The following is a 56,257-nucleotide window of genomic DNA, read 5'->3' as shown; positions in this document are numbered from 1 at the left end:
GATTCTTATATCTCTGGATTTGAAGATCAAAAGTCGACACTGCAAAATCGCATTCAAGACCTTCAAACTCGTAAGATGGAGAAGATGGCACGCTACCGCGCGCAGTACGCATCCTTAGATGCCCTCTTGTATCGTTTGCAAGCCTTAAACAGCTCGCTTACGCCTACCTTTACAGCACTCAATAATCCTAAAAATTAATTATGCTAAATAACCGTGCCATGCAATCGTATCAATCGATTAATGCCCAAACATCCGTGGGTATTTCTGAGCCGGCAGATTTAATTTTGTTGGTATTTGAGAAGTTATTTGACCACTTAAATGCTGCTGAGAAAAAATTGATTGAGCAGGAAAATGCACAAATTCCGTTTGATAAAGCACTCGATATTTTTACCATTGGCTTGGTGCCTGCTTTAGACATTGAGCGTGGCGGTGAGATTGCATCTAATCTAGCGAGTCTTTACGACTGGTCTATTCGTCATCTGATGAAGGCAAAGATTCATAAAGATCCAGTCATGGTTCGTGAGGTACACGATGTACTTCTCCCGATTTATGAATCTTGGAGAGATGCAGTAGTACCTCTTGGCAAAGTGGCTTAGGAAATTTTTGCCCCCGACTTGGCATACCGCTAAGTCAGTTGGGCCTAGGAATCAAATATGGTCATTCCAATTAATCCTAGCTCAATCCCCGATAACACTGGGGTACCCTCCAATAAACTGCGTATTGATCAAGTGCAAAAGGTTGCACCAGTTGCATTAAACGATCAAGTTATTACAGACCCTAAAGCTTCAGTCAGCTTTGCCCTTGCAGCAAGTCAGGCTGAGGCTTCAGCAGCAGCTAAATACGCACTTGCAAATCCTGGCTTAATTGCACACACCGATGCTGAATTAGTAGCGCTACAGTCTCAGACTAATTTGGCACTAATAGCAAAGCAAGCAAATCAAAATCCACTGACTCCAGATCTTGCTAAGTTATTAAATTCAGTTGGCGATGCGAATGATCCAACTACTTTAGTAACGCAATGGCCAGATGATGTGACTGGCCAAACCCAGACTCAGACTTCTATTGATAATCCCTTGCGTCAAAATTTACAGACGATCTATCAAAACTTGAACCGTTCCCCGATGTTTGCGGCTCAGGCTTTAGCGACACTGCTTGGCCCTCGCTTAGGTCAGGGAAGCATTGATGATAAAAATAAAGAATTGATTGCTCAGGTGCGGGATTTGATGCAGTCGATTTCTAGCGATTCTCCTTATGCCAAAGAGGGTGCAAGACTATTGATGCACGGTATTCTCAATTGGCAAGGAGAGTTCTTGCCAGGATTAAAAGGATCGATTCGCAGAGAAGATATATGGGAGAAGGATCCTAAGCACGAAGGCCAAATGCTACGCGGTAGCAAGATCACCATGGAAATGAATCTTCCTCAATCTGGAACTTTTAAAGTCGTTGGCGTTCAGTTTCAGGACATAGTGAACCTCACGATTGATCCGCCAGAGCCATTCAAAGGTGCTTTCATGGCGCAGCGCAATGACTTAGAGTTGCGACTGAAAGAGCAAGTACCATTTGATGTTCATTATCAGATGGCTAAGGGTAGCTCCGCTCAGAAGAGGGATGGCGATGAGTGATAGCGCTAATCCTCGGCAACTCAAAGCGGTTGCGCTTGCTTATGAGAAGAGTGCGATTGCACCTCGTGTCGTTGGTCAGGGAGAAGGCTATCTTGCACAGGCAATTTTAGATAAGGCAAATGAACTTGGTATTCCGACTCGAGTGGAGCCAGATCTTGTTGAATTTCTAATGCAATTGCGTTTGAATGATTTAGTGCCACCCGAGCTTTATGCTGCGGTTGCTGAAGTGATTGCTTGGGCTCATCAAGTCGATGGCCAAATCGAACCTCGTACTACTGAAAATTAAACTTGTAGGTTGGTAACTTCTTTATAAGCATCGACTAAGCGATTGCGTACTGCCATCATTCCCTGGAAAGAAATATTGGCTTTTTGCAAAGAAACCATGACTTCTTCAAGACTCATAGAAGAGTCACCCGTAGAGAAAGCCTGAACCTTTGCTTGAGCATTGTTTTGGGCGCTGCTCACATCATTGATCGCGTTTTTGAGAATAGTCTTGAAATCAACGCCTTCGGGAGTTAATGATTCGCCAATGCTAGCGCCAGCCTGATTACCACTGGCTTTTTGCAGCGCTTGGATCTGCGCTAATGCTGCGTTCATCTTCTCAATGCTCATGACTTCATTCTAGGTTAATTTCAATCAAATTCATAGCCAGCTTCCTTATAGGCCTTGAGCTTATAACGAAGCGCTCTTTCAGATATTCCCAAAATCGAGATTGCTTCCTTACGGTTGCCCTTCACTTGGCTTAAAACCCGCAGGATATGCTCCCTTTCTAGGCTACTAATATCTGACTGCGCTCCATCTGCTGTTGGGCTAGATGCAGGGCTATCTGTTTGATTTAAAGCAATTCTTGTGCCAGATCGGGGTTCTATCTCTACATGATGGGGTTCAATGAGGTCATCATCACTTAAAAGCAGGGCTCTTTGGATGCCATTTTCGAGCTCCCGGATGTTCCCTGGCCAGTCGTGGTTTTGAAGTGCTGCCTGGGTTTGGGGACTCAATTTAGCATTTGGACGTCCCATAGTTGAGCCATAACGGCGTAAAAAGGCCTCTGCAAGGGGTAAAACGTCTTTTGGCCGCTCTTTCAGGCTCGGAATACGAATGGGGAAGACGGCAAGGCGGAAGTACAGGTCTTCACGGAACTTACCTTCAGCTACCCTGGCCTGCAGATCCTTATTGGTAGCAGCAATGATGCGGACATCACAGGAAATCGATTCATGGCTGCCTAGCCTTTCTACTACATGGTCTTGTAGGACTCGGAGGAGCTTGGCCTGGAGCTCTAGGGGCATCTCTCCGATCTCATCAAGGAAGAGGGTGCCCTCATGGGCTTGCTCAAACTTACCTGGCTGGGATTTGCTGGCCCCAGTAAAAGCGCCTTTTTCATGGCCAAAGAGGATCGATTCTAGAAGGCTGTCTGGAATGGCTGCGCAGTTAATCGCCACATAAGGCTTGCCAGCCCGTTTTGAGAGTTGATGGATTTGGCGGGCAAAAATATCTTTTCCAACCCCCGATTCTCCAGTCAAAAGAGCAGTGGTATCGGTCTTTCCTACCCGTTCGCAGCGCGCCATGACGGCAAGAGTTGCCGGATCCACGGCAATAATTTCCTGAGTGCCTGAAGATTTTTTGCCCTGGACGGGAGCACTTTCTCGTTGATAGCGACTAATGACCTCAACTAATTGTTCGGGCATAAATGGCTTGATCAGAAAATCACGGGCACCAGCACGAAGAGCCTCTACGGCTAACTTGGCATCTGCATAAGCAGTCATGACAACTACAGGCAAATCAGGTGAGCGCCGCCTTGCTTCTTCAAGCAGCTCAATACCATTCATGCCGGGCAGACGAAAGTCGGTAATCAGAATGTCTGGATAGTTTGGTGTGATTTGTGGAAGCGCCAGTTCAGCGCGATCATAAATCTTGCATTCAATTCCTTTGAGCGACAGCGTTACTTCAATTGCTTCTCGCAAATCATCGTCATCTTCAACAATCAATACTGGTGGATTAGTCATAGCCATATTCTAGAGCTCAGTGAGACAAGGCAGCAGAATCGTAAAGCGAGCGCCTCCACCTTCACGATTACTTACCAAGATTTCTCCACGGTGACTATCAATAGCACTGCGGGCAATGGATAGACCCAGTCCGGTACCCGTAATGCGACTCGTGGAGAAGGGCTCGAAAAGAGTTTCCATCATATCGGGGGCAATACCAGGACCTTGATCATCAATCGTGATTTCAAGACGACCACCTTTATGCGCTGAGTGAATCTCAATGCATTGCCCTGATTGGGTAACCTGCAGAGCGTTTTCAAGGATTGCTACTAAAGCTGCAACGATAGATTGTTTTTCTACGTTAACCACAACACCTTCGGTGTTAAAGCTCTGGATAAACTGGATATGCCGCTCATCGCACAAGACCTGCACTGTTTGACAGGCCTCATCTAATATTTGATTGACTGGAAGTGAGTTCGTTTTTTGTGGACGCTGCCGAATAAACATGAGCATATTTCCCGCTAGCTTCTCTAGGTTCATCAACTGCGTTTTCAGGCGCTGTGCAAAGAGCTGTTTTTGAGACTCTTCGAGCGAGGCATCGCTTAAGTGTGATGAATATAAGAGAGCGGTTGATAAAGGTGTGCGAAGCTGGTGGGCAATGCCCGCAGTCATTTTGCCCATTGCGGCAAGCCGGTCGCTGCGCTCCTTCTCAATTCTGGAGGTGATTGTCGAAGTGATGTCTTGTAACTGCAACACACTGCGCAGACCACTTTTTACTTCATGGGCCTGCAAAATGCGCTCCTCGCCGCCCATCATGACTAGGTATTCCCCTGAGCGGATGGAGTTCATGCTCTTCCAGCTTGGCGGAATAGTCCATTCCATATCCTTTTGGAGCTCGGGAATCATGCCTAAGGCTGCTGGGTTAAAGTCTATAACTATATGATTTTCAAAGAGAATTATCCCTGAGGGCAAAGAATTCAGAAGGCTAGATAGTCGACTATTGGCAACGATCAGCTCCTGACTAAGTCTATCAATTTGACCTTGAAGCACCGCCTGCTGTGCTTCTAGAGCCTTTGAGGCCTCTAAAAACAGCCCAAAAGCCTCCCCCAGTTCTTGGGAGGCGGCAGTATTTTGGCTATCAGTTTCTTTGGTCATCTCTGAATAATATTGGAAAAAACCCAAGTATTTTCAATAAGCTAACGCATTCATATATACTTTTTGAAAATTTTGATACTTTTTCGATAAAACAAATATTCTTACCAGGAAAAGGAAAGCTAATAAATTGGCTGAAAACGACCAACCAAAATCGATGAATCCAGATAGTGGCGCAGCATCAGTTAATCTGAGCTCGGCCAATTCTGGCAGCGTAGATGCCGGTCTATCTAATGAGCCACCCAAAAATGCTTGGGAATTGGCTAAAAGCCGTTTTGAAAAGCTTGAATTCAAACAAAAGATTGGTTTAGGTGCGGCTGGAGTATTTCTAGTAGCCATGCTGCTAGTGTTATCTGTCTCTGGTAGCAAGAATGATTACAAAGTTTTATTTTCAAATATTAACGAGGCAGATGGTTCGCAAATCATTGCATCGTTAACGCAGATGAATGTGCCATATCAATTCACGCCTGGTGGCGGTGCGATTTTGGTGCCAGAAAAATTAGTATACGAAACGCGTCTCAAGTTAGCGGGACAAGGCCTACCTAAATCGGGGTATGTTGGTTTTGAAGTTCTTGAAAATCAGAAACTCGGTACCAGTCAATTTGTTGAGCAAGTCAATTACCAGCGGGCCTTAGAGGGCGAGCTGGCAAGGAGTATTGGCTCGATAGCCCAAATCAAATCTGCCAGAGTGCATTTAGCAGTTCCAAAGCAAACCGCATTTGTTCGCGATCAAGAAAAGCCAACGGCATCGGTTGTGTTGCAGATGTATCCAGGCCGCTTCTTAGAGCCGCAGCAAGTGATTGCAATTCAGCATCTGGTTGGCTCTTCAATTCCAAAACTCTCTCCTTCGCAGGTGACTGTAGTTGATCAAGAAGGAATCTTGTTATCTCAAAGCAGTCAGAGAATGGAGAGCCTGGATTCATCACAATTGAAGTATGTTGCTGAGTTAGAAAATGCGTTGGCCAAACGCGTTTCCATCTTGATGGATCCAATCGCCGGCAAAGATAGTGTGCGCGCTCAAGTTACCGTTGACATGAACTTTGATGAGCGCACGCGCACTGAAGAAACCTTTGGTAAAAATTCTGCACCTAATGCGGCAAGCGTTCGCAGTCAGCAGAATATTGATTCTTCTGGTCAGCCAGGTGGTGCTAAAGGCGCTACCCCGGGCGCCCTGACAAATCAGCCCCCTCCACAGCCCACTGCGCCATTGACTGGCCCATTAGCTGCTGATAACGAGGCCCGTCAGCTCAATTCCCCAAGTGGTGCGGGCGGCGATACGTCTGAACGTAGAGAGAGCACGATTAACTATGAGGTAGATCGCGCCATTGAAGTGCTGAAGGCCAATAAAGGCCAGGTGAAGAGAATTTCTGCAGCCGTAGTTGTGAATTACAAGCCGGCCATTATGAGAGATGGCAAGGTTGAGACTCCTGCAGCGCCATATTCTCCTGAAGAGTTGCAGCAAATTACGAATATTGTTCGCGATGCTGTGGGCTACAACGAGAAGCGTGGCGATACCGTAAGTGTTGCCAATATTCCTTTTGCGGCCGATACAGTAGAGGCAGTTCCGTTCTATCGTCAACCAGAATTCTTTGAGCTGAGCAAAGAGTTCCTGAAGTACGGTTTGGTTTTGCTAGCAATCCTGTTGATGTATCGCGCACTCAAGAATTTATTTGCTCCCGAAGAGCCTGAGGTCATTGCTCCAATTATTGAAGAAGTCATTGAGCCCGAACCCGAACCCGAAGACCCAGCTGTGATTGCAGCAAGAGAGTTTGCAGAGATGGAGCGCCGAAAATTGGAACAAGAAAAAGAACGTCTTGCTAAGCTCGAAAAAGATTATGAAGAGCTATCCGCTTACACAATTGAGTATGTAAAAAATAACCCACAGGTTATTGGAACTCTTTTGAAAAATTGGCGCGTTCCAAAGAAGGATGGGGATGCAGCAGATTCAACTTTCCCGCCCAATGGCATCAAACCTGAAGGATTGGTATAGCCATGTCTATTGATAAATATAAGCTGCATCAACAAGTAGATCAGAGCACCATGCGCCTCAGCGAGGCAATGCAACTCGGGATTAAAGACCCAATTGAGAATCACGAAGAAATTGACAACGTATTTAAGGTCGCCTTAATTTTGTTGATGGTTGATCCGGACGTTTCAGCTGAAGTTCTGCGTCAATTAACTCCTGAAGATGTTCAAAGAATTTCTTCTCGCATGGCAACCATGCAGTTCTTGGAAAAAGAAACGGTTGTGATGGTGCTTGAGGAGTTCAAATACATTACAACTTCCCATGCTTCTATCGGCGGAAAGGATATTCTTGCTGAAACAATCAAGCTGCTTGGCGAAGGCGAGCCTCCCAGACTTCATGGTCTTGAGGCCTTCGCTTCATTTAGTAATGATGAGTTGTATTCCATTATTAAAAATGAGCATCCACAAATTGTTGCCAGCCTAGCAACCTTCTTAAAACCAGAACAAACTTCTGCTTTGATGGAGCTCTTCCCTGAAGAGAAAAGAAATGAACTGATGTTGCGAATTGCCTTGCTTGATAAGGTTGATCCTGATGCAATGCGAGTTCTTAATGACGCCATGCTACAAGTGGTAGGCAGAGTTGCAGAAAAAGGTGTCAGCGGTGTTGGCGGTATTAGTCCAGTGGCTGACATTCTGAATCTCATGGATATTCAGAAAAATGAAAGTGCGATTAATAGCATTCGTGAATACGATCCTGAATTGGCTGATTTGATTGTAGAGAAGATGTTTGTCTTTGAAGACTTTCTTACTGTGGAAGATAGTTCTTTGGAGACGCTCTTGCTTGAGGTTCCTCAGAACATTCTCATCTTGGCCCTCAAAGGCGCTAGCCCTAAATTGCGCGATAAGATTTTTGGTAATTTGACACGTCGCTCTGCTGAACGTATTCGTGATGAGCTAGATACATTACCTCCAGTACGCGTTTCCGAGGTTCAAGAGAATCAGCGAGAGATCATTCAGTTGGCACGCAGATTGGCTGGAGAAGGCAAGATCTACTTGCGATCTGCCCAAAAAGACGACTTAATTTAATTTAGGCAAATGATTATCAAATGGGTCCCCCCGTCATTTGACCCTCCAGCAGCAGAGGTTCTTCAGCCATCAGTTGAAATGATTGTTGTGGCGCCTGAAGTAGTGGAGGAGCCTCCAGCCATTCCTCAGATTACTGAAGCGGAAATTGCTCAGATTCGGCAAGAGGCATACGATGCCGGTTTTGCAGAAGGCTATAAGTCAGGTTACGCCAAAGGTGAGGATGAGGGTCTGGCAGCAGGCACTCATGCAGGAGCCCAGGCTGGATATCAGCAGGCCTATGATGACGCCAAAGAAAAAATCGATGCACTTCAAGCAGCATTGCAGGAGCTCTTGTCTGCTTTGCACGGTATGCCGGATGCCATCTCAGAATCTTTAAATGAATTTGCATATGAAGTAGCTTTGCGCATTAGTGGCGCTGATTCACTGGAGCGCGGACCATTTGTCGCTGCAATTCAGGAAGCGCTCATGCGCTTACCTTTGCCTGGTGAAAATGTATTCCTGCGTATTCGTAAAGAAGAGGTGGATACCTGGAACCGTTTTGTAGATGAATCTGGTTTGCCATTTACATGCACTCTCTTACTTGATTCTGATGTTCCGCCGGGTCATGCTTATGTTGAAATTTCTGGCGCGCGGATTGATGTAGGCTACGAAGCTCGTAAGGCTTTAGTGCGTTCTGCACTAGGCCTTTCTTCTCCTAACGATATTGCTTAAAGAGGGCCCAGACATGACGGTCCTGGGTCCGGAACAAGTTCTTGTCAAATTAAATCATGCCCGTGATTTTTTGGGTGAGGCGCCACGCTCCATTCGCGAAGGCCGCATTAAGAAAGTATCTGGCTTTGTTTTGGAGGTTGAAGGATTGCCTCTTGCTATTGGTGCGGGAGCCTGTATTTTTTCTGGAGCATCCAAAAGAGTCATTGATGCAGAATGTATCGGCTTTGATGGCGACATTACTTTTTTAATGGCAATTGATGCGATTGATGGCATTACTCCAGGCGCATTAGTCTATCCAGCCAATACTCCCTTTAGAACATCGCAAGGCTTTATGACGCGCTCTTCTGTAGAGCCATTGCCAATTGACCTCTCTTTGCTCGGCAGAGTGGTTGATGGTTTTGGCAGACCGCTTGATGGAAAGCCAGGCAGTGATGTCAAAATTGTGAAGAAGCAATCCAAAACGATCAATCCTTTATTAAGAAACCCAATTCAGGAGCCGCTCGATACTGGTATTCGTTCTGCAAATGGCATGCTTACTGTTGGTCGTGGGCAGCGTCTTGGTATTTTTGCTGGGTCAGGTGTTGGTAAGAGTGTGACTTTAGGTATGCTGGCACGTAACTGCAAAGCAGATGTGATTGTGATTGCTTTAGTAGGCGAGCGTGGTCGGGAGGTGCGAGAGTTTTGTGAGGATGTTTTGGGCGAAGAGGCGCTCAAGCGTGCAGTAGTCGTTGCTGCTCCAGCAGACTCATCTCCATTAGCAAGGGCCAAGGGCGCATGGTATGGGACTGAAATTGCGGCATGGTTTCGAGATCAGGGTAAGCATGTTGTATTGATTGTGGACTCCTTAACCCGCTTTGCAATGGCACAACGAGAGATTGGCTTAAGCTTGGGTGAGGCGCCTGTATCCCGGGGTTATACGCCTAGTGTTTTTGGCAAACTCCCTGAGTTGATTGAAAAAGCAGGTAACGGCACAAATCCAAATGGATCCTTAACCGCCTTCTATACGATTCTCTTGGATGGTGATGATATTAATGACCCTATATCTGATACTGCTAGAGGCGTATTAGACGGCCACTTATTTCTGTCTCGAGAACTAGCAGATGGCGGCCATTACCCTGCTATTGACATTGAGCGCTCTATTTCTCGGGTAATGCCAAGAGTGGTAACAGAGCAACACCTCTTGGCCGCAAGAAGGGTGAAGCAGTTATATAGCCGCTATATGCGTGGACGGGATCTTCTCAATATGGGGGCATATGCCCCAGGATCCGATCCCGATTTTGACCGGGCAATTCGGCTCTGGCCCCAAATTCAGAATTTTTTACAACAAGACGTTACTCAAGTCATTACTCTTGATGAGTCCCTCAAAGAATTATTAGCCATCGCTGAGGCCTCTCAATGAAAGAAGCCTTAAAGCTATTCCTCAAGATTTCTAAGATTCGGGAAGAAAGGGCTCAAGCCCAATTTAAGAAGCTTAATTTTGAGCTCAAGAAAAGCGAGCAATTTAGCCAGCAAGTCAGTGATTATGTAAGAGAATACGGCGAGCAGATGATTCAAACTGCTCAGCAGGGTGTCCAGGTGGCTTTTTTGCAGGATTCCAATGCTTTCCGTAATCGCCTAGAAAATGGTGTCAATGAGCAAAAACAGCAGATTGTTGGCATGAAACATGCTACGGAACAGTCTAAGGCCCATGCTTTAGCCAGTCAGCTCAAGGTGCAAGCAATTGAGAAGGTTCTCAAACGTAAAAATGCCGAATTTGCCCATAGCAAAGAGGTTAAAGAAAATAAAGTCCGAGAAGATAGCCTTGTTTCGCGAATAAAAAAGTAGATTGGCACGGAAAATGCTTCCTTATGTTTAACTAAAAGGGAAACATCAATGGCAAATATTGATCCGGTACGCCTCTTAAAGGCTAATCCTGCTGAAAATTTGAGCAATTTGAATACGGTTGATCAGGGAGAAATCCCTTCAGATCAATCACTTACGTCATTTCCAGAAGAATTGCAGGCTGCTAAGCAGAGTAACAAGGAAGAAGACCTTGCTTTCGATAAAAACAGCCAAAATTCACCAGATACCCAGTCTAATTTGCAAAATTTGCCTGTGAATGCCGCTATTGCCACTAAAGAGCCTGCAAATATTGCCGATAAGTCAAAAAATTCCAAGGAAGCCTCATTGGATGGATTGGCCCCAGGTGGTCCAACCCTCACTCAATTAGAGGTTGCCCAAGCGATTACGGTTGATGAAGGGGTGGTTTCTCAAGCTGCGGCATCAATTGCAGCAGCGGTCGACCAGGGCGCACAAATTCAACTGGATACCCAAAGCGATGCTGATCAGCAAACTATTGGCGCTTTAGCTGGCGTTGTAGATCCTGCAATAGCGGCATTAGCTGCTGCACAAGCACAGGTGGTTGCTGCTCCGCAAAATATCGTCACTCCGGTGTCGACTGAGAGCGCTACTCAGGGAGTTGATTCGATTGCATCAGCAAGTACTCAAGTTCCTGGCATTTCATATGCGGTATCAGACGCTACTTCTGCGAATGATGTCGCCCAAGCGCTTGCAGCCAATTCTGCAACTAGTGACTTGGCTCAAAATATTTCTCAAGATGGCGGCGCTATTGATGCCAAGCTTGATCAGGCTGCGTTAGTTGCTAATACAGCCCAGGCCAATGCAGATTCATTGGCAGATTCCGCCATTAATACAATCAATGCTGCGAGCGTAGCAAAGGGTCAGCAAGCTGTAGGTCCACAGCTTGCTGCTGACACAAATGTGTTACCGATGCAGCCAATAGATCAGGCCGAAACAGCCAATGTGGTTGCTGGCCCCATAGCCCTCAATGTGCAGAATGAAACTCCGCTTGTGAATGCCAATACGCTTCTTGCCACGAAACAGGACGCTGCGAGCGCTGCGAGCGCTAACCAGGCGAATCAAGTAGTCCAAGCGGCAGAGCTTACTGCTGCAAATGTTCAAGATCTTGATGCTCCGGCATCTGGAATTCAATCGGCAATTCCCTCCCAGGTGAGCAAAAACGCCCAGGATTCTAAGTCGAGCCTAACAACAGTTGATTTAGCTAAGGCGGATGCAGTCGACACAGTAGATCTTGCTAATTTGCCTCAGACTTCTGCTACCAATAGTTTGCGCGTGGATCCTCGTGGTGCATCCAGCAAAGATGCTGGTGAAGCAGTCCAAAGTCTTCGCGCTGATAATGCCAAGATTGCAAGTATCAATTTTGAGAAGTCGGCAGCTATCGATGGTTTGGCCATGAAAGATCAATCTCCGGTCGATCTTCAAGATCTGACGCAGACATCATCTAGCAATGTCACTAATGGCCTATCTGATTTCAATGCCCGTAACGCTATCTCACCATTTAATCAGGAATTGCGTTTGGCGCAATCCTCCCAAACATTAAAACTAGAACCACAACAGGCTTCCCTTGCAACTGGCCCGCTCCATGTAGAGGTGATGCGAGTCCTTAAGGAAGGTGGTGGCCGGGTAATTATGGAGGTCACTCCACCAGATCAAGGTGCAATCCAGCTAGATTTGCGTCTAGACGGTAATGGTAGAGCCTATTTGATTGTTGAGGGTGCTAGCGACTCTACTAAGGCGCGTTTAGAGCAGGGTGGAGCGCAACTCAAAGAACAACTTGCGCAAATGGGTTTATCGTTAAGCATGGATATGCGTGATCGCTCAGATCAGTCAGGTCACATTCCTTTTGCTTTGAGTAACAATTTCTCCAATGCAGCGAATGGAGAGGGTGCCCAGGTTGATGTTGCTTTGGGTGAGTTAATGTCTATCAGTCGTCCTGGCATTACGCCAGACGGTAGAGTGAGCATTTATGCCTAACCTATTTATTTATTATGTCTAGTCTAAATCAAGCCGCCGTCTTTACTAATCTCAATACGTTTGTGAATAACAGACGGATGCCTGCATTAGAGATCGTGCATGAAGCTTTTGCGCGTAATTTGCGCTCTGAATTAACCAATATGATTGGTACTTGTGTAGACGTCAAGAGTCTTACTACTAGTATTAAGAATTACGGTGATTTCCTCCAAGAAATGCCTGAGTACTCCAATGTTGAATTAGTTAATTTCACTCATGCACAGGGCTTGGGATGCTGGGCAATTGATCCTACTTTGCTGTTCATGATTACCGATAAGGTCTTTGGTGGCAATGGTGTATTTGGACAGCCCAAAACAAATTATCAGAAGCTATCCATTACCGAGCTACGGGTTAGCAGACGGATCTTGGAGTTAATTAAGCGCGAATATGAAGGTGCTTGGGCTCCGATGGCCAGTATTGAATTCGGCTTTGTTCGCAATGAGTCGCAAATGAATTTTGTACGCCTGGCTACAGACGAGGAGAGCGTGATGCATTGCCGCTTCCGAGTAGACATGCAGGGTACAGAAGGCTTCTTGGACTTCTGTGTTCCTTATTGGGTGATGGTTCCTTACCGAGAAAAGATTTTTGGTAATGACATCAAGATTAAGCGTGAAACCGATTTATATTGGGCTAATTCCTTGGAAACGCAACTACAAGACGCTTCTATTACTGCAGTCGCCGTATTAGCAAGCAGAAAAATGACCATTGGCGATGTTTTGGGCATGTCTGTTGGCGATATTGTGCCAATTGAGATTAATGATCCTGTGACGATGTTTGTTGATGGTTTGCCGATGATTCGTGGCAAATACGGTGTTCGTAATGGTCGTTATGCCCTCAAGATTGATTCGATTCAGCATCCTGCTGATTTCTTTAAAAGTCCGATGGATCGTGCGCGTATTGGGCCAACCATGATGCGTGGAGCTGAACGTGGCGATATGTATAGCCAATTTGATCAACGAGCTGCTGAATTAACCCAAATGGAGTCCGCTTTGTCGGTTCCGAAAAATAAAGATGAGGTAAATAACGATGGAAAATAACTTTTCTAAATCGACTGAGGGTGTGGATAACCCTTTTGCGTCCCAATCTGGTGCTGCAGTGCGCCGAGCCAGTTTTGAGGACCTGGATGGCGGTGGAAATTCCACTGTTTCCTATAACGATATCGATTTGGTGATGGATGTACCAGTTCAGGTTACAGTTGAGCTAGGAAGAGCTAAAATGCAAATACGCAATCTTTTAGCGCTAACCCAGGGCTCAGTAGTTGAATTGGACATTATTGCTGGTGAACCCCTTGAGGTAGTGGTTAACGGTTGCTTGGTTGCGCAAGGCGAGGTAGTGATCGTTAACGACCGTTATGGTATTCGTTTGACTGATATTGTTACTCCTGCTGAGCGCTTACGAAAAATTAATCGTTAAAGGCTTTAGATGGACCGACTTATCGGTAGAGCATTAAACAAACTTAGAATCACATTATCCATTCTATTATTTAGCCTCTCTTGCCATGCGCAGGAGGCGGCTAAAACTTCTGTCGTTGCTACGCAGACCTATCCTACTGCTGGCGGCGGCAGTTTCATTTGGTTAACACTGGTTACGCTGGTCTTGGCTGCTGCCTTAGTGGCCTTAGTTGCTTGGTATATCAAGCGCAGTCTCCAGATTGATTTGCCTAATTCTTCGATCAAAATTTTAGCCTCGCAAAGTTTGGGGCCGCGTGAGCGAATTGTGATCGTTGAAATCGCTGGTATGCCATACGCCATTGGACATACTCCAAGTCAAATTACGATGTTGCTAGAGATGGATCCAAGCGACGTGAAGAATCTTCCTCAGTATTCTCCTGTGGGAGCTGACTTTGCTAAAAAACTGACGAATATGGTGAAAAAAGGATTGAAAGCATGACCCGCCGCAAAGGGTTTTGGCTGCTAGGCCTTTCGTTATTGCTATTGGGTTCTGGTGCGGTGCTGGCTCAATCGTTGCCGCTAGTCACTTCTGCAGCTGGAAAAGGGGGTACTAACTACGCCATTCCTGTTCAGACGGTGATTGCATTAACTGCACTGAGCTTCTTGCCAGCTGCATTGATGTTGATGACAAGCTTTACCCGCATCTTGATTGTGTTTTCATTATTGCGCCAAGCGCTTGGTTTGCAAACCATGCCACCAAATATGGTCTTGATTGGACTTTCCTTTTTCTTGACCTTGTTCATCATGAATCCGGTTTTTGAAAAGATTTATGCTGAAGCATACGTGCCTTATACCCAACAAAAAATTACATTCCAAAAAGCGGTAGAAGTTGGGGCAAAGCCGATTAAATCTTTCATGCTCAAACAAACGCGTCAAGAGGATCTCAGCTTATTCGCAAAACTCTATGACAAGCCGATCGCCGATCAAGAAGATGTGCCGATGACAGTATTGATCCCAGCCTTTGCCATATCGGAGATTAAAACTGGCTTTCTGATTGGATTTATGATCTATCTCCCCTTTATAGCCATTGACTTTGCGGTTGCCAGCATTCTGACTTCCTTGGGTATGGTGATGATTTCTCCCATGATGTTCTCCCTCCCTTTAAAGCTCGTTATTTTTGCGCTCGCGGATGGCTGGGCATTGCTTGCTGCTTCACTCATTGAAAGCTATCGAGTCTTGTGATGGATACCGGTCTTGTTATTGAACTAGCTTTTCAGGCATTGCGCATGACCTTCGTATTGGCTGGTCCTTTGCTGATTGCACTATTAATTGTTGGTTTGGTGATCGGTATTTTGCAGGCAGCCACCCAGGTAAATGAGAGCTCAGTTTCTTTTGTTCCTAAGTTGGCTGTCATTGCAGTTGTTCTTCTCGTTGCTTTCCCTGTCAGTCTGGCAATCTTTGTAGATTACGTTCGCGAAATTATTACGCGTATTCCCAGCATCCTGAACTAAGATGATTCCGATTTCCGGCGACATCATTCCACAATTTGTTGTGATTGTGATGATGATTTCTTTGCGGGTATTTGGAGTCTTAATTTCCGCCCCCATGTTTGCCTTTCGCTCGATGCCGATGCGGATGCGAATCCTACTTGCTTTGGTCATTGGTATTGCGATTGCGCCACTCATTAAGCCAGATCCGAGTCTAGTAATGGGTGAAACCATTACTTTTATTGCTGCCGCTACAGAATTGGCTATTGGTTTAGCCGCTGGCTATCTCATTCGTATCGGATTAATGGCCTTTGATGTGATCTCAGAAGTACTTTCCATGTTGTCGGGATTTAGTTTTGCGGCAACAATTGGTAGGGATCCTATTTTGTCTCCAAGCTTGGTGGGAGAGTTTCTTCAGCTGACTGCCATTGCTTTAGCTTTTGCCTTAAATATCCATTTAGTACTGCTCGATATTTTGCTAGATAGCTTTAAATTGCTGCCATTTGGTACTTGGCCATCCGCTTGGGATGCCAAGGGTTTGACACTCTTGGTGGTCAAGGCATTTGCCTTTGGTATGGTTTTCAGTATGCCAAGCATCATCGTTTATTTGATGTTCAACATGACTCAAGCCTTGCTGGGAAGAACTAGCCCTCAGCTCAATTTGTTCTCGGTGGGTTTTGCGGTTTCGGTACCGATTTCCTTCCTGCTGTTAATCATCTTTTTGCCCGATATGCCCGGTATGGTTGCCAAGGTTTTAGAGGGGCCAATGGGTCTGGTTCGAACCGGCCTAAACCCTGGGGCAAACTAGGCTGGGCAGGGGATTTGGGCAGGTATTGCCGACCTGCTTTCAGGGCGGACTGCAAAAATTGCCGTTTAGTACTAAAAGGCCTCAATAATCGGCTTTTATAGGCAGCCCTAAAATCAATAAGTTATTGATTTATATAGATAAAATAATTATTTCAGTAAATTGGCACAGCACTTGCTTTAAATAAAGTGAAGTTGGGGATTGGCCCCATCTACATGAGAGATAAAGCTGATGTTGCAAGTGCCACAATACGATCCGATCCAGTTTGGTGAAGCAGCGCTGAAATTGCGTGCTTATCGCCAAGAGCTGATCTCATCAAACTTGGTCAATGCTGACACTCCAGGGTTTAGAGCAAAAGACATCCAGTTTGGCGATGTGCTCAAGCAAACCTTGGACAACAAGCTGCCATCTGCAGGCGTCTCTTTAGCTACAACTAATGCAAGACATATTGGTGGCGTGAAATCATCCGCTATCAACACCGAATTCCGCTCTTCCGTTCAACCTGCCTTAGATGGCAACACCGTTGATCCTGACGTAGAACGATCTGAGTTTATGAAGAACTCATTTTTCACAGAAGCCACTTTGAGTTTCTTGAGCTCCAGTATTAAAACCCGTATTTCTGCGATTACAGGACAAGCACAATGAGTCTCCTAGGCGCATTTAATATCGGCTCGACTGGATTGGTTGCTCAAGCAATGCGCTTGAATATTACCGCTTCAAACGTAGCCAATGCCGAGAGCGTTGCTGGTCCTGATGGTAGAACCTATCGCGCACGCCAAGTGCTCTTTGCGCCAGTGCCAGTGGAGAACACTCAAGGTGCAGGCGTACAGGTTGTGGATATTGTTGAAAGCAAAGAACCACTCAAACAAGAATACAAACCGTTTCATCCGATGGCTGACAAGAATGGCTATGTACAAATGCCTAACGTCAATCCAGTAGAAGAAATGGTGAACATGATTTCTGCATCACGTTCTTATCAAATGAATATTGAGATGATGAATACCACGCGTCAGCTCATGTTGAAAACCCTCGATCTTGGCCGTTAATAAAGGAACTTAAGATATGGCAGCTATTTCCAATTTGAGTCAGATTAAAAAGTACGATCCGACTGCAATCACAACGACTGTGAATGATCCTACTTCTACGAAGGATATGACTCAGAACTTCTTGAAGATGTTGACTGCGCAGCTGCAGAATCAAGATCCTATGAATCCAATGGACTCTGCTGGTATGACTTCACAGTTAGCCCAGCTGAATATGGTTGACGGTATCAATAAGATGAATACCTCAATGACTAGTATGTTGAGCCAGATCCAATCGAATGACTTTGTCAATATGTCTACAACTGTTGGTAAGAAAGCCATGGCAGCTGGTAACAAGATTCTGTTCAGTGGTGAGTCTGTGAATGTAGCTGCGAAATTGGATAGTGATGCAACATCCGTTAAGGCCACGATTAAGGCTGCAGACGGAACTACGGTTGCTGAGACTGATCTTGGTGCCGGTTCACAAGGATTGTTTAAATTTATTTGGGATGGTCTTGATGGTGCAGGCAAGGTTCTGCCATCTGGTTTCTATACCCTATCGATTGCTGCTGAAACTACAGAAGGCAAAACACAAACTCCAACGGTTTATACAAGCTCACGGGTTGCAACTGTAGGTAAGAGTGGAGCTAATTTAGAGGTGACCTTGGCTGACGGAAGAACTGTTAAGCCAACAGAGATTGAGCAGTGGGTAGCGTAAGAAGCGTAACTAATTAACTTAACAAACATAACCAACTTATATACAGAATTTTCAAAGGAGCTTGAAACATGAGTAACTACACAATCGGTCTAGCAGGATTACAAAATACATCCTTAGCTATTGATAACACCAGTAATAACATCGCTAATGCGAATACTGTTGGCTACAAAGCGGGTGAGTATATCTTTGCTGATCAATACTTCAAGGCAATTGATCCATCAGACGCAAACCGTGTTGGTCAGGGCTCCCAGCGTTTAGCTGTTCGTCGTCCTTTGACATACGGCACTATGCAGAACTCACAAAATCCTTTGGATATGGCTATCGGTGGCGACGGTTGGTTCCGCGTTCTGAGCAATCCAGAAGATCCTAGCTCTTTGATGTATACACGCAACGGTCAGTTTGCTGTTGATAAAAACGGTTGGATCGTTAACCAAAATGGTATGTATTTAACTGGTTTCCAACCATCAGCAGATGGTAAGAGCGTTAGTGATGATATTCGTGGTCTTGGCACAGTTAATGGCAAGCTCCGCATGCCTCCTGACTATGCTAACGGCCAACAAACTAGCGTATCTAAGATCAGCGCTATTTTAGACTCACGTGAAAATGCTTATGTTAAGTCTGGAAACGTTGCATTTGATCCAACTCAAAATACATTCAACTCAAAGACAACACAAACAATTTTTGATTCGAATGGTACAGGCCATACATTAGAGGTCTACTATCGTCGAGTTACTGACTCAAATTTACAGATTACCTCTGAGTTAGATGGATCTGGATTTTCATATGCTCCTGGATTTAATAGAAGCCCTAATACTGCCGGAGCAGCAGCGACCGGAAAGGTATTTATTCAGGGAACTTCAGCTTTAACAGTTCAAACTAAACCTATTGCAACCCTAGCTACTGGTGACACTGGCTTCACTGGCATTACTCAGGGTGGCAGCATTACCTTTGCTAATGCGGTTGAACTGTTATCTACCGTTGAAGATGGCGCAAAAATATTTATGAATGGAATTGATACCGGCTTGACGGTTGATGGCTCATTATCTGCTGGACCACTTTCGGCGATTGATGTGGCTGGTTCGGCAACAATCAATATCCCAGCAAATGCATCACTTACCTTTTACAAGGCAGATTTATCAGTCAAAGATTCGTCAGGCAATATTCTCACCTCGGGACTCGGCAATGCAATTGATTTGACTAAAAAAGTAATTACTCTTGACGGTGGACAGGCTGTTGAAAGCATGGAAGGTCGTAGATTGTTCATTGATGGAGCCGATACAGGATTGACTGTTACCTCGACCGATCCTCTTGACGATAAAATTTATCTTAGCGGTGCTCTAGGAGATAGTTTTAACCCTGAAGGTGTTTTAACTTTCAAGCAAACTATTGATATGACACTTTTAGCTCCAGATGGAACAAAGCTTGTAGTTCAGGGAACAACTAATAAACAAAATTCGGGAACCATTTTAAATGCTGTTCAGGCTAACCTAGAGGTTTATGCGTCAATCGATGGTCGTTTTTATGATTATGCGGATAGTGCATCAACATTCTCTTCTAGACCAGGATCCGCAGACGTTGACACTGGAAATGGCTACAAGACTGTGGCAAAAATTGGTTTAGTTGCTGGTCGTAATATTGATTCATTGATAGTTGATACTGCATCTGGTAAGCCAGTCTTTAGTACATCAACAACATTAAGTACCAGAGTTAATGCTGGCTCACAGCAAAGTACAAGCATTCCATTGATCTATGAATTGGATTTGTCCGATACTCAGCTGCAAGCATCATCATTCATGGTGAACCAAAGCTACCAAAATGGTGAGCCACGCTCTGAGTTGTCAAGTGTTTCGATTGATAGCACCGGTACGATTGTTGGCGTATATGGTAACGGTCGTAAGATTGTTGCTGGTCAAATCGCTCTGACACAGTTTGATGCTGATGAGCAATTGATTCCTAGCGGTAATAATGCTTTTGCACCAAGCTATCGTTCTGGTACTGAGGGTGACAACGGTGTACGTATCGGCCGCGCTGGTGATGGCTCTTTTGGCGAAATCAAGTCAATGGCAGTAGAGGCTTCTACAGTAGATCTCTCAAATGAACTCGTTAAGTTGATGATTTTGCAACGGATGTATTCTGCAAACTCACAAAGTATCAAAGCATTTGATCAGACGCTGCAAGACACTATTCGGATGACAGGTTAATAGACAGGTTATTTGGAGAGTAAGCCATGATTGATCGTTTTGCATATACCTCGATGACTGGTGCCAAGCATGCCATGGGGCAGCTTGCCACCACCACGAATAATCTTGCGAATACCCAGACTCCTGGGTTTCGCGAGATGTTCACTGCATTTCGGTCAGTTCCGGTTAATGGGCAGGGTGCTGATACACGCGCATTCGTAGTTGATAGCACTCCTGGTAGCGATTTCACACAAGGCACTATTCAAACTACAGGCAATCCGTTTGACGTAGCCATTAAGAATGCCCAAGGCTTCTTTGCGGTACGTCGTCCAGATGGCTCTGAGGCATATACCCGTTCAGGCCGCTTTAGTGTGGACGAAAACGGTGTTTTGCGCCTTGGTAAGAATGAAGTTTTAGGTCAAGTGGACAATATTGTTCTGCCTGAGCAAGCTCGATCAATCGATATTTCTCAGGATGGCACGATTTCAACTCAGTTTGTTGGTACTACCGCTTTTGACGAAGCGAGTAAGACTCCTTTTGAAGAAATTGACAAGCTTCGTTTAGTGAACGTTGATCCAAAGCTATTGGTGCGCAGCGAAGATGGCTTGTTTAGCTATGGCGGTATAGAGCGCCCAGATACTGACCCTAATTTACGTGTTCAGCAGGGCGCAGTCGAGTTGAGCAACGTGAACCCTACAACAGCAATGGTACAAATGATTGAACAAAACAGAATGTTCGATCTCAATATGCGATTTATTCAAACTGCTGACCAGAATGCAAAATCAGCTAACACTTTAATGTCTTTATCACGCGGTTAATTTTTTTAAGAGAACACTATTATGATGCGCTCACTTTGGATTTCTAAAACAGGCTTAGATGCTCAGCAGATGAATCTTGATACGATTGCTAATAACTTAGCAAACGCATCAACCACAGCATTTAAAACACTACGCCCACAGTTTGAGGATTTGATGTATCAAACTTTGCGTGAGCCTGGTGCTTACACGCTGGGTCAAGCGACAAATCCTGATGGCTTGCAAGTAGGTGCTGGTGCAAAATTATCTGCAACTGAGCGTATTAATACTCAAGGCGCCTTATTGCTTACAGCCAATCCATTGGATGTGGCAATTAAAGGTAATGGTTATTTCCAAATTACCATGCCAGACGGCAGCTTGGCCTATACCCGTGATGGTGCATTTACTAAAGATCAAAATGGGTTAATCGTTACTCAAGCTGGTTTTACAGTTGGCAACGGTATTACCATTCCTTCTGGAAGTACCTCTTTAACTATTAGTGCTGATGGTGTTGTTCAATACACCTTAGATGATCCAACCAAGCAATATACCGCTGGTAATTTGGTCGTTGCGAACTTTATTAACCCGAATGGCTTGCTAGCTACTGGTGGCAATTTATTCTTGGAAAGCACTGCTTCAGGCACGCCAAACATTAACGTACCCGGCACCAATGGCACTGGTGTAATTGCGCAAAACAACCTTGAGCAATCAAATGTGAACGTTGCCGAGCAGTTAGTGCAAATGATTGCCGCTCAACGTTTGTATGAAATTCAGGCGCGTGCAATTACTGCTTCTGATCAGATGCTACAAAAGATTGGACAATTATGATGATTAAGAAAATTATTCTCATTCCTGTATTGATTGCGGTAGCCTATTTAACAGGTTGTGCATCTGCTGATCGTCAGCCATTGGTGAAAACGCAGACTTCTGCAAGACCAGCTGATCCCTCAGAGCGTGGTGCTAGCCCAGGCAGCTTATTCCCTGCAGCTCAAATTACGATGACTGGTGCATATCGTCCGCTATTTGAGGATCGTCGTGCCCGTTATGTTGGCGATACTTTGACAGTTTTATTGAATGAAACTACTAGTGCCAGCAAGAATTCTGGCGCAACTGCAAAACGTAAAAATGATATCGCTGGCTCGTTTGGCTTGTCCAATATTGGCCCGGGTTCTAATACCTATAACAATAAGGGAACTTTAGCCCTTGGTGGTAATGTTCAGCAAGATGGTTCAGGAACTAGTACCGCTTCTAACGCGTTCAATGGATTTATTACAGTGACTGTTCTTGAGGTTTTATCGAATGGTAATTTGGCTGTTGCTGGAGAAAAACAGGTTGCCGTTGGTTTCGAGGAAGAAATCATTCGTTTCGGCGGTATTGTTAATCCAAATAATTTAGTCAATAACACCGTGTCTTCATTGCAAGTGGCCGATGCCCGTATTGAATATCGCGGTAAAGGTGTTACTGATGATGTGCGCGAGCCAGGCTGGTTAACTCGCTTGTTCCTTAAAGCTAGTCCTTTCTGATAGATCATCATGAAAAATATACTTTTGAATCTTCCTAAACTCTTTATTGCGCTAAGCCTTGTTGTATTAGGCCATACTGCTTATATTGCTGATGCAAATGCACAGCGCATTAGAGAGATAACTGATATAGCCGGCGAGCGTCCCAACCAATTAGTTGGTTACGGTTTAGTTGTGGGCCTTGATGGTACAGGCGACTTGACTGCCCAAACTCCTTTCACAATTCAAACGATTCGTCAGATGATGTCTTCACTAGGCGTCACTATTCCTGATACCCAAGGCTATAACAATCAGACTTGGTTGCGAAATGTGGCTGCCGTGATGGTTACTGCAGAATTGCCTGCAAGTCCAAAGCCAGGCCAAAAGATTGACATCACCGTTTCCGCAATGGGTAGTTCCCGCAGTCTCAAGGGCGGCACTTTATTGATGACTCCATTGCGCGCGGCCGATGGCCAAGTGTATGCCCAAGGCCAAGGCTCTTTAGTAGTTACAGGTTATGGCTATGCCAATCTGAATGCTCGTCAAAACAATCATTTGTCTGCAGGCAGAGTGCCTGGTGGTGCATTGGTTGAGCGTGAAGTGCCAGTTGAGCAAGCCGCTGAATTTGTTCAATTGAATTTAAAGAATGCTGATTATTCATTAATGCAAAGAACGGCTGAAGCTATTGTGCGTCGTTTTGGTCAAGGTATTGTATTGCCATTGGATGCGCGTTCTATGAATGTCCGAACTCCAACTGATCCTGTGCAGCGCCTGAATTTTATGGCTGCATTACAAGAATTGCCTGTTGTAGCATTGCCTGATTCAGCTAGAGTAGTTGTTAACTCCAGAACAGGTTCTGTGGTTATGAATCAAGCGGTTCGTCTCGGTTCCTTTGCTGCGGCACATGGTAATTTGTCGGTCCGAGTTGAAACTAAAGTGGATCAATCTCGTTTGATTTTGCAACCTGCACCATTTACTGGTCAGCCTACGACTGCATCAGCGGTTGATAACATTAATATTGAGCGTGGCAGTCAAAACGCTGTGAAGTTCTCTGAGAACAGCAACTCTCTTGAGGCAGTTGTAAAGGCACTCAATTTGTTAGGCGCGACTCCGCAGGACTTAATTGCGATTTTGCAAGCCATGAAAGTATCTGGCGCATTAAAGGCTGAGCTCGAGGTTATCTAATGGCTACTGTTCTAGGGTCAACTTCAGCCTCTAAGGATTCCTCTTTATGGGATTTGGGTACGAACAATGCCGCAAATACCCAAAAGACGGATGCCATGACTACGGCCGAAAAGGTTGCTGATGCCGCTAGAGGCTTTGAAACCACCTTAGTTCGTCAGATGCTAAAAGAAGTGCATAACTCCCCATTTAACCCTAAAGAAGGGGCAAATCGGAACGGTTACCTAGAAATGGTCGATGATCAATTGGCAGCGACGATTACCAGGGGTGATGGCTTGGGCTTTGCAAAAAAGATGACTGAGCAGCTATTAAATCAGTCCCAAATCGCTAAACAAATTAACGCCAAAAACTAATGAATTAATAGAAATATCCGTAATAGAAGATGAGGCTATAGCTTATTAATATAGCTGATACTAAATACTGGGAACCTCGTGAGCATCAATAATATTTCGATTATCAATAATGCGTATTCTGCTCTGGAGATTGCCCAGGCCGGAATGACCATAACCTCTCAAAACGTGAGTGGGGCTAATGTTGAGGGATTCTCTCGCAGACGCACCAATAACGTGATTGGCTTAATGGCGCCAAATTCCCGCGATTTTGGCAGTACAGCATTTGCGGTCGAAGGCTTTACCCGTTTTGTTGATAATCTTTTAACAAAGCAGATGTTGGAGCAAAAAAGTAAGTCCAGCTATACCAATACTTTATTGCAATCTGTATCTGGCCTAGATTCTATGATGATGGATCCTTCATCATCCATTGCAGGCGCTGTTTCTAAATTTATGAATGCTGCAGGCACCCTTGCAAATGATGCATCGAGCTTAACTAATATTCAGAACTTTTCAGGTTCAGCTACACAACTTGCTAATCGTATTGGTAGCTTTAATGAGTATCTTAACGAAATCAAAAAGAGCACTCAGGTCAATATGACCGGTATCTTGAATGAGGCTAACACTCTCGCTCCAGCATTACAGCGTGTAAATCAACAAATTTTGTCTGCTTCGGCTCCTGGCAATACAACCCCTTCCGCAGATCTATTGGATGAACGCGATCGTTTAACAATGCGTTTGCAAGATCTGCTGGGTGGGTCAACAATCATTAATGAGGATGGCACCGCCACTTTCCAGATGGCTGGTGTTTCATTGGTTGATCGTAGTAGCGCAAGTCAATTTATTAATACTGATGTCGGCGTATCTGATGGCGCTGTATTTAATATCTATATCAAAGATTCACAAACAGGCCATCTGATTGGTCCTCTGTCAACACAAATTCAAGCAAATGAAAATGCTGGCAGCCAAGGACAACAGTTCATCAAGCCGAAAACCATCTTTCAGTCAGGGCAGGTCGGCGCAACATTTGAAATCCTTACTGATTTTTTACCTAAAGTTCAAAGAGAGCTCAGTGCCCTCACATTGGGAATCTTTAGGGATGTCAATTCAGTACAGACTAATGCCGATGTCTCTGGAAATGAAACTTCGATGGCTCCGATTTTTGGATTTAGGGCTTCTGGCGGAGTTACTAACACAGATATTCCTGAGGCGCTATCGGACAATACATGGGAGCAAGACCCAAATGGCCAATGGTCTCGAGGTAACGTTAGTGGAAGGCAGTTAAAGATTGAAGAAATCATGGCTGCAGCCGATCCAGGCTCCAATACCTATAACGCCGAGATTGCTGCGATAGTAAATGATCAAGTGTATGACAAGAGCTACGGTGCATCCTCATTTGTATCTATGCTTTCTTATGGACCGGAAGCAGCTTTAAACTTTACGGTGGATGCTGTTGCTGCTAATCGAATTGAGCAATTACGTAGTAAATTTAGCAACCCAATAAGTCTTATTACCAGCGATATTGCTTCAACCGTTTCTAACTGGAAGAATCTGGATAAGGTTAATCAAGTAGTAGGTAAGCAACTTGCGGATCGTCGTGAGTCTATATCTGGTATTAACTTAGACGAAGAAGCTGCTAATTTAGTGAAATTTCAGCAAATGTATGGCGCTGCTAGCAAAGTGATGCAAACAGCTAACCAGATGTTTAACATGCTGCTTAATATGCTTAGCGCATAAGGTAAAGGCCTAAATTTATGAGAATTAGCACCCAACAAATCTACGATTCAAGCGTCACTTCAATCCAGCAGCAAGCTGGTGATGTTATGAAATATCAAACTCAGATTTCATCAGGCCAAAAATATCAAAATGTATCAGATAGTCCGCAAGCAGTAGGTTATGGCATGAAGATTGATTTTGATAAAGCTCAATATGAGATGTTTTCTATTAACAATAAAAAGATGGCTGAGCGCGTTAGCAATACAGACGCTCAATTGGTGAGCATTAATGCGGCACTAGCAAAATTTAAGCAGGTGGTAGTTCAATCCACAAGTGCATTTGCTCAAGGTACCCTATCTACTACTATGTACCAACAAGCAGCATCATTACGTGACTCTATTAAATCTTTTGCACAAGCTAAGGACACTAGCGGTCAACCTTTCCTGATTAATATGGCTAATGAGAACGACTCTTTAGGTAGGGTAACTATTGATCTGAATGTTTCAGTCGAAGAAGGCGTGAGTCTGGCTGAATCAATGGGTGTATACGGAAATGGTGACCGTCTTAATAAAGAGGGAAATATTGATCCGAATGGAGAGAGAGATTCTGTCGGGGGAGCAACCAAGGATGTATTGACCATATTGGACAATATTGTTGCTAAGCTCAAAAATGGCACCCCTCCTAATGCAACTGACTCCGGTGATGTCGACGCTTCTATAATCCAGATTCGTGGTGCTCAGGTCAAAATAGGCCTAATCAATGCCCAGGTCAGCAATGCTCAGGATTCTGTTGATCTGAAAAAGCTCAATGCTGAGGAGGCGCGTTCTGCAATTTTAGATACCGATATTGCTGAGTCTTCAGCTAATCTAGGGAAGTCCCAGGCCCTTCTTCAGGCTGCCCAGTCAATTTTTGCTAAGATACAGTCATCAACCCTTTTTGACAAAATTTGATAGGTATATGGTATGAATTTAACCGTTGGTCTGCTTTTAGCACTCGGCTGTATCTTTGGCGGTTATATTGGCGTAAGTCTTCATAGCAGCGGCTGGAATTCGGATGATGCTTTAAATGCTCTCTATCACTTATGGCAGCCTTGGGAATTTATCATCATTATTGGTGCCTCATTTGGCGCAATGGTTGCATCAAATAAGGGTCGCGTTCTTAAGAAAATCGCTTCTGCCTTAAAGAAGATTTTTGCTTCTAATGCAATCAATCTTCAATCAAATCAAGATCTCTTGTGTTTGATGTTTGAGATTGTTCAAAAAATATCTCGTGGTGGTATGCGCTCGGTGGAAGAGGATATTGAAAATCCACAAGCCAGTGCTTTATTTATGCGTTACCCGACAGTTTTAGCTGATCCTCGGTTAACAAGCTTTATTTCTGAATATGCTCGCATGATGTTGGGCGGCTCGATGAACTTGGCTCAGTTTGAGAGCTTGATGCAGCAAGAAATTGAAGTATTGGAAGAAGAGCTCATGGTTCCTTCCGATGCGGTTCATACTGTTGCTGACGGCCTGCCTGCTTTCGGTATTGTTGCGGCGATTATGGGTGTTGTGATTGCTTTGCAATCGATTAACCAGCCAGATATTGGTGAAAAAATTGCATCAGCGATGGTTGGAACCTTCTTGGGTGTGTTGCTCTCTTATTCTGTTGTGAGTCCAGTAGCTAAAGTACTTGAGCATGATGCTGAAGTGGAGTTAAGACCCTACTATGCTGTTAAGGCTATCTTATTGGCCTACTTAAATAAGTTTCCCCCATTTGCTGCGGTTGAATTTGGCCGCAAGGTTCTTTTCTCTGACCAAAGACCAAGTTATGAGGCTCTGGAAACGGCAACTCGTGACATCATGCGTAGCGCCAATCGCTAAGCGGTACTAATCTATAACTTTACTTTTTATATTTTGGCAGATCAACCTCAACAACCAGAAGTCCAGTTCATAAGGCAGTCCGCCCGTCGTCACAAAAAAGATCATGGCGGACAATGGAAAATCGCGTACGCTGACTTCGTGACAGCGATGATGGTTTTCTTCTTGATTATGTGGATTGTAAGTATGATTCCACAGATTCAAAAAGATAATATTGCTGATTATTTCAAAGGCAAATCAAACGTTCAAGCAAAGGATGCCAAGACAAATAAAGAGGGTGCTGATGCTCCTAAAGGCAAGGAAGAGAAACCACCCGAAGATGTCCTTGAAGATGCCAAAAAATATGTGGAGCGCTTGAAAGAGTTACGCAAAGAGATTGAAGCTTTTATTGCTGAAAATCAAACTCTCATGAAAAATAGTAATGAGCTTCTGATTGAGGAGACGGCCGAAGGATTGACGATTACTTTGGCTGAGAATAAAAAGCCGATGTTTTTGTTGGGTGGCGCCAATTTAGAAGCAACCACTGCACAAGTATTGCAGCGCCTTGGAAAACCACTTTCTTCATCTCGTTTTCTGATTAAGGTTGAAGGACATACCGATAGCTCTGGATACCGTCCTGGCGCCCTGTACAGCAACTGGGAATTGTCTGCAGATAGGGCAAATGCAGCTCGACGTGAGTTACTCGCTGGCGGCTTATCGGAAGATAAAATTGCCGAAGTTACTGGTTATGCCGACCGCTCACTGTTTGTTAAGGACGACTCCCGCAACCCGCTCAATCGGAGAATTACCATTACCGCCTTCACTCCGAAAGAGATGATGTCGACTAAGGAAGAGGTAATCACCCCCGAACAAGCTGCTGCCGCAGATAAAGATAAGAAAAAGCTTGGCAAGGATGTCCCGCAAGCTAAAGATTCAAATGCTAAGGCTGCGACACAGCCCAAGCCTTAGTTTGTATAAGGCGACGTAATGCGCCACCTTCTTTTCTTACTTGTAGCGCTACCATCCCTGGCTTTTGCAAACAAGCCAATTTCAGACGCGCAAATTCGCACTATCATCGTTAAGGAGTCAATTGCAAATTACAAGGGCATTTGCCCTTGTCCTTATAGCACCCATCCCGATGGCACTCAGTGCGGATATCGTAGCGCATTTCACAAGGATTCTGCTGCCAAGCCTTTGTGCTATGAAATTAATGTCACCCTCAAAATGGTTGATGAGTATCGGCTTAAATTAATGCTCTTAACAGTTGATCCAAATCTTGAATTTTCTTCATCTAAAGATAAAAAGAAGTAAATTCATAGGATATTTGATCCAATGCGCTGAAAAAGGTAAGATTCAGGCATCCTAATGCGTGGAGCCAACCTTGGCAGAAGAAAACGATAAGCAAGAAGAGCGAACGCTAGAGCCCTCGGAACGGCGACTAGAGAAAGCCCGTGAAGAGGGTCAACTACCCCAATCGCGCGATTTAACAACTTTTGCACTTATTGCTGTTTTGCCAATCGCTTTCATTGCTTTTGGTCCACTGTTTATTGATCAAACGGTAAACCTTGTCAAAGATGGCCTCACCTTTGGGGCCCCAGATCAATTATTTGATCGTATTGCTAAGTGGGGGCTTGGCTCCTTTCTATGGTTTGCGGTAGTTATATTGTTGCTGGTTTTGCCGCTTTGGTTTGTCTCAGTTCTTTCACCCTTAACCCTTGTCTCATTTAAGCCTTATTTTGTTTTTAAGTTCAATGCTGCACGGCTAGATCCCGTTGCTGGAATTGGTCGAATGTTTTCGGTCAATACTTTAGTTGAGCTCCTCAAAAATATTCTTAAGGCATCGTTACTATTGGGAATTGGATTGACATACATGGTTGGCCTTTGGGGCAGCTTTAGTCTTATAGTGAACCAAGATGTCAATACTGCGTTCTCTCAGTCCTATAAACTAATTAGTTATGGGTTCTTAATTTTATTGGCACCCATGGTGCTTATTGCAGTTGCAGATGTGTTCTTCCAGTGGTTTAACTTCCAGAAACAAATGCGTATGACTCAGGAGGAGATGAAGCAAGAAATTAAAGAGTCCGAAGGCTCCCCTGAATTACGCGCCAAGATAAAACAAAAGCAACGCCAACTATCTACTTCGCGCATGATGGCGGCAATCGAAAAGGCAGATGTTGTATTGGCCAATCCAGAGCACTATTCAGTGGCAATCCGTTATGACCAAGAAAAAATGGCGGCACCCGTGGTGGTGGCTAAGGGTATGGATGCTATTGCCTTGCGTATTCAGGATAGCGCCCGTGAACACGCTGTTCCTATTGCCCGAATACCGCCTTTGGCACGCTTGATGTATGCCAAGCTGGAAATTGGTGAGCCAGTTCCGTATCAGCTATTTGAGGCTGTTGCCAAAGTGTTGGCATGGGCGTATGAGCTAAGACAGGAAAATATTGAAAAGGAATTGCCCGATATTGGGCCACTTCCAGAATTGGCTGATAGCCGAATTCAGCGCGCCACAGCCTAAATTTTAGGTAGAAGAATTAGGAGCCGTTTCGTCAATCATTTCCAAGGGGGCATTGGGATCAATCGACTCGCCTTGCGGAGCTGATGACTCACTTGGCTTTCTGCAGACTTGATTGAATAGCGCTTGCTCGAATAAGTTCGGCTCTGGAGACCGCCATTTTCCAAAAGGGCTCGCTGGAGTCAAGGGGTAACCCATAATGGCTTCTCCTTCGCCCATAGCTTCTGTCTGAAATGCATATGAAACCGTTCTGATTTGAGTGCGCAAACAGTCTGCCTCAATCTGAATCTTTTTTGACATCGTTGATCGATTACCAAGCGGAAGGGCTTTGTCATAATTTTGTAAGCCCCACACTTTAGTTCGCTGACCCATTGTTTGGACTGTTGCCGGATCATAAAAAAACCCGCGACCTTCATCTATGGCTACCCATGCAGCATGAGCCTGAAATGTCATCAGACTTAATAATGTAAGGAGGTATTTGCGCGCCATTGTAGTGATGGAATTTTTGAAAAGTTCAGTCTTAGTCGCTTCAATATACCGTATTTTATTCAATTTCCAGCAAATTCAAAGTTATTTCAATATGAGGGTAAATATAGCGTTAGAGATCTCCGTTCAGGGCTGGCTTTACTCTTTGGCTTTTTAAATTGAGATATAAAAGTGAGAGCAGGGCGTGATATTAAACAGGCAAAAGCCATTCATAGATGTAAGATCACTCAAAATTACCAAATTGTGGCGATGGCGGCATGCTGAGGGTGGGTTTGGAATAAAAATGAAGGACTGGGAAATGAAATCTTTAAGCGTAGAAGATGCAATTGTGTCTAGGATGTCCGTACGGGCATTTACCAAAGGGAGTGTTTCAAAAGAAGCCATCACCAAACTTCTCAATATTTCTGCTAGAGCGCCATCAGGCACCAATACCCAGCCATGGAAGGCATATGTAGTAGAGGGTAATGCCCTTGCAGAATTATGTGCAAAAGTCTGTGAGGCTTATGACAGCATTGCCGCCAACCCAGAATTAGAGAAAGACTATCAAGCTGGATACGACTATTACCCAACCAAGTGGTTTAGTCCCTATATTGATAGACGTCGTGAAAATGGCTGGAGCTTATATGGTCTTCTTGGGATTACCAAGGGCGATAAAGACAAAATGCATACGCAGCACCGCAAGAATTTTGAGGCTTTTGGCGCGCCTGTTTGTATCTTCTTCACGATTGATAAAGGGTTGGGTAGGGGCTCCATGCTTGACTATGGCATGTTCTTACAAAACTTCATGGTTGCCGCCAGGGGTGAGGGCTTGGATACCTGTCCTCAAGCCGCCTGGAATCATTACTCCAAAATCATCTTGCCATTTATCGGTGCAAAAGAGAATGAGATGTTGGTATGCGGTATGGCCCTGGGCTATGCTGATAAAACGGATATTGTGAATACTTTCCACACGCCTAGAGTTACTGCTGAAGAATTTACTACTTGGCTTAGGTAATTAATTTTTGATGCGAGCGCTCTTGCGAGTTCTTTCGTAAAAGTTATCGGGCTTTGACTTTACCCAAGTAATAAACTTATTCATCTCTGGGTGGCTCTTGAGAATTTCAGCAGTATTTAATTGCTGCGCTAATTCGGATTCGGTAAATAGCGCATGGATTTGTTTATGGCAAATGCGATGCAAATACTCGGTAGTCTTGCCCCCCTTCGATTTCGGTACCAGGTGGTGAGCATCTTTTTGTGATTCCGGAATTGACCTCTCACAAATTGGGCAGACGAGTCTCTCCGCCTTATTAATAGGCCGGGGCTCAAGAGAGATGAGCTTTTTACGAACTTTGCCAAGCATAGGGTCTAGTGTTGGTGCTTTTTGAGGTGAAGGGCTCCAACCAGTTTAGTAAATAAGTCTTAAACTTGCAGGGTGGCAAAATTTTCCAAAAATACTCTGACAGACTCCGATCTTTCTCGCTTAATCGAAATGGCCTGGGAGGATCGCACGCCATTCGATGCCATCGAAGGTCAGTTTGGGCTATCGGAGTCCGAAGTGATTGAGTTAATGCGTAGTCAATTAAAGCGTAGTTCCTTTAATTTATGGCGTAAGCGCGTCACTGGCAGGGCAACTAAGCATGTTGCCTTGAGAAGTAAGTTAGTTACCCGCGCGCACTGCCCAACTCAATATAAGCATAAATGAGTAAAGCAAAGCGGCTGATATTGATTTTGGGAGATCAATTAGATCTTCAGAGTGCAGCACTCCGGGATTTTAGTCTCGAGACTGATGTAATCATCATGATTGAGTCGGCTAATGAAGCCCAATATGTTTGGTCTCATAAAGCCAAAATAGCCCTGTTCTTATCTGCTATGCGGCACTTTGCTAAGGCGCTTCAAGATCTCAAGTACCCGCTCATCTATATCAAAGAGTCAAACCTATCGATTACAGATGCCTTAAGGGAGTTCATCCAAAAGAATGGGCCTCAACAACTTGTTTGTATAGAGCCTGGAGAATATCGTCTCAAAATTGCTATTGAGAAAATGGCTCAAGAGTTAGGGCTACATTTGGATATGCGGGAAGACAATCATTTTTACTGCACTCATCAAGAATTTGCTCAATGGGTAGCCAATAAAAAAGAATTGAGGCTAGAGTATTTTTATCGCCTCATGCGCAAGACCCATCGTATTTTGGTGGATGCTGATGGCAACCCAGAGGGTGGCCAATGGAATTTTGATCAAGATAATCGCAAGCCATACTCTAAGAAAGGGCCTGGCATTATTGATAAGCCACTTTCTTTTGCGCATGATGCAATTACTAAAGAGGTGCTTGATTATGTTGGCAAAACTTATGCGGAACATCCCGGGTCATTGAATGCATTTGATTGGCCCGTCACTAGAGAGCAGGCTCTAGAGGCGTTAGATTATTTTGTTGAGTATCGTCTCAGAAACTTTGGCGTTTACCAAGATGCTATGTGGACGGATACGCCTTTTGGTTGGCATTCCATCCTGTCTAGCTCTATGAATCTCAAATTGCTCAACCCTAGGGAGGTGGTAGACGCAGTACTAAGGGCTTGGAAAAAGTATTCTTTAGATCTCTCGACGGTAGAGGGCTTCATCCGGCAAATACTGGGCTGGAGGGAGTTTGTGCGTGGTATGTATTACCTAGATATGCCGCAGATGGCTAAGGATAACCATTACAAGCACATAAACAAGCTCCCGAGCTGGTACTGGAGTGGCAAGACTGATATGGCCTGCATGAAAGATGCTATTGGCCAGACACTTCAGTATGGTTACGCACACCACATACAGCGTTTAATGGTTACCGGAAACTTTGCATTGTTAGCAGAGGTACTCCCATCGGAGGTATGCGATTGGTATCTAGCGATTTATGTAGATGCCATTGAGTGGGTCGAACTCCCAAATACTGCAGGCATGGCATTGTTTGCCAATGGGGGAAGGTTTACAAGTAAGCCTTATATTGCGAGCGGTGCTTATATCAAGCGTATGAGCAACTACTGCAATGATTGCAAGTACAAGCCGGATGTACGTTTTGGGGAAAGTGCTTGTCCAGTCACAACTCTATATTGGAATTTTTTAATTAAGCATCGGGATCAATTTGAAGCGAGTCCGCGGACTAGGTTAATGACGGCAAACTTGAAAAGAATTAGCGATGAAGATCAAAAAGAAATTACGATTCATGCTAAAAAGATTCTAAATAATCTGGATGCAATCTAGGCGCCATTATGAAAGCCACCTTCAAGGGAAATAAAAGCTTCTTGCCCAGTAAGCTCTGCATAGTCTGCAAGAAGGAGATGACTTGGAGGAAGTCCTGGGCTAAGAACTGGGAATCCGTAAAGTATTGTTCGGATGCCTGTAGACGCAAAAAGCCAGATTAGGTGAGGCTGGCTCTAACCTCAGCTGAACGATCCCAAAGATTGGGGACTTGTTTAGAAGAGTATCCAGAAACAAATTTCTTGGGCTTGCCAGTTACGAGATCATAAGTATGACGCTTCACTGCGCCAATATTAGCGCCATAGACATGAATGCTGATAGACGTTTTGTCTGGAATCGCATTGCTTACCACATGAATATCGCCAATAGTTGGACTAACTGCTTCAATATCGCCCTGGCGTAAAAGAGTTTCAGGGCCATCGATCACCAATTCACCTGACCGCAGCTGCTGATAGCGCTGTCCCTTTTCCATTCCCCTGAGCATGCCAATCAGTCCCCAGACGCAGTGATCATGTACGGGTGTCTTTTGACCAGGACCCCATACAAAGCTCACCACAGAAAATCTTCCCAACGGATCTGCATGCAGTAAATACTGTTGATAAAACTCAGGGTGGGGAACGGTGCAAAATTCTGGGAGCCAGTTATCTGACTGAATGAGGGTTTTGAGTAATGCAGAGCTTTTAGAAATGAGATTGGCCTCTACGGTCTCTTGAGAAACCAAATTCGTCATGCCAATCACAAATTCCCGCAGGGGAGCGATGCTGTCTAATTGATTACTCATATTTTCATTCTCCAAAAGCCTCTATGGATATTTTAATACCCATAGAGGTGGACCGATGAGTTTGACTCAATCTTATGCAGCCAATGCTTTTTCTGGCTCCACTACTGAAGAGCGGATCAGGTAGTCAAATGCGCCTAATGCTGCTTTTGCTCCATCGCCCATAGCAATGATGATTTGTTTATAAGGTACTGTAGTGCAGTCGCCAGCAGCAAACACACCAGGCATTGAGGTTTCACCTTTGTTATCAACAATTACTTCACCATGCTTTGATAATTCAAGGGTGCCTTTGAGCCAATCCGTATTTGGCAATAAGCCAATTTGCACAAAGATACCTTCAAGCTCAAGAGTGTGCTCAGAGTTATCCGTACGGTCTTGGTAACGTAAGCCATTTACCTTGACGCCATCACCCAATACCTCTTTAGTCAAAGCGCTCTTGATGATGGTGATGTTAGGCAGACTGTTCAGTTTGGTTTGCAAAACAGCGTCAGCACGCAATTTGCTATCAAACTCAATCAAAGTGACGTGACTGACAATACCTGCTAAGTCGATGGCTGCTTCAACACCGGAGTTACCGCCACCGATCACTGCAACGCGCTTGCCTTTGAACAGGGGACCATCGCAATGCGGGCAGTAGGCTACACCCTTGTTGCGATATTCTTGTTCGCCAGGTACGTTCATCTCTCTCCAGCGTGCACCAGTACTCAAAATCACAGCTTTACTCTTGAGGACTGCACCATTGACTAATTCAACCTCAAGGCCATCAGCAGTTTTGCGCAATGCATTGGCACGTTGCAAATTCATGATGTCTACTTCATAGCTCTTGACGTGTTGCTCAAGGGCTTGAACTAATTTAGGGCCTTGGGTTTCTTGAACGGAAATGAAGTTTTCAATACCCATGGTGTCCATGACTTGACCGCCAAAGCGTTCTGCCACAATGCCAGTCCGAATACCTTTACGAGCCGCATAAATAGCAGAAGCAGAGCCAGCAGGGCCGCCACCAATGATCAACATATCAAAGGCATCTTTAGCATTGAGCTTAGCGGCATCTTTTTGTGGGCTATTGGTGTCAAGTTTGGCAACAATTTCCTCAACAGTCATGCGGCCTTGACCAAATACTTCGCCATTCATGATCACGGTAGGCACTGCCATGATTTTGTATTGATCTACTAAGCCCTGGTAGAGGGCGCCATCAATCATTTCGTGTTCGATATTAGGATTGAGAGCAGCCATCAAATTCAAGGCTTGCACTACATCTGGGCAGTTATGGCAAGACAAGGAAATGAAAGTTTGAAAATGCATCTTCCCTTCAATGCCACGAATGCGATCAATAATGTCTTGTTCTACTTTGGGTGGATAGCCACTAGATTGTAAAATCGCCAAGATGAATGAAGTCATCTCATGGCCCATTGGCAATCCAGAGAAAGCAATACGTGCAGTCTCCCCAGTCTTGCTAACGGTAAAGCTAGGAATGTTCTTAGATTGACCGTCTGTGGTTACCGTAATCTTGTCGGATAGCTCAGCCACTTCATTTAAGAGCTCGAGCATTTGCGCAGAGCTGTCACCATTATCCAAGGTAGCTGTTAAAACGATCGGGCTAGCAATTTTCTCAAAGTAAGCCTTCAATTGAGTTTTGATATTGTTGTCTAACATGATGTTTCCTTAGTAAATATTGAGTGAGTCTATTGGGCAGGATCTAGTCCTCTCCAATAGACTCTCCGAAGAGAGTCTGTTGGTAAAAGCCTTCTTTTAGATCTTGCCTACGAGGTCTAAAGATGGAGTCAATGTAGCTGCGCCTTCTTTCCACTTCGCTGGGCAAACTTCACCTGGGTGAGCGGCGGTGTACTGAGCAGCCTTAAGCTTGCGCAAAGTTTCGCTAACGTCACGGGCGATTTCATTTGAATGAATTTCTGCAGTCTTGATGATGCCTTCTGGGTTGATGATGAAGGTGCCGCGCAATGCCAAGCCTGCTTCAGGAATGTGCACGCCAAATGCGTTTGTCAAAGTATGTGTTGGATCTCCAACCAATGGGAACTTTGCTTTACCTACAGCTGGTGAAGTCTCGTGCCAAACTTTGTGTGAGAAATGAGTATCGGTTGTCACGATATACACTTCAGCACCCATCTTTTGGAATTCAGCATAGTTCTCAGCTGCATCTTCAATTTCAGTAGGGCAGTTAAAAGTAAATGCTGCTGGCATGAATATCAATACAGACCATTTGCCTTTGAGGGTTTCGTCAGTAACGGTTACAAACTTACCGTTATGGAAAGCTTCAGTTTTGAACGGTTGTACTGCGGTATTAATAATGGACATGATGTTCCTTTCAGGGGTTGAATAAATTAACAACTGGATGAATTATGGGCCTATTGCAAATATCATTCAAATGAATTAATATGATGTTATTAATCGATTTAATAGATAACAAGAAGGGCTCACTATGGCTGCATTACCCACCATAAAGCAATTACGCTATTTAATCGCACTTAGTGAGACATTAAGTTTCACTAAGGCCGCAGAAATCTGCTTTGTAGGCCAATCTACCCTCAGCGCGGGCTTAAAAGAGCTCGAAGACACCCTGGGGGTTCAATTGGTCGAGAGGGATAAACACTCCGTTTCCGTAACCCCGATTGGGCGTGGGGTGGTCGAGCGTGCGCAGCGCTTGATTGTGCAGGCAGATGATTTGGTAGATTTTGTAGAAGGTTCAGCTGGATCGATGGTCGGCGTTGTGAAGTTGGGTGTGATTCCAACCATTGCGCCATTTCTATTGCCAACGCTATTGCCCAAAATGCGCGAGCAGTTTCCGAAACTCAAAGTAGTGCTACGAGAAGACTTATCGGCCAATCTCATTGATAAGTTAAATCGTCATGAATTGGATTTTGCTCTCATTGCATTGCCTTACGACACGGATGGCTTTCTCACGAAAGAATTATTTGATGATGAGTTCTGGGTGGTTGGAAGTAAAGATGATCCTGCACTAAAAAACAAAGAAGTACAGCTTAATAGTAAGTTAACAGACCGTATTTTGTTACTAGAAGAAGGTAACTGCTTGCGTGACCATACGATTAAGGCATGCAAGAGAAGCTCAGCTGCCAATCATTATGGTATTGAGGCAACTAGCCTACTCACTCTCGTGCAGATGGTGGAGTCTGATTTAGGGATTGCACTCTTACCAGAGATGGCTGTGAAGTCTGGTTTGCTGAATCAAACAAAGTTAATTGCAAAACCCTTGGCTGCCCCAGCCCCCAAGAGAAGAATCGCCCTAGTAGCTAGACCATCAACTGCCAGGATTGAGGAATTTAATGCCTTAGTGAAAGTGATCAAAAGTTCGTAATGCTATTGTGCATTGATGGCAAATTCATGGATTGCAATGCTTGCATTTTGAAGGATCTGCAAAGCGCAGCACTTTCATTCCTTCTGTATCTTGATGGTCGCACTTGATGCACCCCCAAATTTTAGCGATCTCCTGATCAGTAGGAAGTCCGCAGGCATTGCAGGGCAATCCACGTTGAATATCTTTCACCCAAAATCCAGGTATTTGGCATTTGGGGCATAAGGACTTCATCTTCTTAGTTAGATCAATGGTGGCCTTGCGAATGTTTTTCATTCTGGTCGGATTTGCAAAAGCACGAAGATCATTCTCAGCATAGACAATGCCCTTTGATGACAATGTTTTTGCCCATTCAAATGCATCCTTCAATGCGGTCAAATCTTTAATGCCTTTTCTAGACTGCGGATGGTATTCATCCGTAGGCTTGATCACTAAATAATGTGATGGAAAAAGAGCTGAATCAGCAAACTTCGATAACTCTTCCCAGTGACTAAAGTAGCCGCTATCACTTTGAGCGGGTACCCCAGAAAAGCCTGTGAGCTCCAGGTCATTCTTCTGATCAATGAGAACCACTAATTCATTATTCCAAGAAATGATCCCTGCGTAGGGGTCATTTACAAAAGCACCTTCATTCGCCATACCTAGATCAAGCTGGAGTAGCTCCATACCAATCTTGGCTTTTTTACGAGCCGCATCTAGCTGCGATCCATATCTAGGCGTTTCTTGTGTGAAGGTGCCTAATAAATCCGTGTCATAAGCATCGGTTTGCTGTACATGGCAACCAAGCTCAGCATCTAATACAGAAGAAATAGCTTGTTCTTTGCCATGCTTGGTTAATAAGCTAGCCGATCTATTGCGAAAGATGCTCATCAAGCGCTTGCTTTATAAAAATAGTTTGGCAATTATGGTGTACAGCGGAATGCCAAGAATGATATTGAATGGGAAGGTGATTCCCAGAGACATTCCCATATAGAGTGCTGGATTAACCTCTGGCAAGGCATGACGCAACACTGCAGGAACTGCAATATAGGATGCGCTTGAAGCAAGCACCATGAGCAAAATCGTATTGCCTAGTGGCAGCCCAATCAATTTGCACAGCACTAACGCCAGTAAAGCATGTGAGAGCGGTGAGCCAATGGCGTATAGGAGGGTGATAGGCGGCTTGCCTCTTAAGCCTTTAATGTTTCTCGCTGCCATGAGGCCCATATCCAGCAGGAAGAATGCCAACATACCTTTAAATAAATCAATCGAAAATGGTGCCATCAATTTTTGACCGGCATCACCACTGACTAGGGCAACAACCATAGAACCCAGGAGAAGGAGCTGAGCGCCATCAGTAAAAGACTCATGCAATATTTTGGAGATGCTGGTTGCCTCTTGCTTAACCGTTGGATCATTTGACTGCGAAGCTCGTGCTTTGTTGGCCAAAATAATGGCCAGAATGATGGCGGGTGATTCCATTAGTGCCATCGCTGCAGCCATATGCCCACCATATTCAATGCTGAATTGATCTAGATACTGGGTGGCAGTAATAAAGGTAACGGCACTAACTGATCCATAGGTGGCGGCAATCGCTGCGGCATCAAATACATTTAAAGATCTTCTGAGTAAAAGATATCCAATGATTGGAATGATGATGGCTAGAAAAATGGCTAGACCTAATGAGAAGGCAATCTCACTAGTAAAACCTGACTTATGAAGTGCAAAGCCACCTTTTAAACCCAAGGCCATTAATAAGTAAAGCGATAAGAATCTAGAGATTTGCGGAGGTATCTCAAGATTGGATTTAACACCTCCAGCAAATACGCCAAAGATGAAAAATAAGATGGCAGGGTCAAGAAAGTTAGTCATGGGTTTGCTTTAGACGGTTATCTCACGCTATTGCTTAATAATGGCCTGTACAAGTGGATGCTGGATTTTCTTCTCAGATCGGATTGCATAGAAGTATTCATAAATCTCCTCACAGTTACCCAGAAGCTCCATGCCATAGGTCTCTTTGAGATCCTTCTCAACGAGTTTGCCTGCAGGGAAAACTCCGAGGCCGCTAGCTGCAAAGGTTTTGAGGAGGGCGCTATCTTCAAACTCGCCAACAATATTGGGAGTGATGCCGTGCTTGCTAAACCATTGGTCGATTAAAAGGCGCACTGTAGAGTGTGATGTTGGTAGCAGTACAGGCAGTTCTCTGAGGCATTCAGGAAAACTTTTCTTTGCCTTTTTCAGAAATTGCTTTGGGCTAAACCAAGCAATTGAAGTTCTAGTGAGCTCTTCACTGTACACATTTAGGTTTTTATTATTCGGCGCAGGGCGATCTGCCAAGACAATGTCCAAACGATGCAATGCTAAATCTGCTAACAAACTATCAAAATCCCCTTCATGGGCAATGAGCTGCACATCCTTATGTTTTAGGATGGGTTCTAATAGTTGTCGGGTAATGAGTTTTGGTAGACCGTCTGAAACCCCAATAACAATTTTTGTTTTTGGCGATATGGCTGCATCTCGCACTGCCTCTGGTAGTTTTTCCCCGATAGAAAAAATTTGATCAGCAATTTCTAGAGCAGCAAAGCCAGATTCTGTGAGAGCAATTCCCCTTCCAGCCGGCTTAAAGAGTAGATAGCCAAGCGATTTTTCTAGCTCATGCACTTGAGCGCTAATCGTTTGGATGGCCATAACTAGGCGCTCTGCCGCTTTGGACATGCTGCCTTCTTTGGCTACTACCCAGAAGTAGTAGAGGTGCCGGTAGTTATAGGAATTCGTCATAGTCAGGTTTTTCCGAAATTATTATCAATATATATCTGCTTTTAGCTTAGTGCAAATACCCCTAAATTAACCCCATCGAGAGCCATGGCATTCATGAGCTCCTTTTATGAAATGAGGTTAGTAAATTGGAACTATTTAGCCCTGAATTTTTTTCGGCACTACTTGCAATCGTTGTGATTGACTTGGTTTTGGCAGGTGATAACGCAATTGTGATTGCGATGGCCGCCAGAAATCTGCCGGCACACCTTCAGAAGAAGGCAATTATCTGGGGTGCTGTAGGTGCTATTGCAGTAAGAAGCGCAATGACGCTGGTAGTTGTATACCTACTAAAGATCCCGGGATTGATGTTGATTGGCGGTCTATTGCTGGTGTGGATTGCTTACAAGCTATTGAATCCCGCTCAAGATGGTGATGGTGAGCATGATCATGCATCAACTAGTTTTTGGGGTGCTATGAAGACTATCGTGATTGCTGATGCAGTGATGGGTTTAGATAACGTCTTGGCTGTAGCAGGCGCCTCCCATGGAAGTTATATCTTGGTTGTATTGGGTCTATTAATTAGCATTCCGATTGTGATTTGGGGTTCTACTCAAATTCTCAAGTTGGTAGAGCGTTATCCATCCGTCACTTATATCGGTGCTGGTGTATTGGCTTGGACGGCCGCAAAGATGATGACTGCCGAGCCAATGGTGCGCGAATTACCGTTGTTCCAAAACCCAGCATTTGACTATGCAATACAGGCACTAGTCATTCTAGGTGTGTTGTTTGGCGGATTTATTAATAGTCGACGTTCACTTGAAGAGATTATTGCGCCAGCTGAAGTTGTTCCTGTTGTCCCTGAAGCGCTGTTCAACAAGCAGCCCCAAAAGCAGTCTCATATCTTAGGAGATGAAGTAATGAATAAAGTTCTCATTCCAGTTGATGATTCAAGCAATACCCTGTTGGCCCTGAAGCACGCAGTGAGCGCGTATGGCAAAGATGCCAATACTCAGTTTCACATTTGCAATGTACAGCCCAGAATTTACCGCCACATCGGTAAGTTTTTGAGTAAACAAACGATTTCTGAGTGGCAAGAAGAGCGTGCAAAAATTGCTGCACAGTCTTCCGCGGAATACCTTGAAAGAGCTGGAGTAGGTTTTTCATTTACTTACGTTACCGGTGATAAGGGTGAGGCTTTGCGCGACGAGGCAGTACGACTAGGCTGCAGTCGCATTGTGATCGGTTCATCCAAGAAAAATTCACTGAGCAGATTGTTTGAAAATTCTGCTACGGCCAAATTATTAGAAATCAGTGACATTCCAGTTGAGGTAGTCACTGGCAAATCTATTCCTACGCTTGAGCGTTGGGGTATTCCAGCAATAGGCGCTGGCGCTGCAACCGCACTCATGGCTGCCGTTATCGATTAATTTGATTTTTTCCTGCTGTTCTCTCTTTTGCCCTCCTCGTGAGGGCGTTTTTTTTACCTATATATTCAGAAAAAACTGAATTTATATCAATAAAATTCTGCTTTATTCAGAATGAAGCCTTCTTTATATTGAGATCTTAATTAGCTTAGGAGATCAACTATGGATGTCATATTGGATAACAAAGAAAGCCTTGAAACAGAATTCAAAACCTTTACTGAGAATCGCGTGAAGTTTTCACTCAAGCGTCTTGTTTGGCTGGTTCGTAAAATTAAAGTGAAATTCTCTTTGGTGAGTAATGCAAAAAACAGTTGTAATCAACATTGCCGCATCGAGCTTCAAACCTTTGATCATCGCTTGATTGAGGTCAGTATTACCGCAAGAGATCGTCGTGCTGCGCTGGAGATGGGTTTGAAAAAAGTCTATAAGCACGTTCAGAAGGCATTTAATAAGAGCCAAAAATATGGGCGATTATCTAAATATGTCTACGCGTGATAAATCATCCTAATTTTTAATAGAACTGTGATCTAATCAGATTAATAAACGGGGAGTAGCCTGCCCAGCAATGGGTCCTGTATATCGACATTACGACCGCAAGGTCCGGTATATGGGTAATACACTAAGGCAAGACCATTTAACTTTTATAAATGGCCATATTTTGAACTTATTACCCCAATTAATAGCCCCTCGCACTCTTTATCGTCTCTGTGCCCTAAATTGGGGGTGTTTCCTTGTGCCTCTAGCGCAGGGGTCGGATAATGCATCTTTACACTCATCAGAAGTTAATCGCATGTGCTTGTACCGTTGGTTACTTTTTATATTCGCTAGTACTTTATTGCTTACTAGTGTCTCTGCGCAGACTAAAAAGTCATATACGATCAACGACTTGATTTCAATATCGCTGGAGTCTAGCCCTCAAGTCTTGGCGGCGCGTGATCAGTCAAAAGCCATTAAAGGTCAGCTATCGATTGCCCGGGCGATTCCTAATCCAGATTTTGAGGTGAGCACAGGGCAGCAGCGTTCTGCAACCGGTCCATTAACAGTGGGCAATGTATCTTCTTGGGCTGTGACTCAGCCGTTGGATATGCCCTACACCCGCTATCCCAGAGTAAATGCAGCCGAGGCTAATTTACGAGCTGCTGAGGCGACTCGGGTTGCTTTTGAGATTGAAACCATTTCAAGAGTGCAGCAACGTTTCTACGAATTAATGCGTCGTGAAGCAGAGTCTAAGGCGGCAGAAGAGGATATGAGTTTAACCAAGCAGATTCGTGATCGTATGCAGATCCGTTATGACGTTGGTGAAACTGCCAGGTTTGAATTAATTCGAGTGCAAACAGAATTTCTGAATGCCCAAATCGCAAATGAGTCTAGCAAGTTACGTGTAGAGCAAGCGCGCAGTCAACTTCGACAGGTGGTAGGCCATAATCTGCCAGCTGATTATGTAGTGCTAGCTGAGCAGCCCAAGATCGAAACCTTGCCTTCCTTAGCTATTTTATTGAATGAAGTGCAAGCACAAAGTCCTGAATTGCAAAAAGCAAAGGCTGAGGTTGAAGCAACCGAATCTAAACTCAGTTTTGAAAAGAATTCTCGCTTACCCCGCTTGGCGTTTAAGGCTTCTCAATATAACGACCCCAACTTTACTGATCGACTCTATGGTTTGCAAATTAGCATTCCTATCTGGGACTTTAAAGGCGGTCAAGTTGATGAGGCACAGGCAAATGCATCTAAAGCTAAAAACCAATTAAATGCCCAGATTCAAAGTCTTGATCAGCAATTAGAGACGGCTTATAAGCTTTATCAAATGACCAGTTATCAGGTCAAGGTATTGAGTCAAGAGGTGGTGCAGCTAGCAGCGAGCGCGCAACGCATTGCAGAAGTCTCCTATCGATATGGAGAGCGAGGAATGCTGGAGTACTTGGATGCTCAGAGGACATTTCGTGCAGCCAGAAATGATTTGATTAAAGCCCGTTTTGATTTGGCATCCGTAGTAACAGAAATTCAGAGATTAAGAGCGAGCCCAGAGTGGTTGGCGAAGATAGAAAGTGGAATGCAATGAAGCAAGAGTTATCAGTAATGATGAAGAAGCTAAGAGTCTGGAAGAGATTTCTGCTTGGAAAGATCAAATTCCATCAGAAACAATTCTTTGGACAGATCCTGCAGACGCAAAATCAGCTGTATCAGCATGCACATCAATGGATTTCGGAGCATGCGCCAGCAATTGCTGGGCGTTACGATAAAACTGCACCATGGTTTAAAAAGGGCATGTTTTATTTGCCTTGGTTTTGTGCATTCATCATCATTCTCAATTATTTCAACGTATTTGATAGAAGTCCGCGCATTAAATCTGTGCAAGATCCTAACGTAGTGGTTGTCAACGAAGACTTGCGCAAAATGATGGCAGATGGAAAGGCTCAGATTTCTCCATTTGTAGAGGAGTTACGCGCTTCTGGACGAATTGATTTTAATGAGCTCTTCTTATCTCGGATTGGTGCTAACGTGACTGGCCGAGTCTCTGATATTTTGGCGGTGCCCGGTCAAGTGGTGAAGCAGGGTGATGTGCTGGCAAAAATTACCTCTACTGAGTTAACCCAATCGCAGCTTTCCTATTTAAAAGCAAAGAGTGCTAGTCAATTGGCTGATCAAGCAGCTAACCGCGCCAAAATTTTGTACAAAGAGGATGTCATCGCGCTTGCAGAATTGCAAAGACGTGAAGCCGAATCAAATAGCGCAAAGGCAGAGTTTCGTGCAGCTAATGATCAGTTGCGTGTGCAGGGCATGGATCAGGCGAGCATCGATAAGCTAGCGAAGTCAGGCGTCATTGAGTCGATTAATAACGTGGTTGCTACTATCCCTGGCGAAATTGTCGAGCGCAAGATTAATAAAGGGCAGGTCGTGCAACCTGCTGATGCGCTATTTACTGTGGCAGATTTAAGTACCTTATGGGCAATCTCCGAAGTTCCAGAGAGTAACTCGTATTTAATTCGTAAAGGTCAAAAGGCATCGCTCATTATTCCGGCATTGCGCAATCAAGAGATTGAAGGGACCGTTGCTCATGTGGATTCCATTGTGAACCCGCAAACACGCACAGTGGTAGTGCGGATGGAGCTGGCGAATAAAGAAGGGCAAATTAAGCCCGGCATGTTGGCAACGATGCTAATTGAGAGTCAGCCAATGGATAAGTTGGTTGTACCGGTAGGCGCTGTCGTTCGCGAAGATAATCATGATCACGTTTTTGTGAGATTGGATGATGACCTCTATCGCATGGTGCCGGTCAAACTCGGCCCAGAAGGTAAAGGGTATCGCCCTGTGGTTTCTGGTCTAAAAGAGGGTCAAGAAATTGCCATCGAAGGTGCCTATCATCTAAATACAGAGCGTAAGCGTCAGCTGAGTGGTGGATAAGTAAATGATCGGAAGAATAGTCCGCCTCTCTCTTCAGCAGCGCTTGCTGGTAGTCATTATTGCCATTGTGTTGATGGTGGCAGGACTGTTGGCTACCAAACGTTTATCAGTAGATGCATTTCCGGATGTCACGAACGTCCAAGTACAAGTTGCTGCCGAGGCTCCTGGTAAATCACCGGAAGAGGTAGAGCGCTTTGTCACTATTCCGATTGAATTGGGAATGACTGGTTTGCCTGGTCTAACAGAAATGCGCTCATTAAACCGCAATGGTATTTCTGTAATTACTTTGGTATTTACTGAGAAGACGGATATTTATTTTGCGCGCCAACTCGTTACTGAGAGATTAATTGAGGTTGCCTCTAAGATGCCGACAGGCATTACTCCGGTATTGGCGCCTCCATCAACTGGTTTGGGCGAGATCTATCAATACACACTTGACCACCCCTCAGATCGACACAGAGAGCTTTCTGTCGATGACTTATCAGATAGGCGTGCCGTACAGGATTGGATTGTGCGCCCTATGTTGCGATCCATCCCGGGCGTTGCAGAGATTAATACTCAAGGTGGCTACGCAAGGGAGTATCAAGTATTGGTGAATCCTGAGCGCTTGCGCCATTACCAAATTAGTCTGCATGAAGTCTATCAAGCGCTTGCAAGAAACAATGCCAACTCTGGCGGTGGTCAGCTGCCTAGTTATGCTGAACGCTATCTCATCCGTGGTTTGGGCTTAATTACGAAGCCCGAAGACATTGGCAAAATTATTCTCAAAGAAGTCAAGGGTATCCCGGTGTACGTGAAGAACGTCGCTGAGGTTACTATCGGCAGCGAAATCCGCCAGGGCGCTGCGATTAAGAATGGCTATACCGAGAGTGTTGCCGGCATCGTACAAATGATTCGGGGCGGCAATGCTCGAGAAGTAGTTAACCGCATTAAGCTCAAAGTTGCAGAGATTAATGAAGGTAAGTTGCTGCCAGATGGTTTGCAAATCGTACCTTTCTACGATCGAACCGATTTGGTTAATGCAGCTATGCTTAACGTGGCTAAGGTACTGGTGGAAGGCGTCATCCTCGTCATCATTTTGCTATTCTTATTTTTAGGTGATGTTCGCTCATCACTGATTGTGGTTGCTACTTTATTACTCACGCCGCTACTGACATTCTTGGTAATGAATCGTTATGGTATTTCTGCGAACCTTATGTCATTGGGTGGTCTAGCCATTGCCATTGGCATCATGGTCGACGGCTCAGTGGTTGTGGTGGAAAATACATTTGCAAAATTAGGTGAGCGCCTCAAGTCTGGGGAGTCTAAAAACAGAATTATTTTAGAAGCGGCCTCTGAAGTGGGTACGCCAGTGCTATTTGGTGTTGGCATCATTATCCTAGTCTTTATGCCGCTGCTATCTTTAGAGGGTATGGAAGGCAAGATGTTTGCGCCGATGGCAATTACGATTGCGATTGCTTTGGCTATCTCCTTGATTTTGTCATTTACTTTATCGCCAGTGCTTTGCTCATATATCTTGAAGGGCGGCAGCGAAGATGATACAAGGATTGTTAAAAAGCTGCGAGCACCTTATGAGCGGTGGTTGCATTGGAGCTTAGCAAACCCGAAGTTAGTGGTAAAGCGCTCCTTAATTGCATTAGGCATTAGCTTAGTAGGCTTTGTGCTTTTAGGTAAGGCTTTTATTCCGGTGATGCAAGAGGGCTCGATTACGCCAGTGATTGTGAGGGCGCCTAATATTTCCCTCGATGAATCGATTAAGTTAGAGTTCGAAGCGATTAAACGCATCATGACGATCCCTGGTGTAGAAATGGCTGTGTCTCGCTTGGGTAAAGGCGAGTCTCCTGCTGATCCAGGGCAGCCAAATGAGTCAGATCCCATCGTTACGCTCAAGCCGCTAGGCGATAGAGATTTAAGCCAAGAAGAAATTGCGCAACAAATTCGAGAAAAGCTGAAAACACTGCCGGGTATTGAGTTGGCGATTTCTCAGCCGATTGCTGCGCGTGTGGATGAGATGGTTTCTGGAGTTCGTTCGCAGGTTGCTGTGAAGATTTTTGGCGAGGATCTGGCTGTTTTGCAAAAGCTGGGCTCACAGATTGGTCAAATCTTAACCAAGATGAAGGGTAGCAATGACTTACGCATAGAACAAGCATCTGTTCAGAACTATCTCAATATCAAAATTGATCGTGATGCTATTGCGCGTTACGGCATCAATGTTTCTGATGTCAATGAAGTGATTGAAACAGCCATTGGCGGCAAGCAAGCCAGTATTGTTTACGAGGGGGAGAGACGCTTTCCTTTAGTACTCCGTTACCCGAGCCCTTATAGAAATAATATTGATGCAATTGAAAATATTATTTTGCATTCACCCAATGGGGCTCAGGTTCTGATGCGGGATTTGGCTGAGATTTCATTGGTTGAAGGGCCCGCCCAAATTTCTCGTGAGTCTGGAAGACGTCGTTTGGTAGTCGGTGTCAACGTGGAGGGCCGTGACTTGGGTGGTTTCGTGCAAGAGGCTCAAAGTCTGATTGCTAAGAATGTTGAACTGCCACAAGGGTATACCTTGCAATGGGGTGGCCAGTTTGAAAATATGCAAAGAGCGATGGCACGCCTCATGATTATTATTCCGTTAACCATTCTGGCAATTTTCTTCTTGCTCTTTATGCTCTTTAAATCACTGCGATTGGCTAGCTTAATTATTTTAGTGCTGCCATTTGCTTCTATTGGTGGTGTCTTTGGATTATTCCTGACAGGGGAGTACCTCTCCGTTCCGGCAGCGGTAGGATTTATCAATCTCTGGGGTATAGCGGTGCTCAATGGAGTGGTATTGATTTCCTTTATTAAGCAGCTGCGTGAAGATGGTTACAGCATGGAAGATGCCTTGCTACATGGCTGTGGTCATCGCTTCCGGCCCGTCATGATGACGGCATCAGTTGCGATGTTAGCCTTGGTGCCGATGTTGTTCTCAGGCGGCCCAGGGTCTGAGGTTACTCGCCCTCTTGCTGCAGTGGTTATTGCTGGCCTGGTGACCTCAACAGCCTTAACATTATTAGTACTGCCTGTCTTATATAGATGGTTTGAAGAAAAAGAGGTGGAAGCATGATGGAAGTGAAGGCGGTGATTCGCCCAAATAAGTTGGCCGCCCTGAGAGCGGCTCTATTAGAAACACCTGGATTTCCGGGAATGACGGTTGCTAAGGTAGAGGGTTGTAGTGCACCTTCCAAAACCAGCAAGGCCAATATTAAAGATGAGTTAACGGATTACTCGGCAAAAGTTCGCCTCGAAATCGTATGTAATGATGAAGTTGCAGATGTGTTGATGGATAAGATAGTGGCAGTTTGTCAGACTGGTCAAATGGGCGATGGCGTTGTATGGTGCACTCCAGTACCGAAAGCCTTCTTCATCGCTAAATCATCCAGCTAATAGAAGTATCATTCAATAAATCATACTTGGAGTCATTCGTGTTTAAAAAAATTAATTTCTTAGTTTGGACCTTGGTATGGAGTCTATTAGGACTCTCTCAGGCACAGGCCTGTACCTCAATGGTTTTGGCGGGTACTGATGGCGGCCGTGTTTATGGCAGATCTATGGAGTTTGGAATTCCTCTGAAATCAGCCATCCTCAAAACTCCGCGTGCTTATGCATTTCAGGGAATTGGTATTGATGGCGTAGCAGGCTCAGGTAAAAATTGGGTTGCCAAGTATGCAACTGTTGGGGCTAATGCATTTGGTTTACCCCTGTATGTAGATGGAATGAACGAAGCTGGTCTCGCAGGTGGATTATTAAATGCACCCAATACTGCCCAATATCAAAATCCATCTAAGGAGCAGTCTGCTAATAGCATCGCTTCACAACAATTACTGCTGTATGTATTAACAAACTTTGCAACGGTAGATGAGGTAAAAGACGCTTTACCGAAGATGTACGTCAATAGCTCACCAATGAAGGAGTGGGGCGGTGTCGCTAAGTCCAGAATGACCTTGCATGATGCAAGTGGCAAAAGCCTAGTTGTTGAATACTTAGATGGCAAGTTGGTGATGACTAATAACGTGATCGGTACGATGACCAATGACCCACCTTTTGCATGGCACCTACAAAATATTGGTAACTACGTCAATTTGTCCGGTACGGATAAAGCGCCATTAACAGTACAAGGTCAAAAGTTTCCAGCTGCAAGCTCAGGCAATGGTATGCATGGCCTACCAGGAAGCTTCTTAAGTCCCGATCGTTTTATTCGCGCATCCATGTTTGTACTCAATACGCCTAGCGCGAGCACCGATGTTCAAGAGCGTAGAGCTTGGCACATCATGAATAACTTTGATATTCCGTTTGGGGCAATTCATCTCGATAGCTCCAGTGGTTATGGTGGTGGAGTCAATTCAAATGAATTTACTGAGTGGGTAGTAGTAGCGAATCTCAAGACAAGGACTTATAAGATCCGTTCTTTTGAGAACCCTGGAATTTTGACAGCCAATTTTTCTGATTGGGATCTCAATGGAAAATCTCTTCAGTCGGTAGCATTGCTGAAGTAAGAGAAGATCCAATGAGCAAGATAAAAAGCCACCTACGGGTGGCTTTTGTATTTATAGCTAACTCTGGTGGGGCTGGATACCCAGCCAATAGAATCCAGAAAAGTCCGCATAAATTGGCTTTTAAATGCATTCGCATGCAAATTAAGCCCATTTAAGGGCTATGCACTTTAATTAGCATGTATTAATATGTTTATAACAACCAACACCTGGAGGTATATATGGACCAAAAACGCATGATTACAGTACGCGATAAATCAAAGAATATTTATCTGATCGGTATTGCGGTATTCACAGGTATTTTCTCAACAATTGCAGTTTGTGCATGGTTTCTATCAAGTCTTAATTTCTAAGATTGCTTATACAAGAGTATTAAGCGCATTAGTACTTTGCTGAAATAGTATTGGACTTCCTTAGGCGGTGCCCTGATGCTGTATCACCTAAAGAAGAGAAGTGCGCCGGCGATTGCAATCAGTCCATAAAGAATCAAGTAAATTTTGATGTCTTTAAAAACAACTTCTTTCGGAAGTTTTTTATATTTCAAGAGGTAGAGATGATAGATAACTGGTGAAATCAGTATCACACTAAACTCAATGATGAGTTCTATTGCTTCCCCGGTCATCTATTTAATATATTTGCTTTTTGAGAAAATGATCACAGCAACGCATACGATGCCTATGGCAAAGAGTAAAAAAGATCCTGTTTTTACATAGACAATAAAGCCTAGAAATGCGAGGCCAAATGCAAATAATCCCCATTTATCTCGAGACATTGAATCTCTCCTTAAAATAATTGGTATAGATGCTTCTTGGAAGATATTAATTTAGATTACCATTATTTCACTATAGGAGGCTTAACTGATGATGACCCCTGATGAAATTGCAAGGCTTATTCCAGCAGAAAAAGCGGATTTTCGTTCGCCAATACCCACCCAGGCAATTTCAAGTGATGAGTTTTTTCCTGGGGTACAGACCCCTAAGCAAAAAGAATTCGAGAGTCGCGTCAAGGATATTGGCGCAAAACTAGCCAAGCACCAAGGGGTACCTCGCCGTCGATTTTTTCAAAGTGCTGCAGGGATGGCAGCTGCTTTTATTGCGATGAATGAAACCTTTGGCCCACTCTATAGCGTTAGTCATGCAGAGGCAGCAACACCAGAGTTGGCAAATGAAAGAGCCGCTGGATTAAAAAATCAGTTCATCATGGATATGCATACCCATTTCCTCCGTGACGATACCCGGCTTGAAGGTTTTGTGAGATCCCGAGAGGCTGTAGGCAAGGCATCATGGAATCCTGCATTAGCTGGGAAGCCGCAAACCCTCGATGATTTGAAGTTTGCAAATTACATTAAAGAGATCTTTTTAGATAGCGATACTAAAGTTGCATTGATTTCGGGTTCTGGATCTGAGGATCCTCGAGACTGGTTTTTAACAAATGAAATGAAGGCTCAGGCGCGTCAATCCGTTAACCAAGAATCCGGCACCAAAAGAATGTTTTCGCATGCCATATTTATGCCAGGTATGCCCGGTTGGTTAGAAAAGGCTGAAGCAGATTATGAAAATTTGAAGCCAGATTCTTTTAAGGGTTACACGATTGGCGACAATACGAATAAGCAACTTTCAAAGCATCCTTGGCGTCTTGATGGTGAAAAATTACTATATCCATTTTATGAGAAGTTGGTTAAATGGAGTAAGACTAAGCCCAGCCTGGCAAATGTATGTGTGCATAAGGGGCTTTATCCACCATCTGTCACACAGCAATATCCTCACTTATTGTCTTATGCAAAGGTAGATGACGTTGCTAAAGCTGCAAAAGATTGGCCTCAACTCAATTTCGTTATTTACCATTCTGCTTTTCGTTATACAGGTGGCACTTGGGATATCGGTTGGGAGCAATTTAGACAATCTGGCCGCATTGACTGGGTTACTGATTTAGCCCAGATCCCACAAAAAACTGGCGTTAAAAATGTTTACGGAGATTTGGGCCAAATTTTTGCTCAAAGTACTATTGCTGAACCAAGACTATGTGCAGCGATGTTGGGGCAACTCATTCAGGGTCTAGGGCAAGATCATGTTGTTTGGGGTACCGATGCCATTTGGACCGGCTCACCCCAGTGGCAAATTGAGGCTTTGCGCAGACTCGAGATTCCTGAGGATATGCAGAAAAAATATGGATTTCTTCCATTGGGCGCTGCAGATGGTCCAGTAAAGAGAGCAATTTTTGGTGAAAATTCTGCACGACTTTATAACTTTACGGCTGAACAACGAGCGGCTTTAGCGACCGATAAGATCGCCGTTGCAAAAACTCATTATGACCAGTTTGGCGATGGCAGAACAAACTTAAGATATGGCTATATGCAAGCTTAATTTTTTTGGACGGCGTACTCATCTAATGTGAATCTGATGTTATCCGTTTGATGAAAGAAAAAGCCACCCTCGGGTGGCTTTTATATTACTGGTGGGTCGGGCGAGATTCGAACTCGCGACCAACGGTGTTTAGGCCGTAAGTTGCCGCTGCTTAATGAGTTCTGCGGCAGGGATCCGCACTATCTTGCCATTAACTGTGGTCACGATTGCGGTATTGGTTTGGATTGCCAAGTCTATCGCTGCTTTTCTAGCACGTTTAATAGCGAAGTAGGAGCCTGATATGTCAGGATCTGGTGAATTGAGGATATCTGGAGTTGGAATAATCATTTCTAGCCTTGAGCAATCTTTTCTAATTCCGTTAAATCACCATCAAGCAGTACCCATGAGTTTACAGCTTTTTGATACTTTGGGAGATTCTCTAATCCTGCTCGATAGCGCCTACGAATGACTTCTTCAGGAATATTGTGTCCGCCCTGTGCAACTCGCTCTGCTACTCGAGAGATGGCTAATTCAGGAGAACTTAGGGCAATAAACCAGAGCTTGATTGTGTAGCCCAAGTCTTTCCACTCTTGAATGCGTTGTAGATAATGGGTGCCGGATAACGTGGTTTCAAATGCAAAACTTTCACCTGCTTTGGTGTATTCATCCAACTCATTGAGCATCAAGCGAGCCGCCTTGAATGCAACAGATTCAGGATTAAATGGTGCCAAACCAGCCGCTATAAGATCAGCATTAATAAAACGAAATGTATGAGCTTCTTGCGGTAAGAAGTTTTTGGCAAAAGTAGTTTTACCAGCCCCATTAGGTCCTGCAATGATGATAATTTTTTTATTTATTGCGGACGTCATTTGGGTCGATTTGCGGCATAACGTTGTTTGGTTTCTTCCAGTATTTGTCCGATACTCTTGTTGCCAGTAACGTAATCAGTAAGGTTTAGCTCTAACTGTTTAGTGGGAGTAATACCCTCAATCCGAGCAGAGGCCACAGCGTTAGAGGCGTCGTATTGGCGGACCTGAGATTGGGTTGAAAACTTTGTTGGCATGGATCTATTTTAGTGACTCTAGGTCTATTTTCCTAGAGAATTATGCTCAATTATCTAGTCATAAACCCCTGATATTTCAGAGGGTTATGGGTGTATTTGCTGAATTATTGATGATATCGATATTCCTGGGTCTTGCCACCATACCCATAGCTAGCAGCCCTGACATCTTGTACGTAGATATAGCTTTCTTCATGAAGATTGCCTAGGACACGTTCAAAACCCTCAAATGCTTCCTTGATGTACCGAGCCTTCTCATCTTTGGTATTGGTCTCATCGGTGATCTTGATGTCAAAGTAAAAACTATTCTTGCCTTGCTCGCTTAATAGCTTGCCACTAACAAACCAACAATCCAAATCTACATATTCAATCGCGATAGCAGTAACTTCCATTTTCTTGCCCAGAATGCGGTGTGTAAGGTCTAGCAGTAGTTCATTAATGGCCTTAGTCGTAGCGATACTCTTTTGTCCGCTGATTTTCACGTTCAAGATTGGCATGTAATTCTCCTTTGGTGATTATGTAAATAAGTTAGCTATGCAACTATTTGGGAAATAAAAAAGTCCCAATTACTTCAGGGCAGAGCTAATGCCCCGAAGTTGTCCAACAACATCTTCAAACTGGCTTGTACCTAATACTTTTTTCAGGCGCTTGGTAACAGCTCCGCTGGCGGCATTAATGGCATCTTTCATCTCAATGGCCTTCTTCGTGGGATGAATCTCTTGTTCACGGCCATCCTTCTCAGAGGCTAGGCGCTTGATTAAGCCCAATTTCTCCAAGCCATCTAAACCTCTTGTAGTAGTAGGGCGGCTGATATTCATCTCCAAAGCCAATTCACTTTGTAATAGTGGGGCTTTATCTAAAACCACTCTAAGCATGAAGGCTTGTGATGGGGTGAGGCCAAAAGGTTTAAATGCGCCAGTCCATTCCCGCTCTAGCTGGCGAGCTAGGCTGGTGGTATTGAAATAGAGGCATTGTTCAAACATGGGGGTAGTGTAATACAAATTAATTAGCTATGCAACTATATTTGGGAAAGTGACGCGAAACGCGACAGTTACAAGTCGTTTAACCCTCATAAACAAGGCTAGACAGTTATCGATTCCATAACTAAACTGGACCAATAGTTCTTCTGCCATAGGTTTTTAATGAAATACCTCGTATCCCTAGGATTGTTACTAACGGCTGGCTTAGCCAACGCAGTTAGTTATGACTGTGCTGTTACTAAAAAACTAGATTTTGAGAATGTGTATCAACCAGCTCAAATGGAAAAGTACAAGTTTTCCGCCAGAATTCATGACTCAGATAAACCCAAAGTCGATAGGTGCAGTATTAAGCCTAATGACAATAAAGTGACTTGCGATTCCTACGATATTGATAGGGTGGAGGTCGATAAGCACGTGGGATACAAGAAGTTCTACTTATTTAGAAGTCAGTACGACATTCAGCTCTTTCCTGATATGAAGTTTGTTGAGAGCAATGGTCGTGGTGGAATTGCTTTCGGAGCTTGTAAATTACTATGAATGATTTTTCAATAGACTTAGCGGCTGAGCAAATTTACGATTCCAGGACAAGGGAGTACTTTAGCGAGGTGCTTGGTTCGTTTGTAAATAAAAATTACCGATCCGCGACTGTAATGCTATGGTCTGTTTTGATTTCAGATCTGATATACAAGCTTCATTCTTTAAAAGATCTTTATCAAGATCAAATTGCTAGCTCAATCTTGGATGGAGTGTCAAAAAAACAAAGCTCTAACCATGCTAATCCGGAATGGGAAATGTATTTGGTTGAAGAGGTATACAAAAGACTTCATCTAATTGAGGTCGCTGATTATCAGTCAATTCAAAATTTACAAAAGTATCGACATCTATCAGCTCATCCAGTTTTGAGCGGAGAAAATCTACTTTTTTCTCCCAACAAAGAGACTGTTAGGGCATTGATTAGAAATACGTTAGAAGGAGTTTTGTTAAAGCCGCCAATTTTTTCAAAGAAAATTGTTAATGAGTTTGTTCAGGACATGGCTTCTAAAAAAGACCTTCTGCCTGATGAGGTCGGATTAAGAAAGTATTTGAATGCCAAATATTTTGGCCATCTTGCTCCAGCAATCGAAGAGGACTTAATAAAAGCATTGTGGAAGTTCTGCTTCAGAAGCTCAAACATAGAGGTTGACGCAAATCGAGATATTAACTTTCGTTGCTTAGGATTGTTGTATGAAAGAAGTCCTTATACTTTTCATGATGTAATTAAACGAAATGTTGATTATTTCAGCGAAATATCGGCGGGAAGTGATCAATTATTGTGCTTAGTTAATTTCTTGGGCAATGCTCCTCGCGTATTTGGTATCTTGTCAGACGCTGCTAAAACGCTAATAGAGACATTTGCTAGGGCCTCTGGAGCGTTATTCTCTAAATCAATTTTTCTGAATTCATCTTACGCGGATCATATAAGTCAGCTATGTGAGTATGACTATTTGCAGCTTAAAGAAATGACTGGCGAGGATTTTGTCAAAGTCGTCCGTGGTTGCGATAGAGACGATAAATTGCGACAAATAGTCTTTAGGCTTGGATCAAGAATTTATTATGAGAGTCCTAATTTTGATACGGCCGACTCTAACTTTTCTAAGTTTGTAAAGCCTTATATAAATAGCTTTGATTCAAAATCAATAGATTTTTTGCTAAAGGGCATCGAGGGCAATAATCAAACTTATTTAAGATATCGCTCATGTATAGATCATCCAATCATTATGGATGGTGCAATTTTTTGTGGAATGACCGATCTATCTCCATATCCAAACTTTATGAAGTCTTTGCCTGCGGATGACTAATCTTAGGGACGCTCCATAAAGAGACGCTCATAGTCCAAACGGTCCCTAAGCGCCTGCCATCCTGACCCATCTCGGTCCAATAGATCTGTATTGTTACGAGCAGTCACCAACACATTCCATTTAACCAAAAGAAAAGGGACCGCATTGCTGCGATCCCTTTTGTACGACTCGACACATAGTTAACACTTTATACCGGACACATACTTTACAGTTTTTGGCATAGGAGGGACCACTCTATGCCGTGGAATGAAAGTACGAAGATGGATGAAAAGCTCAAATTTGTGTC

The 56,257-nt window shown here is 44.2% G+C and carries 62 protein-coding genes and 1 pseudogene (1 of these 63 cut by a window edge); 47 read left to right on the top strand and 16 right to left on the bottom strand.

The genetic code is table 11. The features are described from left to right. The 4 genes in view from fliD to ICN13_RS09835 are tightly spaced (at most 57 nt apart) and all read left to right on the top strand, a layout consistent with a single transcriptional unit that may run on beyond the window. A protein-coding gene (gene fliD / locus ICN13_RS09850) for a flagellar filament capping protein FliD (RefSeq protein WP_216140185.1) crosses the window boundary here: on the top strand, positions 1-198 show its 3' portion. 1,200 nt of this gene lie to the left of the window's left edge; 198 of the gene's 1,398 nt are visible here — the last part of the coding sequence; its start codon lies off the left edge, out of view; it ends in the stop codon at positions 196-198. Positions 199-200: 2 nt separating this feature from the next. After that, a complete protein-coding gene (gene fliS / locus ICN13_RS09845) occupies positions 201-596 on the top strand; it encodes a flagellar export chaperone FliS (RefSeq protein ID WP_216140184.1) in 396 nt (131 codons plus the stop codon). Between the two features lie 57 nt (positions 597-653). Beyond that, a complete protein-coding gene (locus ICN13_RS09840; protein WP_216140183.1) occupies positions 654-1,622 on the top strand; it encodes a hypothetical protein in 969 nt (322 codons plus the stop codon). Further along, on the top strand, positions 1,615-1,908 hold the full coding sequence (locus ICN13_RS09835) for an EscU/YscU/HrcU family type III secretion system export apparatus switch protein (RefSeq protein ID WP_216140182.1): 294 nt from the start codon (positions 1,615-1,617) through the stop codon (positions 1,906-1,908). Before ICN13_RS09840 ends, ICN13_RS09835 begins: the two co-directional genes overlap by 8 nt. On the opposite strand, the gene fliE is transcribed toward ICN13_RS09835, so the two are convergent. From fliE to ICN13_RS09820, 3 genes are read right to left on the bottom strand one after another with little or no spacing between them, the layout of a single operon-like run. Beyond that, positions 1,905-2,234, bottom strand: coding sequence for a flagellar hook-basal body complex protein FliE (fliE, locus tag ICN13_RS09830; protein ID WP_216140181.1), 330 nt, complete (start codon positions 2,232-2,234; stop codon positions 1,905-1,907). The genes ICN13_RS09835 and fliE overlap by 4 nt on opposite strands. A 20-nt stretch (positions 2,235-2,254) precedes the next feature. Further along, the gene (locus ICN13_RS09825) at positions 2,255-3,625 is read right to left on the bottom strand and encodes a sigma-54 dependent transcriptional regulator (RefSeq protein ID WP_216140180.1); all 1,371 of its coding nucleotides are present in this window, start codon (positions 3,623-3,625) and stop codon (positions 2,255-2,257) included. Between the two features lie 9 nt (positions 3,626-3,634). Continuing rightward, the gene (locus tag ICN13_RS09820; RefSeq protein WP_216140179.1) at positions 3,635-4,759 is read right to left on the bottom strand and encodes a PAS domain-containing sensor histidine kinase; all 1,125 of its coding nucleotides are present in this window, start codon (positions 4,757-4,759) and stop codon (positions 3,635-3,637) included. Between the two features lie 127 nt (positions 4,760-4,886). On the opposite strand from ICN13_RS09820, the gene fliF reads away from it, so the two are divergent. The 27 genes from fliF to ICN13_RS09685 all read left to right on the top strand — a co-directional run bounded on the left by fliF (position 4,887) and on the right by ICN13_RS09685 (position 29,867). After that, positions 4,887-6,746: a flagellar basal-body MS-ring/collar protein FliF gene (gene fliF / locus ICN13_RS09815; RefSeq protein ID WP_216140178.1), complete on the top strand. Its 1,860-nt coding sequence runs from the start codon at positions 4,887-4,889 to the stop codon at positions 6,744-6,746. 2 nt (positions 6,747-6,748) lie between these two features. Further along, a complete protein-coding gene (locus tag ICN13_RS09810) occupies positions 6,749-7,807 on the top strand; it encodes a flagellar motor switch protein FliG (RefSeq protein WP_216140177.1) in 1,059 nt (352 codons plus the stop codon). Between the two features lie 9 nt (positions 7,808-7,816). Next, positions 7,817-8,518, top strand: coding sequence for a hypothetical protein (locus ICN13_RS09805; protein WP_216140176.1), 702 nt, complete (start codon positions 7,817-7,819; stop codon positions 8,516-8,518). Positions 8,519-8,531: 13 nt separating this feature from the next. Then, complete coding sequence (locus tag ICN13_RS09800; protein ID WP_216140175.1) at positions 8,532-9,917, top strand: FliI/YscN family ATPase; 1,386 nt, start codon at positions 8,532-8,534, stop codon at positions 9,915-9,917. After that, complete coding sequence (locus ICN13_RS09795) at positions 9,914-10,342, top strand: flagellar export protein FliJ (protein ID WP_216140174.1); 429 nt, start codon at positions 9,914-9,916, stop codon at positions 10,340-10,342. The genes ICN13_RS09800 and ICN13_RS09795 overlap by 4 nt, the downstream gene beginning before the upstream one ends. 48 nt (positions 10,343-10,390) lie before the next feature. Then, positions 10,391-12,352, top strand: coding sequence for a flagellar hook-length control protein FliK (locus tag ICN13_RS09790; RefSeq protein ID WP_216140173.1), 1,962 nt, complete (start codon positions 10,391-10,393; stop codon positions 12,350-12,352). A 14-nt stretch (positions 12,353-12,366) separates the two neighbouring features. Further along, a complete protein-coding gene (locus ICN13_RS09785) occupies positions 12,367-13,425 on the top strand; it encodes a flagellar motor switch protein FliM (protein WP_216140172.1) in 1,059 nt (352 codons plus the stop codon). Next, entirely contained in the window at positions 13,415-13,801 is a 387-nt protein-coding gene (gene fliN / locus ICN13_RS09780) for a flagellar motor switch protein FliN (protein WP_216140171.1), read from the top strand. The genes ICN13_RS09785 and fliN overlap by 11 nt, the downstream gene beginning before the upstream one ends. Positions 13,802-13,810: 9 nt before the next feature. Next, complete coding sequence (locus ICN13_RS09775; protein WP_216140170.1) at positions 13,811-14,278, top strand: flagellar biosynthetic protein FliO; 468 nt, start codon at positions 13,811-13,813, stop codon at positions 14,276-14,278. After that, positions 14,275-15,021 carry a flagellar type III secretion system pore protein FliP gene (gene fliP / locus ICN13_RS09770; RefSeq protein WP_216140169.1) on the top strand — a complete coding sequence of 249 codons (747 nt, stop codon included), beginning with the start codon at positions 14,275-14,277 and terminating at the stop codon, positions 15,019-15,021. Before ICN13_RS09775 ends, fliP begins: the two co-directional genes overlap by 4 nt. Further along, positions 15,021-15,290: a flagellar biosynthetic protein FliQ gene (locus ICN13_RS09765; protein WP_216140168.1), complete on the top strand. Its 270-nt coding sequence runs from the start codon at positions 15,021-15,023 to the stop codon at positions 15,288-15,290. Before fliP ends, ICN13_RS09765 begins: the two co-directional genes overlap by 1 nt. A gap of 1 nt (position 15,291) precedes the next feature. Beyond that, positions 15,292-16,074, top strand: a complete 783-nt coding sequence (locus ICN13_RS09760; protein ID WP_216140167.1) for a flagellar biosynthetic protein FliR — start codon at positions 15,292-15,294, stop codon at positions 16,072-16,074. A 228-nt stretch (positions 16,075-16,302) separates the two neighbouring features. Then, positions 16,303-16,716 carry a flagellar basal body rod protein FlgB gene (gene flgB / locus ICN13_RS09755; RefSeq protein WP_216140166.1) on the top strand — a complete coding sequence of 138 codons (414 nt, stop codon included), beginning with the start codon at positions 16,303-16,305 and terminating at the stop codon, positions 16,714-16,716. Beyond that, a complete protein-coding gene (flgC, locus tag ICN13_RS09750; RefSeq protein ID WP_216140165.1) occupies positions 16,713-17,117 on the top strand; it encodes a flagellar basal body rod protein FlgC in 405 nt (134 codons plus the stop codon). The genes flgB and flgC overlap by 4 nt, the downstream gene beginning before the upstream one ends. 16 nt (positions 17,118-17,133) lie before the next feature. Further along, positions 17,134-17,811, top strand: a complete 678-nt coding sequence (locus ICN13_RS09745) for a flagellar hook assembly protein FlgD (protein WP_216140164.1) — start codon at positions 17,134-17,136, stop codon at positions 17,809-17,811. Positions 17,812-17,879: 68 nt separating this feature from the next. Next, a complete protein-coding gene (locus ICN13_RS09740; protein ID WP_216140163.1) occupies positions 17,880-20,012 on the top strand; it encodes a flagellar hook-basal body complex protein in 2,133 nt (710 codons plus the stop codon). A 26-nt stretch (positions 20,013-20,038) separates the two neighbouring features. Further along, positions 20,039-20,809, top strand: coding sequence for a flagellar basal body rod protein FlgF (locus ICN13_RS09735; RefSeq protein ID WP_216140162.1), 771 nt, complete (start codon positions 20,039-20,041; stop codon positions 20,807-20,809). 21 nt (positions 20,810-20,830) lie between these two features. Beyond that, a complete protein-coding gene (gene flgG, locus ICN13_RS09730; protein ID WP_216140161.1) occupies positions 20,831-21,613 on the top strand; it encodes a flagellar basal-body rod protein FlgG in 783 nt (260 codons plus the stop codon). Then, positions 21,613-22,308, top strand: coding sequence for a flagellar basal body L-ring protein FlgH (locus tag ICN13_RS09725; protein WP_255534116.1), 696 nt, complete (start codon positions 21,613-21,615; stop codon positions 22,306-22,308). The genes flgG and ICN13_RS09725 overlap by 1 nt, the downstream gene beginning before the upstream one ends. Before the next feature lie 9 nt (positions 22,309-22,317). After that, positions 22,318-23,469 (top strand): flagellar basal body P-ring protein FlgI, encoded by a 1,152-nt coding sequence (locus ICN13_RS09720; protein WP_216140159.1) that lies wholly within the window; start codon positions 22,318-22,320, stop codon positions 23,467-23,469. Then, positions 23,469-23,819, top strand: a complete 351-nt coding sequence (locus ICN13_RS09715; RefSeq protein ID WP_216140158.1) for a hypothetical protein — start codon at positions 23,469-23,471, stop codon at positions 23,817-23,819. Before ICN13_RS09720 ends, ICN13_RS09715 begins: the two co-directional genes overlap by 1 nt. A gap of 78 nt (positions 23,820-23,897) precedes the next feature. Next, the gene (flgK, locus tag ICN13_RS09710; RefSeq protein WP_216140157.1) at positions 23,898-25,532 is read left to right on the top strand and encodes a flagellar hook-associated protein FlgK; all 1,635 of its coding nucleotides are present in this window, start codon (positions 23,898-23,900) and stop codon (positions 25,530-25,532) included. A gap of 17 nt (positions 25,533-25,549) precedes the next feature. Then, the gene (locus ICN13_RS09705; RefSeq protein ID WP_216140156.1) at positions 25,550-26,461 is read left to right on the top strand and encodes a flagellin; all 912 of its coding nucleotides are present in this window, start codon (positions 25,550-25,552) and stop codon (positions 26,459-26,461) included. 12 nt (positions 26,462-26,473) lie between these two features. Then, a complete protein-coding gene (gene motA / locus ICN13_RS09700; RefSeq protein WP_216140155.1) occupies positions 26,474-27,373 on the top strand; it encodes a flagellar motor stator protein MotA in 900 nt (299 codons plus the stop codon). A 33-nt stretch (positions 27,374-27,406) separates the two neighbouring features. Beyond that, positions 27,407-28,318 carry a flagellar motor protein MotB gene (locus ICN13_RS09695; protein ID WP_216140154.1) on the top strand — a complete coding sequence of 304 codons (912 nt, stop codon included), beginning with the start codon at positions 27,407-27,409 and terminating at the stop codon, positions 28,316-28,318. 18 nt (positions 28,319-28,336) lie between these two features. Next, positions 28,337-28,660: a hypothetical protein gene (locus ICN13_RS09690; protein WP_216140153.1), complete on the top strand. Its 324-nt coding sequence runs from the start codon at positions 28,337-28,339 to the stop codon at positions 28,658-28,660. Between the two features lie 70 nt (positions 28,661-28,730). Beyond that, entirely contained in the window at positions 28,731-29,867 is a 1,137-nt protein-coding gene (locus tag ICN13_RS09685) for a flagellar biosynthesis protein FlhB (RefSeq protein WP_216140152.1), read from the top strand. A 3-nt stretch (positions 29,868-29,870) separates the two neighbouring features. Here ICN13_RS09685 and ICN13_RS09680 read toward each other — a convergent pair whose 3' ends face one another. Then, positions 29,871-30,317, bottom strand: a complete 447-nt coding sequence (locus tag ICN13_RS09680) for a surface-adhesin E family protein (RefSeq protein ID WP_216140151.1) — start codon at positions 30,315-30,317, stop codon at positions 29,871-29,873. A gap of 316 nt (positions 30,318-30,633) precedes the next feature. On the opposite strand from ICN13_RS09680, the gene ICN13_RS09675 reads away from it, so the two are divergent. After that, the gene (locus ICN13_RS09675) at positions 30,634-31,344 is read left to right on the top strand and encodes a nitroreductase (protein ID WP_255534115.1); all 711 of its coding nucleotides are present in this window, start codon (positions 30,634-30,636) and stop codon (positions 31,342-31,344) included. On the opposite strand, the gene ICN13_RS09670 is transcribed toward ICN13_RS09675, so the two are convergent. Further along, complete coding sequence (locus ICN13_RS09670; protein WP_216140150.1) at positions 31,345-31,689, bottom strand: HNH endonuclease; 345 nt, start codon at positions 31,687-31,689, stop codon at positions 31,345-31,347. Between the two features lie 72 nt (positions 31,690-31,761). On the opposite strand from ICN13_RS09670, the gene ICN13_RS09665 reads away from it, so the two are divergent. Genes ICN13_RS09665 through ICN13_RS09655 form a run of 3 tightly spaced genes read left to right on the top strand, consistent with a single transcriptional unit; the run spans position 31,762 to position 33,724 of the window. Next, positions 31,762-32,031 carry a TIGR03643 family protein gene (locus ICN13_RS09665; RefSeq protein WP_216140149.1) on the top strand — a complete coding sequence of 90 codons (270 nt, stop codon included), beginning with the start codon at positions 31,762-31,764 and terminating at the stop codon, positions 32,029-32,031. Further along, positions 32,028-33,563, top strand: coding sequence for a cryptochrome/photolyase family protein (locus ICN13_RS09660; RefSeq protein ID WP_216140148.1), 1,536 nt, complete (start codon positions 32,028-32,030; stop codon positions 33,561-33,563). Before ICN13_RS09665 ends, ICN13_RS09660 begins: the two co-directional genes overlap by 4 nt. Positions 33,564-33,571: 8 nt before the next feature. Then, positions 33,572-33,724, top strand: a complete 153-nt coding sequence (locus ICN13_RS09655; RefSeq protein WP_216140147.1) for a DUF2256 domain-containing protein — start codon at positions 33,572-33,574, stop codon at positions 33,722-33,724. Here the strand turns inward: ICN13_RS09655 and ICN13_RS09650 are convergent. From ICN13_RS09650 to ahpC, 3 genes are all read right to left on the bottom strand, one after another. After that, on the bottom strand, positions 33,721-34,341 hold the full coding sequence (locus ICN13_RS09650) for a cysteine dioxygenase (protein WP_216140146.1): 621 nt from the start codon (positions 34,339-34,341) through the stop codon (positions 33,721-33,723). The two genes, ICN13_RS09655 and ICN13_RS09650, sit on opposite strands and share 4 nt — an antisense overlap. Positions 34,342-34,413: 72 nt before the next feature. After that, positions 34,414-35,991 (bottom strand): alkyl hydroperoxide reductase subunit F, encoded by a 1,578-nt coding sequence (ahpF, locus tag ICN13_RS09645; RefSeq protein WP_216140145.1) that lies wholly within the window; start codon positions 35,989-35,991, stop codon positions 34,414-34,416. A gap of 96 nt (positions 35,992-36,087) precedes the next feature. After that, positions 36,088-36,651 (bottom strand): alkyl hydroperoxide reductase subunit C, encoded by a 564-nt coding sequence (gene ahpC, locus ICN13_RS09640; RefSeq protein WP_216140144.1) that lies wholly within the window; start codon positions 36,649-36,651, stop codon positions 36,088-36,090. A 124-nt stretch (positions 36,652-36,775) separates the two neighbouring features. Here ahpC and ICN13_RS09635 point away from each other — a divergent pair, with 124 nt between their 5' ends. Then, positions 36,776-37,669: a hydrogen peroxide-inducible genes activator gene (locus ICN13_RS09635; RefSeq protein WP_216140143.1), complete on the top strand. Its 894-nt coding sequence runs from the start codon at positions 36,776-36,778 to the stop codon at positions 37,667-37,669. Between the two features lie 24 nt (positions 37,670-37,693). Here the strand turns inward: ICN13_RS09635 and ICN13_RS09630 are convergent, their stop codons facing one another. Genes ICN13_RS09630 through ICN13_RS09620 form a run of 3 tightly spaced genes read right to left on the bottom strand, consistent with a single transcriptional unit; the run spans position 37,694 to position 40,423 of the window. Next, positions 37,694-38,536, bottom strand: a complete 843-nt coding sequence (locus ICN13_RS09630) for a DUF6671 family protein (protein WP_216140142.1) — start codon at positions 38,534-38,536, stop codon at positions 37,694-37,696. A 12-nt stretch (positions 38,537-38,548) separates the two neighbouring features. Then, the gene (locus ICN13_RS09625) at positions 38,549-39,517 is read right to left on the bottom strand and encodes a sodium-dependent bicarbonate transport family permease (protein WP_216140141.1); all 969 of its coding nucleotides are present in this window, start codon (positions 39,515-39,517) and stop codon (positions 38,549-38,551) included. Between the two features lie 27 nt (positions 39,518-39,544). Next, positions 39,545-40,423 (bottom strand): LysR family transcriptional regulator, encoded by an 879-nt coding sequence (locus ICN13_RS09620; RefSeq protein ID WP_216140140.1) that lies wholly within the window; start codon positions 40,421-40,423, stop codon positions 39,545-39,547. 125 nt (positions 40,424-40,548) lie between these two features. On the opposite strand from ICN13_RS09620, the pseudogene ICN13_RS10185 reads away from it, so the two are divergent. The 9 genes and pseudogenes from ICN13_RS10185 to ICN13_RS09580 all read left to right on the top strand — a co-directional run. Beyond that, a pseudogene (locus ICN13_RS10185) lies at positions 40,549-41,214 on the top strand (TerC family protein); the annotation flags it as partial. A gap of 105 nt (positions 41,215-41,319) precedes the next feature. Further along, positions 41,320-41,829, top strand: coding sequence for a universal stress protein (locus ICN13_RS10180; RefSeq protein WP_255534118.1), 510 nt, complete (start codon positions 41,320-41,322; stop codon positions 41,827-41,829). 159 nt (positions 41,830-41,988) lie between these two features. Continuing rightward, positions 41,989-42,321, top strand: coding sequence for a hypothetical protein (locus tag ICN13_RS09610; protein ID WP_216140138.1), 333 nt, complete (start codon positions 41,989-41,991; stop codon positions 42,319-42,321). Positions 42,322-42,616: 295 nt separating this feature from the next. Next, positions 42,617-43,882 carry a TolC family protein gene (locus ICN13_RS09605; protein WP_216140137.1) on the top strand — a complete coding sequence of 422 codons (1,266 nt, stop codon included), beginning with the start codon at positions 42,617-42,619 and terminating at the stop codon, positions 43,880-43,882. Further along, positions 43,879-45,225 carry an efflux RND transporter periplasmic adaptor subunit gene (locus ICN13_RS09600; RefSeq protein WP_216140136.1) on the top strand — a complete coding sequence of 449 codons (1,347 nt, stop codon included), beginning with the start codon at positions 43,879-43,881 and terminating at the stop codon, positions 45,223-45,225. Before ICN13_RS09605 ends, ICN13_RS09600 begins: the two co-directional genes overlap by 4 nt. 4 nt (positions 45,226-45,229) lie before the next feature. After that, positions 45,230-48,325 carry an efflux RND transporter permease subunit gene (locus tag ICN13_RS09595; RefSeq protein WP_216140135.1) on the top strand — a complete coding sequence of 1,032 codons (3,096 nt, stop codon included), beginning with the start codon at positions 45,230-45,232 and terminating at the stop codon, positions 48,323-48,325. Continuing rightward, a complete protein-coding gene (locus tag ICN13_RS09590) occupies positions 48,322-48,645 on the top strand; it encodes a P-II family nitrogen regulator (protein ID WP_216140134.1) in 324 nt (107 codons plus the stop codon). Before ICN13_RS09595 ends, ICN13_RS09590 begins: the two co-directional genes overlap by 4 nt. Positions 48,646-48,683: 38 nt before the next feature. Continuing rightward, a complete protein-coding gene (locus ICN13_RS09585) occupies positions 48,684-49,754 on the top strand; it encodes a choloylglycine hydrolase family protein (protein WP_216140133.1) in 1,071 nt (356 codons plus the stop codon). Positions 49,755-50,611: 857 nt separating this feature from the next. Then, positions 50,612-52,114: an amidohydrolase family protein gene (locus ICN13_RS09580; protein WP_216140132.1), complete on the top strand. Its 1,503-nt coding sequence runs from the start codon at positions 50,612-50,614 to the stop codon at positions 52,112-52,114. 129 nt (positions 52,115-52,243) lie between these two features. Here ICN13_RS09580 and ICN13_RS09575 read toward each other — a convergent pair whose 3' ends face one another. From ICN13_RS09575 to ICN13_RS09555, 5 genes are all read right to left on the bottom strand, one after another. Then, complete coding sequence (locus tag ICN13_RS09575; protein ID WP_015420586.1) at positions 52,244-52,441, bottom strand: hypothetical protein; 198 nt, start codon at positions 52,439-52,441, stop codon at positions 52,244-52,246. Between the two features lie 2 nt (positions 52,442-52,443). Continuing rightward, the gene (locus ICN13_RS09570; protein ID WP_015420587.1) at positions 52,444-52,962 is read right to left on the bottom strand and encodes a zeta toxin family protein; all 519 of its coding nucleotides are present in this window, start codon (positions 52,960-52,962) and stop codon (positions 52,444-52,446) included. Beyond that, a complete protein-coding gene (locus ICN13_RS09565; RefSeq protein ID WP_216140131.1) occupies positions 52,959-53,156 on the bottom strand; it encodes an antitoxin VbhA family protein in 198 nt (65 codons plus the stop codon). The genes ICN13_RS09570 and ICN13_RS09565 overlap by 4 nt, the downstream gene beginning before the upstream one ends. 104 nt (positions 53,157-53,260) lie before the next feature. Then, entirely contained in the window at positions 53,261-53,650 is a 390-nt protein-coding gene (locus ICN13_RS09560) for a 4-oxalocrotonate tautomerase family protein (protein ID WP_216140130.1), read from the bottom strand. A 69-nt stretch (positions 53,651-53,719) separates the two neighbouring features. Continuing rightward, complete coding sequence (locus ICN13_RS09555) at positions 53,720-54,136, bottom strand: MarR family winged helix-turn-helix transcriptional regulator (RefSeq protein ID WP_216140129.1); 417 nt, start codon at positions 54,134-54,136, stop codon at positions 53,720-53,722. A 159-nt stretch (positions 54,137-54,295) separates the two neighbouring features. On the opposite strand from ICN13_RS09555, the gene ICN13_RS09550 reads away from it, so the two are divergent. Beyond that, complete coding sequence (locus ICN13_RS09550) at positions 54,296-54,670, top strand: hypothetical protein (RefSeq protein ID WP_216140128.1); 375 nt, start codon at positions 54,296-54,298, stop codon at positions 54,668-54,670. Then, positions 54,667-55,971 (top strand): hypothetical protein, encoded by a 1,305-nt coding sequence (locus tag ICN13_RS09545; RefSeq protein ID WP_216140127.1) that lies wholly within the window; start codon positions 54,667-54,669, stop codon positions 55,969-55,971. Before ICN13_RS09550 ends, ICN13_RS09545 begins: the two co-directional genes overlap by 4 nt. Positions 55,972-56,257 lie beyond the last annotated feature (286 nt).

The sequence above is a fragment of the Polynucleobacter sp. MWH-Berg-3C6 genome (assembly GCF_018881855.1).
Lineage (GTDB): Bacteria > Pseudomonadota > Gammaproteobacteria > Burkholderiales > Burkholderiaceae > Polynucleobacter.
Note: the sequence above shows the minus strand (reverse complement) of the source record. Positions and strands in the feature narration are given on the sequence as shown.

Bases quoted from the DNA above. Each gene is read 5' to 3' on its own strand.
- fliN (WP_216140171.1), top strand. From the start codon at position 13,415: ATGGAAAATAACTTTTCTAAATCGACTGAGGGTGTGGATAACCCTTTT.
- ICN13_RS09705 (WP_216140156.1), top strand. From the start codon at position 25,550: ATGAGAATTAGCACCCAACAAATCTACGATTCAAGCGTCACTTCAATC.
- ICN13_RS09735 (WP_216140162.1), top strand. From the start codon at position 20,039: ATGATTGATCGTTTTGCATATACCTCGATGACTGGTGCCAAGCATGCC.
- ICN13_RS09785 (WP_216140172.1), top strand. From the start codon at position 12,367: ATGTCTAGTCTAAATCAAGCCGCCGTCTTTACTAATCTCAATACGTTT.
- fliE (WP_216140181.1), bottom strand. From the start codon at position 2,234: ATGAGCATTGAGAAGATGAACGCAGCATTAGCGCAGATCCAAGCGCTG.
- ICN13_RS09690 (WP_216140153.1), top strand. From the start codon at position 28,337: ATGCGCCACCTTCTTTTCTTACTTGTAGCGCTACCATCCCTGGCTTTT.
- ICN13_RS09635 (WP_216140143.1), top strand. From the start codon at position 36,776: ATGGCTGCATTACCCACCATAAAGCAATTACGCTATTTAATCGCACTT.
- ICN13_RS09720 (WP_216140159.1), top strand. From the start codon at position 22,318: ATGAAAAATATACTTTTGAATCTTCCTAAACTCTTTATTGCGCTAAGC.
- flgG (WP_216140161.1), top strand. From the start codon at position 20,831: ATGATGCGCTCACTTTGGATTTCTAAAACAGGCTTAGATGCTCAGCAG.
- ICN13_RS09820 (WP_216140179.1), bottom strand. From the start codon at position 4,759: ATGACCAAAGAAACTGATAGCCAAAATACTGCCGCCTCCCAAGAACTG.
- ICN13_RS09600 (WP_216140136.1), top strand. From the start codon at position 43,879: ATGAAGCAAGAGTTATCAGTAATGATGAAGAAGCTAAGAGTCTGGAAG.
- ICN13_RS09595 (WP_216140135.1), top strand. From the start codon at position 45,230: ATGATCGGAAGAATAGTCCGCCTCTCTCTTCAGCAGCGCTTGCTGGTA.
- ICN13_RS09660 (WP_216140148.1), top strand. From the start codon at position 32,028: ATGAGTAAAGCAAAGCGGCTGATATTGATTTTGGGAGATCAATTAGAT.
- ICN13_RS09650 (WP_216140146.1), bottom strand. From the start codon at position 34,341: ATGAGTAATCAATTAGACAGCATCGCTCCCCTGCGGGAATTTGTGATT.
- ICN13_RS09550 (WP_216140128.1), top strand. From the start codon at position 54,296: ATGAAATACCTCGTATCCCTAGGATTGTTACTAACGGCTGGCTTAGCC.
- ICN13_RS09625 (WP_216140141.1), bottom strand. From the start codon at position 39,517: ATGACTAACTTTCTTGACCCTGCCATCTTATTTTTCATCTTTGGCGTA.
- flgB (WP_216140166.1), top strand. From the start codon at position 16,303: ATGTTGCAAGTGCCACAATACGATCCGATCCAGTTTGGTGAAGCAGCG.
- ICN13_RS09680 (WP_216140151.1), bottom strand. From the start codon at position 30,317: ATGACATTTCAGGCTCATGCTGCATGGGTAGCCATAGATGAAGGTCGC.
- flgC (WP_216140165.1), top strand. From the start codon at position 16,713: ATGAGTCTCCTAGGCGCATTTAATATCGGCTCGACTGGATTGGTTGCT.
- ICN13_RS09725 (WP_255534116.1), top strand. From the start codon at position 21,613: ATGATTAAGAAAATTATTCTCATTCCTGTATTGATTGCGGTAGCCTAT.
- ahpC (WP_216140144.1), bottom strand. From the start codon at position 36,651: ATGTCCATTATTAATACCGCAGTACAACCGTTCAAAACTGAAGCTTTC.
- ICN13_RS09790 (WP_216140173.1), top strand. From the start codon at position 10,391: ATGGCAAATATTGATCCGGTACGCCTCTTAAAGGCTAATCCTGCTGAA.
- ICN13_RS09675 (WP_255534115.1), top strand. From the start codon at position 30,634: ATGAAGGACTGGGAAATGAAATCTTTAAGCGTAGAAGATGCAATTGTG.
- ICN13_RS09630 (WP_216140142.1), bottom strand. From the start codon at position 38,536: ATGAGCATCTTTCGCAATAGATCGGCTAGCTTATTAACCAAGCATGGC.
- ICN13_RS09570 (WP_015420587.1), bottom strand. From the start codon at position 52,962: ATGACGTCCGCAATAAATAAAAAAATTATCATCATTGCAGGACCTAAT.
- ICN13_RS09655 (WP_216140147.1), top strand. From the start codon at position 33,572: ATGAAAGCCACCTTCAAGGGAAATAAAAGCTTCTTGCCCAGTAAGCTC.
- ICN13_RS09825 (WP_216140180.1), bottom strand. From the start codon at position 3,625: ATGACTAATCCACCAGTATTGATTGTTGAAGATGACGATGATTTGCGA.
- ICN13_RS09545 (WP_216140127.1), top strand. From the start codon at position 54,667: ATGAATGATTTTTCAATAGACTTAGCGGCTGAGCAAATTTACGATTCC.
- motA (WP_216140155.1), top strand. From the start codon at position 26,474: ATGAATTTAACCGTTGGTCTGCTTTTAGCACTCGGCTGTATCTTTGGC.
- ICN13_RS09810 (WP_216140177.1), top strand. From the start codon at position 6,749: ATGTCTATTGATAAATATAAGCTGCATCAACAAGTAGATCAGAGCACC.
- ICN13_RS10180 (WP_255534118.1), top strand. From the start codon at position 41,320: ATGAATAAAGTTCTCATTCCAGTTGATGATTCAAGCAATACCCTGTTG.
- fliS (WP_216140184.1), top strand. From the start codon at position 201: ATGCTAAATAACCGTGCCATGCAATCGTATCAATCGATTAATGCCCAA.
- ICN13_RS09555 (WP_216140129.1), bottom strand. From the start codon at position 54,136: ATGTTTGAACAATGCCTCTATTTCAATACCACCAGCCTAGCTCGCCAG.
- ICN13_RS09605 (WP_216140137.1), top strand. From the start codon at position 42,617: ATGTGCTTGTACCGTTGGTTACTTTTTATATTCGCTAGTACTTTATTG.
- ICN13_RS09745 (WP_216140164.1), top strand. From the start codon at position 17,134: ATGGCAGCTATTTCCAATTTGAGTCAGATTAAAAAGTACGATCCGACT.
- ICN13_RS09575 (WP_015420586.1), bottom strand. From the start codon at position 52,441: ATGATTATTCCAACTCCAGATATCCTCAATTCACCAGATCCTGACATA.
- ICN13_RS09620 (WP_216140140.1), bottom strand. From the start codon at position 40,423: ATGACGAATTCCTATAACTACCGGCACCTCTACTACTTCTGGGTAGTA.
- ICN13_RS09610 (WP_216140138.1), top strand. From the start codon at position 41,989: ATGGATGTCATATTGGATAACAAAGAAAGCCTTGAAACAGAATTCAAA.
- ICN13_RS09580 (WP_216140132.1), top strand. From the start codon at position 50,612: ATGATGACCCCTGATGAAATTGCAAGGCTTATTCCAGCAGAAAAAGCG.
- fliP (WP_216140169.1), top strand. From the start codon at position 14,275: ATGACCCGCCGCAAAGGGTTTTGGCTGCTAGGCCTTTCGTTATTGCTA.
- ICN13_RS09590 (WP_216140134.1), top strand. From the start codon at position 48,322: ATGATGGAAGTGAAGGCGGTGATTCGCCCAAATAAGTTGGCCGCCCTG.
- ICN13_RS09805 (WP_216140176.1), top strand. From the start codon at position 7,817: ATGATTATCAAATGGGTCCCCCCGTCATTTGACCCTCCAGCAGCAGAG.
- ICN13_RS09795 (WP_216140174.1), top strand. From the start codon at position 9,914: ATGAAAGAAGCCTTAAAGCTATTCCTCAAGATTTCTAAGATTCGGGAA.
- ICN13_RS09775 (WP_216140170.1), top strand. From the start codon at position 13,811: ATGGACCGACTTATCGGTAGAGCATTAAACAAACTTAGAATCACATTA.
- ICN13_RS09740 (WP_216140163.1), top strand. From the start codon at position 17,880: ATGAGTAACTACACAATCGGTCTAGCAGGATTACAAAATACATCCTTA.
- ICN13_RS09715 (WP_216140158.1), top strand. From the start codon at position 23,469: ATGGCTACTGTTCTAGGGTCAACTTCAGCCTCTAAGGATTCCTCTTTA.
- ICN13_RS09760 (WP_216140167.1), top strand. From the start codon at position 15,292: ATGATTCCGATTTCCGGCGACATCATTCCACAATTTGTTGTGATTGTG.
- ICN13_RS09670 (WP_216140150.1), bottom strand. From the start codon at position 31,689: ATGCTTGGCAAAGTTCGTAAAAAGCTCATCTCTCTTGAGCCCCGGCCT.
- ICN13_RS09835 (WP_216140182.1), top strand. From the start codon at position 1,615: ATGAGTGATAGCGCTAATCCTCGGCAACTCAAAGCGGTTGCGCTTGCT.
- ICN13_RS09565 (WP_216140131.1), bottom strand. From the start codon at position 53,156: ATGCCAACAAAGTTTTCAACCCAATCTCAGGTCCGCCAATACGACGCC.
- ICN13_RS09560 (WP_216140130.1), bottom strand. From the start codon at position 53,650: ATGCCAATCTTGAACGTGAAAATCAGCGGACAAAAGAGTATCGCTACG.
- ahpF (WP_216140145.1), bottom strand. From the start codon at position 35,991: ATGTTAGACAACAATATCAAAACTCAATTGAAGGCTTACTTTGAGAAA.
- ICN13_RS09800 (WP_216140175.1), top strand. From the start codon at position 8,532: ATGACGGTCCTGGGTCCGGAACAAGTTCTTGTCAAATTAAATCATGCC.
- ICN13_RS09765 (WP_216140168.1), top strand. From the start codon at position 15,021: ATGGATACCGGTCTTGTTATTGAACTAGCTTTTCAGGCATTGCGCATG.
- ICN13_RS09840 (WP_216140183.1), top strand. From the start codon at position 654: ATGGTCATTCCAATTAATCCTAGCTCAATCCCCGATAACACTGGGGTA.